At 42.1% G+C, this 55830-nt stretch carries 59 protein-coding genes; 23 read left to right on the forward strand and 36 right to left on the reverse strand.

Annotated features, from left to right (window positions below):
* The first annotated feature begins 146 nt into the window (after positions 1-146).
* Complete coding sequence (locus ACOSVQ_RS06290) at positions 147-1064, forward strand: hypothetical protein (protein ID WP_491981684.1); 918 nt, start codon at positions 147-149, stop codon at positions 1062-1064.
* A gap of 9 nt (positions 1065-1073) precedes the next feature.
* Here the strand turns inward: ACOSVQ_RS06290 and ACOSVQ_RS06295 are convergent, their stop codons facing one another.
* The 8 genes from ACOSVQ_RS06295 to ACOSVQ_RS06330 all read right to left on the reverse strand — a co-directional run bounded on the left by ACOSVQ_RS06295 (position 1074) and on the right by ACOSVQ_RS06330 (position 5385).
* Positions 1074-1307, reverse strand: a complete 234-nt coding sequence (locus tag ACOSVQ_RS06295; protein ID WP_102969435.1) for an Ogr/Delta-like zinc finger protein — start codon at positions 1305-1307, stop codon at positions 1074-1076.
* Positions 1308-1347: 40 nt separating this feature from the next.
* Entirely contained in the window at positions 1348-1581 is a 234-nt protein-coding gene (locus ACOSVQ_RS06300) for a hypothetical protein (RefSeq protein WP_491981685.1), read from the reverse strand.
* A gap of 103 nt (positions 1582-1684) precedes the next feature.
* Positions 1685-3763 (reverse strand): rolling circle replication-associated protein, encoded by a 2079-nt coding sequence (locus tag ACOSVQ_RS06305; protein ID WP_491981686.1) that lies wholly within the window; start codon positions 3761-3763, stop codon positions 1685-1687.
* A gap of 4 nt (positions 3764-3767) precedes the next feature.
* Positions 3768-4040, reverse strand: a complete 273-nt coding sequence (locus ACOSVQ_RS06310; RefSeq protein ID WP_258005538.1) for a hypothetical protein — start codon at positions 4038-4040, stop codon at positions 3768-3770.
* Positions 4041-4064: 24 nt separating this feature from the next.
* On the reverse strand, positions 4065-4292 hold the full coding sequence (locus ACOSVQ_RS06315; protein ID WP_484608056.1) for a hypothetical protein: 228 nt from the start codon (positions 4290-4292) through the stop codon (positions 4065-4067).
* Positions 4292-4507: a hypothetical protein gene (locus ACOSVQ_RS06320; protein WP_491981687.1), complete on the reverse strand. Its 216-nt coding sequence runs from the start codon at positions 4505-4507 to the stop codon at positions 4292-4294. The genes ACOSVQ_RS06315 and ACOSVQ_RS06320 overlap by 1 nt, the downstream gene beginning before the upstream one ends.
* Before the next feature lie 12 nt (positions 4508-4519).
* Complete coding sequence (locus ACOSVQ_RS06325) at positions 4520-5059, reverse strand: phage regulatory CII family protein (protein ID WP_222778712.1); 540 nt, start codon at positions 5057-5059, stop codon at positions 4520-4522.
* Between the two features lie 113 nt (positions 5060-5172).
* Positions 5173-5385, reverse strand: coding sequence for a hypothetical protein (locus tag ACOSVQ_RS06330; RefSeq protein WP_171136822.1), 213 nt, complete (start codon positions 5383-5385; stop codon positions 5173-5175).
* A gap of 91 nt (positions 5386-5476) precedes the next feature.
* Here ACOSVQ_RS06330 and ACOSVQ_RS06335 point away from each other — a divergent pair, with 91 nt between their 5' ends.
* The 4 genes from ACOSVQ_RS06335 to ACOSVQ_RS06350 are packed head-to-tail and all read left to right on the forward strand — an operon-like array spanning position 5477 to position 9323.
* Positions 5477-6103, forward strand: coding sequence for a phage repressor protein CI (locus tag ACOSVQ_RS06335; RefSeq protein ID WP_491981688.1), 627 nt, complete (start codon positions 5477-5479; stop codon positions 6101-6103).
* Positions 6103-8055, forward strand: a complete 1953-nt coding sequence (locus ACOSVQ_RS06340; protein ID WP_491981689.1) for an AAA family ATPase — start codon at positions 6103-6105, stop codon at positions 8053-8055. The genes ACOSVQ_RS06335 and ACOSVQ_RS06340 overlap by 1 nt, the downstream gene beginning before the upstream one ends.
* Before the next feature lie 15 nt (positions 8056-8070).
* Entirely contained in the window at positions 8071-8835 is a 765-nt protein-coding gene (locus ACOSVQ_RS06345) for a hypothetical protein (RefSeq protein ID WP_491981690.1), read from the forward strand.
* Between the two features lie 2 nt (positions 8836-8837).
* Positions 8838-9323 (forward strand): hypothetical protein, encoded by a 486-nt coding sequence (locus tag ACOSVQ_RS06350; RefSeq protein WP_491981691.1) that lies wholly within the window; start codon positions 8838-8840, stop codon positions 9321-9323.
* A 2-nt stretch (positions 9324-9325) separates the two neighbouring features.
* Here ACOSVQ_RS06350 and ACOSVQ_RS06355 read toward each other — a convergent pair whose 3' ends face one another.
* The 5 genes from ACOSVQ_RS06355 to ACOSVQ_RS06375 form a co-directional block, all read right to left on the reverse strand.
* The gene (locus ACOSVQ_RS06355) at positions 9326-10048 is read right to left on the reverse strand and encodes a hypothetical protein (protein ID WP_491981692.1); all 723 of its coding nucleotides are present in this window, start codon (positions 10046-10048) and stop codon (positions 9326-9328) included.
* A 425-nt stretch (positions 10049-10473) separates the two neighbouring features.
* Positions 10474-11136 carry a hypothetical protein gene (locus ACOSVQ_RS06360; RefSeq protein ID WP_491981693.1) on the reverse strand — a complete coding sequence of 221 codons (663 nt, stop codon included), beginning with the start codon at positions 11134-11136 and terminating at the stop codon, positions 10474-10476.
* A 61-nt stretch (positions 11137-11197) separates the two neighbouring features.
* Positions 11198-11338 carry a hypothetical protein gene (locus ACOSVQ_RS06365; protein WP_491981694.1) on the reverse strand — a complete coding sequence of 47 codons (141 nt, stop codon included), beginning with the start codon at positions 11336-11338 and terminating at the stop codon, positions 11198-11200.
* Between the two features lie 167 nt (positions 11339-11505).
* Positions 11506-12087, reverse strand: a complete 582-nt coding sequence (locus ACOSVQ_RS06370) for an ImmA/IrrE family metallo-endopeptidase (RefSeq protein ID WP_491981695.1) — start codon at positions 12085-12087, stop codon at positions 11506-11508.
* Positions 12087-12449 carry a helix-turn-helix domain-containing protein gene (locus tag ACOSVQ_RS06375; protein WP_491981696.1) on the reverse strand — a complete coding sequence of 121 codons (363 nt, stop codon included), beginning with the start codon at positions 12447-12449 and terminating at the stop codon, positions 12087-12089. The genes ACOSVQ_RS06370 and ACOSVQ_RS06375 overlap by 1 nt, the downstream gene beginning before the upstream one ends.
* Positions 12450-12665: 216 nt before the next feature.
* Here ACOSVQ_RS06375 and ACOSVQ_RS06380 point away from each other — a divergent pair, with 216 nt between their 5' ends.
* A complete protein-coding gene (locus ACOSVQ_RS06380; protein WP_491981697.1) occupies positions 12666-13697 on the forward strand; it encodes a phage integrase in 1032 nt (343 codons plus the stop codon).
* A 123-nt stretch (positions 13698-13820) separates the two neighbouring features.
* Here the strand turns inward: ACOSVQ_RS06380 and ACOSVQ_RS06385 are convergent, their stop codons facing one another.
* A complete protein-coding gene (locus ACOSVQ_RS06385) occupies positions 13821-14864 on the reverse strand; it encodes a GMP reductase (RefSeq protein WP_491981698.1) in 1044 nt (347 codons plus the stop codon).
* A 599-nt stretch (positions 14865-15463) separates the two neighbouring features.
* Between ACOSVQ_RS06385 and ACOSVQ_RS06390 the strand changes: the two genes are divergently transcribed.
* Positions 15464-16018, forward strand: coding sequence for a porin family protein (locus tag ACOSVQ_RS06390; protein WP_491981699.1), 555 nt, complete (start codon positions 15464-15466; stop codon positions 16016-16018).
* Between the two features lie 25 nt (positions 16019-16043).
* Here the strand turns inward: ACOSVQ_RS06390 and ACOSVQ_RS06395 are convergent, their stop codons facing one another.
* The 5 genes from ACOSVQ_RS06395 to ACOSVQ_RS06415 all read right to left on the reverse strand — a co-directional run bounded on the left by ACOSVQ_RS06395 (position 16044) and on the right by ACOSVQ_RS06415 (position 19858).
* Complete coding sequence (locus ACOSVQ_RS06395; protein WP_491981700.1) at positions 16044-17516, reverse strand: NAD(P)H-hydrate dehydratase; 1473 nt, start codon at positions 17514-17516, stop codon at positions 16044-16046.
* A gap of 59 nt (positions 17517-17575) precedes the next feature.
* Entirely contained in the window at positions 17576-18022 is a 447-nt protein-coding gene (locus tag ACOSVQ_RS06400) for a PAS domain-containing protein (RefSeq protein ID WP_491981701.1), read from the reverse strand.
* A complete protein-coding gene (locus tag ACOSVQ_RS06405) occupies positions 18022-19026 on the reverse strand; it encodes a response regulator (RefSeq protein WP_491981702.1) in 1005 nt (334 codons plus the stop codon). The genes ACOSVQ_RS06400 and ACOSVQ_RS06405 overlap by 1 nt, the downstream gene beginning before the upstream one ends.
* A 101-nt stretch (positions 19027-19127) precedes the next feature.
* Entirely contained in the window at positions 19128-19361 is a 234-nt protein-coding gene (locus tag ACOSVQ_RS06410) for a hypothetical protein (protein ID WP_491981703.1), read from the reverse strand.
* 128 nt (positions 19362-19489) lie between these two features.
* Positions 19490-19858: an NADH:ubiquinone oxidoreductase gene (locus ACOSVQ_RS06415; RefSeq protein WP_491981704.1), complete on the reverse strand. Its 369-nt coding sequence runs from the start codon at positions 19856-19858 to the stop codon at positions 19490-19492.
* A gap of 468 nt (positions 19859-20326) precedes the next feature.
* On the opposite strand from ACOSVQ_RS06415, the gene ACOSVQ_RS06420 reads away from it, so the two are divergent.
* Complete coding sequence (locus tag ACOSVQ_RS06420; protein ID WP_491981951.1) at positions 20327-21490, forward strand: threonine/serine exporter family protein; 1164 nt, start codon at positions 20327-20329, stop codon at positions 21488-21490.
* Positions 21491-21543: 53 nt separating this feature from the next.
* Here ACOSVQ_RS06420 and ACOSVQ_RS06425 read toward each other — a convergent pair whose 3' ends face one another.
* Entirely contained in the window at positions 21544-21747 is a 204-nt protein-coding gene (locus ACOSVQ_RS06425) for an alternative ribosome-rescue factor A (RefSeq protein ID WP_491981705.1), read from the reverse strand.
* Between the two features lie 359 nt (positions 21748-22106).
* On the opposite strand from ACOSVQ_RS06425, the gene ACOSVQ_RS06430 reads away from it, so the two are divergent.
* Positions 22107-22316, forward strand: a complete 210-nt coding sequence (locus ACOSVQ_RS06430) for a cold-shock protein (RefSeq protein WP_042481129.1) — start codon at positions 22107-22109, stop codon at positions 22314-22316.
* A gap of 103 nt (positions 22317-22419) precedes the next feature.
* On the opposite strand, the gene ACOSVQ_RS06435 is transcribed toward ACOSVQ_RS06430, so the two are convergent.
* On the reverse strand, positions 22420-22911 hold the full coding sequence (locus ACOSVQ_RS06435) for a hypothetical protein (protein WP_491981706.1): 492 nt from the start codon (positions 22909-22911) through the stop codon (positions 22420-22422).
* Positions 22912-23185: 274 nt separating this feature from the next.
* Here ACOSVQ_RS06435 and ACOSVQ_RS06440 point away from each other — a divergent pair, with 274 nt between their 5' ends.
* Complete coding sequence (locus tag ACOSVQ_RS06440) at positions 23186-23728, forward strand: YaeQ family protein (protein WP_491981707.1); 543 nt, start codon at positions 23186-23188, stop codon at positions 23726-23728.
* Between the two features lie 72 nt (positions 23729-23800).
* Here ACOSVQ_RS06440 and ACOSVQ_RS06445 read toward each other — a convergent pair whose 3' ends face one another.
* The 4 genes from ACOSVQ_RS06445 to ACOSVQ_RS06460 form a co-directional block, all read right to left on the reverse strand.
* On the reverse strand, positions 23801-24658 hold the full coding sequence (locus ACOSVQ_RS06445; protein WP_491981708.1) for a mechanosensitive ion channel family protein: 858 nt from the start codon (positions 24656-24658) through the stop codon (positions 23801-23803).
* Between the two features lie 150 nt (positions 24659-24808).
* A complete protein-coding gene (gene pepT / locus ACOSVQ_RS06450; protein WP_491981709.1) occupies positions 24809-26041 on the reverse strand; it encodes a peptidase T in 1233 nt (410 codons plus the stop codon).
* Positions 26042-26548: 507 nt separating this feature from the next.
* Positions 26549-27508 carry a DUF4382 domain-containing protein gene (locus ACOSVQ_RS06455; protein ID WP_491981710.1) on the reverse strand — a complete coding sequence of 320 codons (960 nt, stop codon included), beginning with the start codon at positions 27506-27508 and terminating at the stop codon, positions 26549-26551.
* Positions 27509-27811: 303 nt separating this feature from the next.
* Positions 27812-29158: an alpha-amylase family protein gene (locus tag ACOSVQ_RS06460; protein WP_491981711.1), complete on the reverse strand. Its 1347-nt coding sequence runs from the start codon at positions 29156-29158 to the stop codon at positions 27812-27814.
* A 312-nt stretch (positions 29159-29470) separates the two neighbouring features.
* Here ACOSVQ_RS06460 and ACOSVQ_RS06465 point away from each other — a divergent pair, with 312 nt between their 5' ends.
* The gene (locus ACOSVQ_RS06465; RefSeq protein ID WP_491981712.1) at positions 29471-30127 is read left to right on the forward strand and encodes a DsbA family oxidoreductase; all 657 of its coding nucleotides are present in this window, start codon (positions 29471-29473) and stop codon (positions 30125-30127) included.
* A gap of 87 nt (positions 30128-30214) precedes the next feature.
* Here the strand turns inward: ACOSVQ_RS06465 and ACOSVQ_RS06470 are convergent, their stop codons facing one another.
* A complete protein-coding gene (locus tag ACOSVQ_RS06470) occupies positions 30215-32575 on the reverse strand; it encodes a Lon protease family protein (RefSeq protein WP_491981713.1) in 2361 nt (786 codons plus the stop codon).
* A gap of 203 nt (positions 32576-32778) precedes the next feature.
* Between ACOSVQ_RS06470 and ACOSVQ_RS06475 the strand changes: the two genes are divergently transcribed.
* Positions 32779-33273 carry a hypothetical protein gene (locus ACOSVQ_RS06475; protein ID WP_165314200.1) on the forward strand — a complete coding sequence of 165 codons (495 nt, stop codon included), beginning with the start codon at positions 32779-32781 and terminating at the stop codon, positions 33271-33273.
* 18 nt (positions 33274-33291) lie between these two features.
* On the opposite strand, the gene ACOSVQ_RS06480 is transcribed toward ACOSVQ_RS06475, so the two are convergent.
* Positions 33292-34191 (reverse strand): LysR family transcriptional regulator, encoded by a 900-nt coding sequence (locus tag ACOSVQ_RS06480; RefSeq protein ID WP_491981714.1) that lies wholly within the window; start codon positions 34189-34191, stop codon positions 33292-33294.
* 120 nt (positions 34192-34311) lie between these two features.
* Between ACOSVQ_RS06480 and ACOSVQ_RS06485 the strand changes: the two genes are divergently transcribed.
* Genes ACOSVQ_RS06485 through ACOSVQ_RS06500 form a run of 4 tightly spaced genes read left to right on the forward strand, consistent with a single transcriptional unit; the run spans position 34312 to position 40099 of the window.
* Positions 34312-35070, forward strand: coding sequence for a (Fe-S)-binding protein (locus ACOSVQ_RS06485; RefSeq protein ID WP_491981715.1), 759 nt, complete (start codon positions 34312-34314; stop codon positions 35068-35070).
* Positions 35067-36554: a LutB/LldF family L-lactate oxidation iron-sulfur protein gene (locus tag ACOSVQ_RS06490; protein WP_491981716.1), complete on the forward strand. Its 1488-nt coding sequence runs from the start codon at positions 35067-35069 to the stop codon at positions 36552-36554. The genes ACOSVQ_RS06485 and ACOSVQ_RS06490 overlap by 4 nt, the downstream gene beginning before the upstream one ends.
* Positions 36551-37213: a LutC/YkgG family protein gene (locus ACOSVQ_RS06495; protein ID WP_491981717.1), complete on the forward strand. Its 663-nt coding sequence runs from the start codon at positions 36551-36553 to the stop codon at positions 37211-37213. The genes ACOSVQ_RS06490 and ACOSVQ_RS06495 overlap by 4 nt, the downstream gene beginning before the upstream one ends.
* Before the next feature lie 54 nt (positions 37214-37267).
* Positions 37268-40099, forward strand: a complete 2832-nt coding sequence (locus ACOSVQ_RS06500; RefSeq protein WP_491981718.1) for an FAD-binding and (Fe-S)-binding domain-containing protein — start codon at positions 37268-37270, stop codon at positions 40097-40099.
* 31 nt (positions 40100-40130) lie between these two features.
* Here the strand turns inward: ACOSVQ_RS06500 and ACOSVQ_RS06505 are convergent, their stop codons facing one another.
* Positions 40131-40562, reverse strand: a complete 432-nt coding sequence (locus ACOSVQ_RS06505) for a PaaI family thioesterase (RefSeq protein ID WP_491981719.1) — start codon at positions 40560-40562, stop codon at positions 40131-40133.
* A 425-nt stretch (positions 40563-40987) separates the two neighbouring features.
* Here ACOSVQ_RS06505 and cspE point away from each other — a divergent pair, with 425 nt between their 5' ends.
* From cspE to ACOSVQ_RS06525, 4 genes are all read left to right on the forward strand, one after another.
* Entirely contained in the window at positions 40988-41197 is a 210-nt protein-coding gene (gene cspE, locus ACOSVQ_RS06510; RefSeq protein ID WP_042481174.1) for a transcription antiterminator/RNA stability regulator CspE, read from the forward strand.
* 98 nt (positions 41198-41295) lie between these two features.
* Positions 41296-41892, forward strand: a complete 597-nt coding sequence (gene trmY, locus ACOSVQ_RS06515; protein WP_491981720.1) for a tRNA (pseudouridine(54)-N(1))-methyltransferase TrmY — start codon at positions 41296-41298, stop codon at positions 41890-41892.
* Positions 41893-41901: 9 nt separating this feature from the next.
* Positions 41902-42285 (forward strand): GFA family protein, encoded by a 384-nt coding sequence (locus tag ACOSVQ_RS06520; RefSeq protein WP_491981721.1) that lies wholly within the window; start codon positions 41902-41904, stop codon positions 42283-42285.
* A 263-nt stretch (positions 42286-42548) separates the two neighbouring features.
* On the forward strand, positions 42549-44105 hold the full coding sequence (locus ACOSVQ_RS06525; RefSeq protein ID WP_491981722.1) for a methyl-accepting chemotaxis protein: 1557 nt from the start codon (positions 42549-42551) through the stop codon (positions 44103-44105).
* Positions 44106-44183: 78 nt separating this feature from the next.
* Here ACOSVQ_RS06525 and ACOSVQ_RS06530 read toward each other — a convergent pair whose 3' ends face one another.
* Complete coding sequence (locus ACOSVQ_RS06530) at positions 44184-45095, reverse strand: siderophore ABC transporter substrate-binding protein (RefSeq protein WP_491981723.1); 912 nt, start codon at positions 45093-45095, stop codon at positions 44184-44186.
* Positions 45096-45147: 52 nt separating this feature from the next.
* A complete protein-coding gene (locus ACOSVQ_RS06535; protein WP_491981724.1) occupies positions 45148-47220 on the reverse strand; it encodes a TonB-dependent receptor in 2073 nt (690 codons plus the stop codon).
* A 417-nt stretch (positions 47221-47637) separates the two neighbouring features.
* On the opposite strand from ACOSVQ_RS06535, the gene ACOSVQ_RS06540 reads away from it, so the two are divergent.
* Positions 47638-48963 (forward strand): MATE family efflux transporter, encoded by a 1326-nt coding sequence (locus ACOSVQ_RS06540; RefSeq protein ID WP_491981725.1) that lies wholly within the window; start codon positions 47638-47640, stop codon positions 48961-48963.
* A 78-nt stretch (positions 48964-49041) separates the two neighbouring features.
* Here ACOSVQ_RS06540 and aroG read toward each other — a convergent pair whose 3' ends face one another.
* On the reverse strand, positions 49042-50094 hold the full coding sequence (aroG, locus tag ACOSVQ_RS06545) for a 3-deoxy-7-phosphoheptulonate synthase AroG (RefSeq protein ID WP_491981726.1): 1053 nt from the start codon (positions 50092-50094) through the stop codon (positions 49042-49044).
* A gap of 177 nt (positions 50095-50271) precedes the next feature.
* Positions 50272-50880: a TetR/AcrR family transcriptional regulator gene (locus ACOSVQ_RS06550; RefSeq protein ID WP_491981727.1), complete on the reverse strand. Its 609-nt coding sequence runs from the start codon at positions 50878-50880 to the stop codon at positions 50272-50274.
* Between the two features lie 201 nt (positions 50881-51081).
* Here ACOSVQ_RS06550 and ACOSVQ_RS06555 point away from each other — a divergent pair, with 201 nt between their 5' ends.
* Positions 51082-52143 carry an MBL fold metallo-hydrolase gene (locus ACOSVQ_RS06555; RefSeq protein WP_491981728.1) on the forward strand — a complete coding sequence of 354 codons (1062 nt, stop codon included), beginning with the start codon at positions 51082-51084 and terminating at the stop codon, positions 52141-52143.
* A gap of 10 nt (positions 52144-52153) precedes the next feature.
* On the opposite strand, the gene cyoE is transcribed toward ACOSVQ_RS06555, so the two are convergent.
* Genes cyoE through ACOSVQ_RS06575 form a run of 4 tightly spaced genes read right to left on the reverse strand, consistent with a single transcriptional unit; the run spans position 52154 to position 55560 of the window.
* Positions 52154-53083, reverse strand: coding sequence for a heme o synthase (cyoE, locus tag ACOSVQ_RS06560; RefSeq protein ID WP_491981729.1), 930 nt, complete (start codon positions 53081-53083; stop codon positions 52154-52156).
* Positions 53076-54245, reverse strand: coding sequence for a COX15/CtaA family protein (locus tag ACOSVQ_RS06565; protein ID WP_491981730.1), 1170 nt, complete (start codon positions 54243-54245; stop codon positions 53076-53078). The genes cyoE and ACOSVQ_RS06565 overlap by 8 nt, the downstream gene beginning before the upstream one ends.
* A gap of 5 nt (positions 54246-54250) precedes the next feature.
* Complete coding sequence (locus tag ACOSVQ_RS06570) at positions 54251-54793, reverse strand: redox-active disulfide-containing membrane protein (protein ID WP_491981731.1); 543 nt, start codon at positions 54791-54793, stop codon at positions 54251-54253.
* A complete protein-coding gene (locus tag ACOSVQ_RS06575) occupies positions 54790-55560 on the reverse strand; it encodes an SURF1 family protein (RefSeq protein WP_491981732.1) in 771 nt (256 codons plus the stop codon). Before ACOSVQ_RS06575 ends, ACOSVQ_RS06570 begins: the two co-directional genes overlap by 4 nt.
* Between ACOSVQ_RS06575 and ACOSVQ_RS06580 the strand changes: the two genes are divergently transcribed.
* Complete coding sequence (locus ACOSVQ_RS06580) at positions 55559-55780, forward strand: DUF2909 domain-containing protein (RefSeq protein WP_491981733.1); 222 nt, start codon at positions 55559-55561, stop codon at positions 55778-55780. The genes ACOSVQ_RS06575 and ACOSVQ_RS06580 overlap by 2 nt on opposite strands.
* The last annotated feature ends 50 nt before the right edge of the window (positions 55781-55830 follow it).

Below are 55830 nucleotides of genomic sequence, written 5' to 3' on the forward strand. Positions count from 1 at the left end.
TTTCGTTTTTGATCGTTTTTTTTTATTTTCCTCTATACATTACCTAATATGTGTAAATTTTAGACGCTTCACATTTGTTAGTTGTAAAAATAAGTATCTTATTTTCTGTATAAAAACCGAACAGCTCGGATGCTAGGAGGATAGTTTTGTTTAAAAAGGTTCTTATTATTTTCAATCAATCACTATTTCGATCATGGTTAGTTTTTATCATAATATCAATATGTTACATTGAAACACTGTTCATTGACATTCGCCACACTGGATTACTCGTTACAGAAGATTTAGTTGGTGAGAATACATGGCTACAAATTCAACTATATGTACCTATTGTTAAAGATATACTTCAACTATTCTTTGCGAGTACTCTCGCAGTTATTTTCCTTGAAAGCTTCAAGATTGCAGAGCAATCAAAAATACTAAAAGAATTGAAAAAGGATGCATTTTATAATGCATTCGATATTGAATTACCCACTAGCATCCAGAACGCAATAAGAAAACAATTATTTTCTGAGAAGAAATATAGAAAAGATTATACTTTAAAATATTACTTTCAAGAAACTGAAGACCCTGATGTTTTACTAGTAAAAGCTATATCTGACTATAAAGTGAAGAATACATCTCCTTTTGAAATAGAGCATAAGATTGAAAGAGATGTTGAACGTTCTAAATTAAATAAGTTTGATGCAGCATCACTCGAAATCAATGGTACTCCCGTATCTTTTCGAACAACTCAAGGTAAAAACGAATCTCATATAAGATATATTTACAATACTGTAATCCCCCCCTTAGGAGAGCTGCGAATCAGAGTAACATCTACAACACAAAAACTTACTAGAGATAGTGATGCGCTATATTGCCTAATAATTTCTAGTTCAATGAATGTTGAAGTTGTATTCCAAACTCAAAAACAATACAAATGTGACTTTTACTCTTTATGTGAAAATAAAAATGAAGTCGATGCAAATAACTGTAGACAAAGTCATACCAAAAACGTTTTTCAGTGGGAGTGCCCCTATCCGCTCCTAACATATCAAGGAGTGAAAGTTGAATGGCGCCCAGCATGATTAATTCACTCACCCAAACATATCCATCTGATCAACATCACCCTTGCACAGTTCTGGCTGTAGTAGCGGGTCTGGCTTCGCTCCCGTAGGCTCAATGATTCGGTTCACTGTAGTCAAAGTGGTGAACGCGCGGCCGCAGTTTAGGTTCAGGCATTGGCAGTATGCTTCGCGGGTATCTTTGCTCATCGCTTTTGATGTGGCGATACGGGCTTTGCTTTCGCAGACAGGGCAAGTAATTAGCATATTGATTGATCCTCACTTCTAGTTACAAGCCTGCCCTCTTTTAAGACTTTGAACTTATCGAAAAAGCTGGGCTTTCTAGCTCGTCAGAGAGTTCAATCAACTGTCTGATGGCTTCCAGTTTTTCAGGCTGCAATTCTTTCTTTTGGTCTGCAACCAGCAGACTCATTAAATAAATTCCTATATCTGCTCGGCTATCACCAACAGTGCTCAGTGCTACTGCATCAATGATAAAGCCCATTGCATCTAGGAAAATATCCTCTCTTTCTAATGACATAGCCGTACCCATACAAATTTAACTGTATAAACATACAGTATTTTTATCCCCATTTGTACAGGTGATTTTGTTATTTGAGAAATTACACTCAAACTATATGCAATTAGCCCATAGGCATATGCCGCATCGCCTCTTCTCTCACGCTATGCCAGTAGCTAATTTCCGCATCGTCCACATCTTCAATCATTCGGTTTTCTTTCAGAACTGCACCCCAATAGCTTCGCTTATCTTGGAAGCGAATGAACTGATCAGCATAGATAACATCTGCCTCGTGTTTGATGTCGTCACAACTGAAATCACGACACTGCATCGGCCAACCGCGAGCGCCTGCTGCCCAAAGCAAGAACTTATCAACTTTGCTTGCAGCATCTTCCCCTTCGAACGTAATACAAAAACGATTGGTGGTACTGATATGAACGCCACGAGAACGCATAGTTTTGTTCAGCTTCTCCGCTTCCTTTTCCAAACGGATGATTCTTTGTTGCAGCTTCTTGCGATGTTCTTCCGGTTTAGCTTGCTGCTTCGCTATCGCCTGAGCTTTTATGGTTTGCTCTTTCGCTGCATGTAACTTGTTCACTCTGCGTCGAATAGGTTTCTTCCACTGCTCAAGTTTGTAACCTAGTTCTTTGATAATCGCTGTCATGTTGTCGGCATCGAAGGAAGCCAAACACTTCCAATCAGGTGCGCGTGAACATTTCGCTACACCGTAACGGTTACCTTTGATAAGCCCTTGGCTTGCATCATCCCCTTTGGCTGCATAACCAACGGCTTTGATGATGTATGAACCAGCAGCTTCCGGTTTACGGATGCGCTCCAAGTTCGCAAAGCCATGTCCCCAAATTATCTCAAGACGTTTAGCCCAAGCACTGAAAAGATGATGAGGAACAGACCAACGCAGCAGAACGTGAATGTGCGGATTCGGTTCACCATCTTCATTCTCTGGACATTCCGCTACCCAAATATAGTGAAAATCAGCAGGCTCTTGAGTCGGTCCAAACTCTCCGGCTTTCACATGCTTCGGCACTTTCACTTTGGTTAAGTCGCTGTAAGGTGCACCTGTTTCTGGATCAGTTTGACGAGTGTGGTCCGCCACCCAACCACGTAGATATTGCTTCTTCACCGCATCTAAAAATCTCGATGCTTCATTACCTATCGTAGTTTCCAACGTCTTTTCCATGGTGAAGGTATGTTCAGGTTTGGATTTGATGTCGCAGTAATCCCCTGCAATCAAACCGCCCTGGTTCATCACTTTTGGAATCGGTCTGTCTTTGTTCGGAACCGTCCAGTACTCGCCTGCGATATCAACAATAGGGTTGCCCACTTTCTTCTCACCTCGCTTGGCTCTGGTCGTAATCATGTTTCGCTTATAGCCGATTGGATGATGCGGACCTGCCGACACATAATTCTCGCCATCGGTCATGCCACCAAATAGAGCTAAGCGTTGCTCTTTGGTAAAGGTCAGAGTCAAGAACGTGGTGAAACCACCGTGACAAGCTGACGTGTACGCAGCTGCTTCAAAAATCTTACGCACCGAACGACTTGATAACTTCTCAGTAAATCGCTCACCCGTGTTTGCATCTGGCGCGGCACTGGCTGGCGTTTCGGTTATCGCCTGAAACTTGAAAGTGTTGTCCCACTCTCGATGCATCAAGTTCATCGAAATAGGGATTTTCTTAGGTTCACCCCTCGCCCGTTTACCATTCTGGTTCAGAATCTGCGGCTTAGAACGCGCTGTAGTGTCGTAGAGCACATCATGGTTGAAGTAAGCCTCGGGACTTTCAAGCTCAGTTTTCGGGCGCAGTACCTTTCCTAACAGCCTTAAAGACTGCATTTGGCGCTCTTTTCTGTGACGATAATTTTCTGTCGGACTTTTGCGCCCTTTGACTAGCCTATGCTCTCCGGCGATTCTCGCCGCCGCTTCGCGGTCGTGTTCTGAGCGGAAATTTAGCCTTTTAAAAGCATCGGTTCTTATCTCAACATCCAACTGGCGCTTGGATTTTTTGCCAAGAACGCGATCATAAATCGGTATTTTCTTGATAAAACCTGCATCCAAAATTGCTTGTTCTTGGTCGGTATAAATTTTGGATACTAAAAAACCAGCGTTATAGCTGGCATCATTTCGTTTGATTTTGTCGTGGGGCATCACTGCCCCAGCGATATAGAGTAAGTCTTTGGTTTCCATTTTACTAAGCCACTGCGTTATTCACGGTTCCCCAAGGTTCGATACAACCTTCTTCGGTACACACATATTCAAGACAAGCTGAGTTTGATGCCGCTGACTTATGCTTTGGAATCCCATGTTTCTCGCGCAGCTTGCCGAGCAGGAACAAAGAACGCTGACGCTTTTGCGGGTCAGGGTTTTCCATTCCTGCCATATCAGGGCACGGCAAATGAGCCGGAGAAGTAACAGGCAGATTCTTGATAGAAGTACTTGGGCAATAATCGATATCTTCAGTCATAAACACCTCACGCAAGCGGCAGAGTTAAACCTCTGCCAGCTCCTGAATATCCATAACAATGAAACCACCTTGACCTTCGCCCTCGCTCAAAATGCCGTGGCGAATGTGGTTACAGTTCAACTGGTGACATGCTTGTGCGATGGCATCGTCAGCGTTATCGAAATCACCCAGAGCCGTTGTTTCCGGCTCCAGCGTTTTCTTGTGACGCTTCATCGCACCATCACCAAACAAACGAACGGCTACAAACTCCATCACGCAGCCTCTTCCTGTTTAATGAACTGCCCGACTGCTTTGCGCGCTTGGCGGTGCACATCTGTCCATGTACGAACCAGAGAACTTTGCAAGTCCGCCTGCCCTTCTACTGGGTTTTGCTTGATTTTGTTTAGGGTCAGCACCGCGTGGTTTTCCCAATGAATCGCTTCATCAAGCGTGTTGATTTCAATCGTTACTTTTACGTTGTTAGCCATAGCTTTCACCTTCTAAGAAAAACCGGGGATGGGTGCACCGTTTGCCACAAAATCGACGCTCATACTCAGGAACGGCGTGACGCCCGTGGTGCGACTTTCGAGATCAGAAATCAGCAGCACCAAATTACTGATACTTGCCTGAGCCTTTCTGATAATGCTTTGCTTGCTGGTACGGTTGAGGCTGGTTTTGTTTGCATGGTCGAGCGCCATACGCGACAAATCGCCAGAATGAATCGAGTTTTCCAGAGCACGTTTGATGAACGTTTCCACGCTCGCATCCTGCGGAATTTGCGCCGTCACCACACCGAGACCAAGCAAAAGGCTATTAAGAATGGAGTAGTTGCCACTCGCTTTAGTGATGAGAACCAACTCAACGCAAGTCAGCACATGCGGCTGGTCAGGGTTGAGCTTGTTTCGCAGCATCGTTGGGTTCATATCGAGAGCCTTGGCGATAGCTGTCATGTTCTCTGAGTTCGCAAATGCGCAACACGCTTCGTTAAATGCCTTTTGTTTCGAGCCACGTAAAACGCACATTGAGTTCAAATCTTCCATAACGAATACTCAATTGAAGAAAAACGGAACGAAAATGAATGCCCAACCAAGAACATTGAGCCACAACGGACAATATTCTTTGGTGGGAATCAGGGAGGAAAATCGCATGAGTATTACCCCAGCAACTGCATCGCTTCGCGCGTTGCGATTTCATGTAAAGCAACCATGTTGATCATGGGTGTTTCTTTCGCTTTCTCTTTGGTTTTAATAGGAAGTTTGCCTTCTGCCACCCAATCCATGATGGTGCGTTTTGGCATACCAGAAAGCTGCGAATACTGCTCGTAAGTCATAAAAGGAGTATTTATTACTATTTGATATGAAAGCATGGTGCTATCCTTGTAAGTCATTGAATGTTTTAATTCGTGATGATGAGTTGCACCTCGTCATTCACCCTTGAGCACAGATATTAGATCGTTTATGCGTGAATCACAAGACAAAATACACCCAAAAGCGTACATTTCGGGGCGAGATGTTACTGAAAGATTGAAGGAAGTCACAGGATGTCGTGATTTTCAGACACTTGCAGAAGTGCTTGAAGTCTCAAAATCTACCATGTCCACTTGGCATCAACGCAAATTAACACCCTTCGAAGTGATTGTAAGGGTGCATTTGCATACTGGCGCATCTATGGAGTATTTAGTACTTGGTGAAGGGGAAGCATTTCCTAACAAAATCACGCAAAAGCATAGTTCATTAAGTAATGATTCAAATCGTGTAATGAACATAGACTGCTTTGTTTTAGAAGACGGAAAGCTAGTTAATAAAGGTGCAATAGCATTCGATGTGGCTCAGCTTGAAGATGTCAGTGTCAATGACGCGATCGCAATTAAAGACAGCAGCAGAACATTCTTAGTAAACAAAGAATCACGCCAAGCCGTAGCCGGAACCTACCTAGTAGATATGGACGGCCTCCTCTCCCTAAACGAAATCCAACGCTTACCGGGCAAGAAGTTAGCGATTAGCTTTAACGGCTCAACGATTACTGTTGATGAAGGCGATGTGAAAGTTGTGGGTAGAGTTGCGTTGATTATGGAGAGGGTTTGATGTCTGTAAACCTCAAGACAATAACAGCAATTAATGTTCCTGAACTCAGTAATAACAACTTTAAATTACCAGATGCTAGATCAAATACCATCGAAAACCTGCGTCAAATAAATGTAATCATAGGTGCAAACAGCTCGGGTAAAAGCCGCTTTATTCGTACTGTTTTTTCTAATGACATCCCTAAATTTGATGATGGAAGAGACCTAACCAACGAAGCAAAAATCAACTTCGAAAAGAATATTAATTGTGTAAAACCCAGCATATCTCAGCATATATCAATGCTATTCACGAATAGTTCAAATGATTTATTCGACTCTAATATTGGAAGCGTGTTGCATGAAACCATTGAAAACGCACTTCTAAAAAAAATGAGCCCTATATCGAATGAAGAAATATCTAGTGTCGCAGGGACACTATTCACTAAAGAACTATGGGATAAAATCGTAAAATTAAGCACTTTTGATGGATACGATATAAATAGAAACAAAAAAGAATACATACCTATACTTCGAGGTCTTAGAACACTTGTACCAAACACCGATGTATATTTAGAACGCACTCTGCGCGACTATTTTAATGGCGGTAATGGTTCAGCGCTTAAGATATTCACTGGGCATACATTATATGAAGATATGGTCTACTCACTACTTGGAGAAGAAGAGGAACAATCAAGCGTAAAAGAATACCAAAATTACCTATCTACACATTTTTTTGAGGGGAAGCGGGTTAATATTATCCCTCGTAAGAAGCGACAAGAAAAACAAGAAAACAATGTGCTTCATATCAAAATTGGGGATGAACCTCAGCTACCAATCTATGAAATGGGTGATGGTATTCAAGCAATGATTACGCTTACTGTTCGCCCATTTTTAGAAAAAGAGCCCACTATTTTCTTTATCGAAGAACCAGAGCAGAATCTTCACGCTGGTATGCAACGCGCTCTTATTGAAGCATTTAGAGCATGTCCTCAGCATATGTTCTTCTTCACCACGCAATCAAATCACTTTGTTGATCTAACTTTAGAGTCGGATGACATTAATCTTATCAGTGTTAAGAAAATTATTGACGAAGATAATAAGTCTACTTCCATTGTCCAAAGCCAAGCCAACAATAAGGATATACTCAAAGAGCTTGGAGTTTTAGCCTCTTCTGTTCTTCTTGCCAATTGCTCTGTCTGGGTTGAAGGAGTTACAGACAAACGCTATCTGCAAGTTTATTTAGCAAAATATCTAGACGAACTCGAAGCATTTAGTATTTCCGAAGATGGCTCTCATCAAGCTCGCAAAAAAGCGAAGGAACGCGTAGCTAAGTTGCGCACATATAACGAAAACCTTCACTATGTTTTTGTAGAATATCAAGGATCTAACATTACCCATTGGGCATTTACTGATGATGTCGACCCAGATAAGTCACCGCAGACTCCAGCTCAAAGGCTTAGTAAAGATGTTTTTCTATTAGCTGATGCTGACATCGATAGTAAAGGTAGTCGGGTAGAAGATCTACAAGAGGCACTAGGTAGCCGATTTGAACTACTTAAATGGAAAGAAATTGAGAACTACATACCTCACAATGTAATCATCGATGCGGCTAAAACACTCTGGGAAGATATGAAGAGTAAAGGGAATAGTACTCATTCCTTTGACTCATTAACTGATAAATCATTTCGTAGCGAAGAAATAGGTATAGGTGCAATATTAGAAAATCAGATATCCAAAGCCCAGGATGCAAAAGATGGTAAGTTATTTTTCCGAAAAGGCGATGGTTGGGTTAAGACTAAAAATGGAGATAGAGACTTTATTGAGTCATCTGGGAGTACTATTAAACAGAAAGTAGTCTTTTGTGACATTGCTGTAGATATAATGAAAAGCCAAAACGACGACTGGGCATTAAGCGAAGAACTCAGCCAGTTATGTGACAAAATATGGTCTTTTATTGAAGAGTGTAACTCGTAGAGGTTAATGATACTTATGGATAGCCCAATAGAAAAAATTACAGACCCATCATTCACATCATCTGCCAAAGGTTTGATGACTTTGTTCTGTATTGGGCTTATTCATATGGTGATTGGAGTTGAATTAGAAGATGTAAAAATTACTATTCCTTGGCTACCAACCGTTACTTTTGAGCATTCTGAAAGATTAATTTTTCTTTATTGGGTATTAGTTGGATATGCCCTATATCGATACACTCTTCATCAAAAAGCAATTTTTGGAAAATACTATTTTGAATCTTTAGCCAAGGTACTTGAAATAGGACAAAAAGGAGAACCTCTAGTTCGAGATTCAATCTACCTTTCAGACTTCTACTACCACGTAGAAAGTTTGTATCAAGATGACTCGCATCGTATTGATATTGAAGGTGTGGCTGATGAAGATACGGCTTTCAGTTTCAGTTTCTATTTTTCAAAAGACTATTCTTTTAGAAAAATCGACTGCTGGGAAAACCCCGCTTACGATGTAAGCGAATTAGTTACCCATCACGAAGATGTTAAATCTAAATGGGGGCTTACCACCTATGCAGATGAACAAGGATATAGTACTGATGAAACATCTAAAATTGCCGATAGCAAGCTTCGCTATCGCTTGCGTTTTCTTGTATTAGGTTATTACTTCAAAGAAATGACGTTTAATAAAGATATTTTTGATACTACTGTTCCGATTGCTCTGAATATATCTCTTTTCATCTATTGGTTAGGTAACTCAATTTACCAGTATTGCTCTGTAATGGCATAGAAATGGACAACAAAGAAAATATTACTCACGTACGCTGGATGCACACAACTATTGCAGGTTTCTGTATTTCGTTCTTTTTGGTTCTTTTCAGTGGATATGATCAGATCCAAAATTCCAAAATGCTCTATATCTCAATTATCTTCTTTGCCGCGGCTATACCATTTTCAACGGCATGTGCTCTGTTCCATTTCTATGCAGTTGAACAAAACATATCTTCAGAAGCTGTACTCAAAGTAATAAACACTGCAAATGCTGAACGTTTTACCAAGGCTACCTTTATCTTGGTTATCTCTGGTTTCACATTCCTTGTCGGGCACTATTCTGTATTGGCTTTCTTTGTGTTCATTGTTCTATCAGTTGCCTGTTATAAATGGCTGCAACCCTTTTTACGAGCACTTGAAGGGCACGCAAAGCCCGTAACTTTTAAAGTTCAAACGTTCGACAAGATTAATAGTCACATTCAATATAACGGGCATTTGTTTAAATAAAATTAGTATAGAGAAAAATTTTCCATATCAATCGGAGAGTCTTTTCCATTAAGATCAAATAAAAACTTTAGATATCGAATTTGCGTCATAGGATGCACTGAACATTCGGAACCACTCTGATTTTTCACTTTAGAAAAATAAAAAAGATCTTCATCCATTTTTACTGTGACCTGGTAGAAATCATCATTAATACTTTTTATAACTCCTTCTTCAATAGCTTTTTTCATCTGCTTGGAGTTCAACCAGAAAGAAGTTATCTGAAAATCATCCATCTTAATATTTTTCAATTCTTTTTTATAACTTTGATCTTTTCTTTGACTATTGTAAACATCTTGCCTATAACTTCTGTCAATAGCGGCATCTAGCATCATCGTCCCGTCACGATCATCTTCTATACAAACAGGAGCATCGATAATCTGAACATCATAAATACAAAACACTGTAGCTGCATTATCTTTTTTTATTAAGAAATCTACTTCACTTTTCTTTATTGTAAAGATAGCTTCATCATTAACTAAATAAGTAGCTTTAACTTGAATATCAATAGATTTCCTTGTTTCACTATTAAACTCCTCTCGTGCTCTATTGGTTATACAAAGATCAAACCCGATATCGGGATTATACTTATGGGCTTCTAACTTGTGAAAGAAAGCTTGGCTCATTACGTAATGTTCAGCACTATTCCCAAAATAAAAGTTACTATAGTTTTCTGATGTTAATGGCATAAATATCCAAGAAAATAAAATTAGCAGACAAAAATCTTAATCTAATCACTTCTAATATCAAAACAATTTTTTATGATAAATAACTTGCAACAAATACATCCGCAGGAACTAAAAGATTTTTCAATAAACCACACTACATCGACATCCAGTTCTTCATTCAACTCACTCTTTAATGACTCTTCACGACGGAAAATGAATACCTTACCTTCGCTGTTCAAAATGATTCCAAATGAGACGGGAATAGTCGTTGTGCTTCTAACCTCGTAGATGTAAAGAAAAGCCCCATATAGGGGCAATTTCCTATTTAGTTCTATTAGTTAACCAAGTAGCAACTAGGCTTGGTTCCAAACATATATAAGACATTACAAGTAAAATTATCATTCCAATTAGCCAGCGTTTACGTGACATAACACTAGTTAACCTTGCTAGCCAAACGCTCCCCTTAAGTTCATTAAGCTTAAATAGTGAACTTGGGCGAGCATTGTGAGCAGTAATGTAATAGTCATAAGCACTATGCCAAGAATATGAGCCAGCATAAAGTTGCGACCATATGTACTCAGCTTTCTTAAATAGAACTCTATCGCATTTGCTTCTAACGCTAGGTTTTGGACTTTCGGGTCGAATGAATCAAAAGCTAAAAATATTAAATAAAGACACATGAACAGCGCAGCTAAAGGAAATAAGGTGTACATCAACCAATCACTAGATGTGTATTGCCCTTTAATCAAAGAGATAGCAATAGTAGTGAAAGCGAAACTGATGATGGTTAGTGTAGTGATAGCCAGCACCATAAGTACTTGGTCATAAATTGTGGCATATTTCCAAGCAATAAAGCATGTGACAACAAAAGCGAATCCAATAATTCCCATAGCATCATCAGACGAGTTACTTTTTCTACTATTTCCTACTCCATGACTATGAATCACTCGTTCTTTGTATACTGTTTTCGTAACTAACACAGTAGTAGCGTTACTGCCTTTAGGGGCTGAAGTTAAGCCAGAGAAAATTGCGGCGAAAATAACTCCCATAAGTGGGCTGAGTAATAAGCTTTGCATCAAGCTATTGTTTATGATTTCTGTAAGGTTCACAGTCCAATTCCTTATAAAACAAGAGAAGGGGCTGAGGTCTATTACGACCTCAGCATTATTGTTATCGAGGTTTATATTTGTCTTTAGGGATCTCTAGACGAAATGCATCTAGACCTTTTTGGTGCGCGTAAATGCGCTTCCCTTTAACAGTGATAAACTTCGAATAAATAACGACAGTGTCGTTTTGCGCGTTAGGACTCATATGAGCCTCCGTATTTAGAGGTCACTCTTGAAATTCCTAACCAATGTGCTACCTTACAAGTGTCTAATTTGCTGTGGTTAACACCATTAGCTAGGTTTACGAGGCAGTGACATTACCTCGGAAATCGTACTGAGCAGGAAGGGGTCGCAGCCTTCCTGTTTACGTATCTACTGCTCTTCGTTTGTTCTTTTCTCTTGTATCTCTTTCAATTTTGCTAGTTTCACAATTGCAGCCTCTTCTGTAACACCGAATCGTTCAGATACCGTCGCAGGTGTATCTGTATCTAGATCGATGAGTCGACTATCCGCTAAAAACTCCGAAGCGAATACATCAGCTTGCCATTCACTATCTTCAAAGATTTGGTGTTCACCACCACGAGCAAAGCTTGCCACAACGCCTTTATGCATAATGATGTGCCCTAGTTCATGAGCAATTGTAAATCTTGAATGACCACAAACCCCACAGGCTTTGTCGTACACATCTTCACGAATCGCGATGAAGTCAGAATCGGGATAGGCCCTTGCTTCTTCATCACCTAAAAAGGTTTCTTCATCATCGAATATAGGTTCGTCTGCCTTAACTATTGAAAACTCCAACATTCCAGCATCCTGAAACGCCATCAATAGCCTTCCAATATCCACCTTGCCTTTGAGTTTCAATTCATCACGTAACCCTTGCGCCTCGCTAAATATATTCGCAGTTCTGCGAGGCGGTACTCTTATACCTAATTTGCGCTGTGGTTTTTCCATCAATCCTCCAGGAGTTTTTTCAACTGCTCTTTCTGTTCCGCAGAAAGGGATTCATACTTGCGAGCAAATGAAACAACCATCTCTCTTTCATCTGCACTTTTACCCACCAAGTCAATTTTCACTTGAGGCTGAGACACCGATGCAGCCTGCTCCAATTCAGCAATTTGTTCAGAGCTCAAATTGAAAGCTTTAGAAATTTTCTTTAACACGCTATCAGATATCGCTTTCTTTCCTAACTCGATACCAGACAACAATGCTGAACTAATTTCCAATTTTTCGGCCATATCTTTTAGTAACATGTCCTCTTCTATCCGCAACTTCCGAAGGAATTTCCCTATTTCTGTTACCTTTACACCAACCATCACTACCCCCGACTGTATTTGTACCGTTAGTCAAATTCATTATTTACTATTTTAGTAAATTGTAAAGATCTTTTTTAGTAAATTAAAGACACCATACAAGTGAATGAACGAATACCTGAAACAATCAACTCTGTTCAAAGTATAGGAATTCAAACATTGTTTAACGGTATAAGTCGAATTAGACTGTTTTTATATACAGTATTTAGAATTTTCTATATGTCTATTCGCAACTTAAAAGATGGTTCAAAAAAGCCCTGGCTATGTGAATGCTACCCAAACGGGCGCAGAGGTAAACGCGTACGCAAGGCGTTCGTAACCAAAGGTGAAGCAGCAGCTTTTGAAAAATTCACCATGCGTGAGGTGGAAGATAAACCATGGCTTGGTGACAAACCTGATCACCGTCGTTTAAGTGACGTTATCGAACTGTGGTTTGAGCTTTACGGTAAAACACTGGCGAACGGACCTGTTATCTACCAAAAGTTTCAGCACATGGTTGAAGCTATGGGCAACCCATTAGCGAATCACTTTAATTCCAAAATCTATGCTGATTTTCGTGCCAGGCGTATGAGTGGTTCACTGCCTTTTGTTTCTGCTCGTTGGAATAAAGGTGCACCCAGTATTGCAACGCTCAATTCTGAACTTGCTCGATTCAAAGCTGTATTCGGGAAGCTAAAAGAGCTGGGTGAATGGAGCCTGCCCCACCCATTGGAAGAGATCAAACCATTCAAAGAACACGAACGAGCAATGGCGTTCTTACCGAAAGAGAAACTTCCACCGCTGATTGAATTGGTTAGCCAGCATGAAATTGAAGATATGCAGAAGATCGTCAAGCTGTGCCTTTCAACTGGCGCTCGTTGGAATGAAGCAGCACAAATGCGCGGCTCGCAGCTTTCAAAATACAAAGTCACATTCACTAATACCAAAACGAAGAAGAATCGCTCTGTGCCGATTTCAGAGAGCTTATACGATGAAATCTATAAACCAACCAGTGGGAAGCTGTTCAAGCAGTGCTATACGCCATTCTGCTACATATTGAAGAACAAACTTGGGTTAGATATTCCCACAGGGCAAGCTTCTCACATTCTTCGTCATACCTTTGCTAGCCACTTTATGATGAACGGCGGGAACATTTTGGTACTCAGAGACATTCTTGGCCATGCCGATATCAGTATGACGATGCGCTATGCCCACTTTGCCCCTGACCACCTTTCTGAAGCGATCACCAAAAACCCTTTGGCGGGTTTGTAGCTGTCGCCACAAAAAATTTTTCCGCGAGTGTCGCCACTTTGTCGCCATTTACTGATTTTAAGGCAAAAAAAGAGCCGCAAAAAGCGGCTCATGATAACTCGAATTTTCCGAAGAGTTGGAAGTTTACTCTTTACCGTAAACGTTGTTCTCTTGCTCTTGTACGCGGATGAACGTTGTGCGCTTAGTTAGCTCTTTAAGCGAGGCTGCGCCTACATATGTACAAGTTGAACGTACGCCACCAAGCACATCTTGGATGGTATTTTCAACAGGACCACGGAATGGAATTAATACGGTTTTTCCTTCAGCTGCACGGTAACCAGCAACACCACCAGAGTGCTTGTCCATCGCGCTCTTAGAAGACATTCCGTAGAATTTCATGAACGTTTCGCCGTTTTTCTCGATTAGCTCGCCACCCGCTTCTTCATGGCCTGCTAACATACCGCCTAGCATTACAAAGTCTGCGCCGCCACCGAAAGCTTTCGCAACGTCTCCCGGACAAGTACAACCACCATCACCGATAATACGACCACCAAGACCGTGAGCAGCATCAGCACACTCAATGATTGCTGAAAGCTGAGGATAACCAACACCTGTTTTCACTCGTGTAGTACAAACTGAACCAGGGCCGATACCTACTTTAACGATATCTGCACCAGCAAGAATCAGCTCTTCTACCATATCGCCAGTTACTACGTTACCGGCAACAATTACTTTGTTTGGAAACGCTTCACGTACTTTTTGAACGTAGTCAACTAAGTGCTCTGAATAGCCGTTAGCAATGTCGATGCAGATGAAAATTAGCTCTTCGCTCATCGCCATAATGTCTTTGGTCTTTTGGAAGTCATTATCCGAAGTGCCTGTAGAAACCATAACGTTTTTCAACGTATTAGCATCTGCGTTTTGAACAAACTCAGCCCACTGCTCAACGCTATAGTGTTTGTGAATAGCAGTCATTACGCTATGTTTTGCTAAAGCCTCAGCCATTTTAAAGCTGCCTACAGAGTCCATGTTTGCAGCAATAACAGGTACGCCAGACCATTGACGACCACTATGCTTGAAGGTAAACTCGCGGGTTAAATTTACTTGAGATCGGCTTTTTAGGGTTGAACGTTTCGGGCGAAACAGTACATCTTTGAAACCTAACTTAAGTTCTTGTTCGATACGCATTGTGTAATTCCTTGATTAATTCACAGTTTGTGTCTCTTTTGCAGAGTGCGTAGTGAACACGTTGGCAGACGTAGTCACTTTTCGGACACAAAAAAACCGGAGCGTTGGCAGACGCTCCGGTTTTCAGCATTATAGGTTGTGATTTCTTTCCTACAAGTCTGATATTTGCATTTTTTTTGTGTTATCCTAGCGAAGATTTCATATCCCCCAAACTGGTAATCTCCAGTAGACAAAACCATCCCCAACAATAACTTAAATATCAATAAATTAGCTTACACACGTCAAAATACTGTCCTTTGGCAAACGATTGTCTAATCGTTTAGCTACAGAACAGCATTCCAATAATGTGAATTCAATCACTCCTTCCTGTAATACCGACACTTTAACTTTCGTTTATTTTTCAACCAAACGATTCAAGATCACAGCTTTTTATTTGGTCTTGGAATAAAAACTAATAGCGGTTCATTAATTGCTTATATTTAAAACAGCTTCGCTTTGAATTGCAGAAGATAAGAAAGAATTGATAAGCACAAGTTATTATAAAAGCGCCAGAATCCTGATTGGCACATGTGCTTCTATCGATGGCAGTGGAGAAAAAGATGAAACATTTAGGACAAACTAGTGTTGGTTTATTCCTTTTGATTTTAGCTTTACCAACTCTAGCAGCAGATAGCCGACACCAGTTTTACGCGGATAGTGGTTATAACTACATTGATAACAGTAACAGCACCGAGAGCGCTTGGACGACTACTCTTGGATATAGCTATTTTCTATCCCCTTTCGTAGGCGTTGACTTTGGATACACTGATACCATGTCAGACGGCGCTACATTTCATGATTCGAATGGCGATGCCCAGCAGGTGAAATACCGAAGCTTTTTCGCTGGCGCGAGAATAGAACAGCCCATCAATAGTTTTACCAGCGTTTATGCTAAAGGCGGTATTGGGCAGACGAATCTAGAAGAGACCAACACCAGTGCAATCCCTGAAACGAGCCAAGACTACTCTGGTGTCAATCCTTATATAGGCATTGGTGCTAAAATGCAGCCCATGTATGTTGAGAAACTGGAACTAAGTGTCGAGCTCAAGTATCAAGATTTGCAAAATGAATACTCCGCGACTTCTTTTACATTGGGGGCGCGCTTTAGCTTGTAAGCTACTTTGGTGTTAACGACTGCTTTTAGTTCACCAATTCACGTAAATGGCATACTAGATCACTGGCTAGCATTCCTCGCTCGCCTTTTTCTTTCGCATTCAAATCAGCAGCTTTACTGTGGATAATGACACCCAATTTCGCTGCTTCAAAACAACTTAAGCCTTGAGCTAGGATTGAGGCGACAACCCCAGTTAATACATCCCCCATTCCGCCGCTTGCCATTCCTGGATTACCAGCCAAGCATACGAAGGTTTCATTTCCATCACTGACTAATGTGCCCGCTCCTTTTAGTACGACCACTCCACCATACATCTTATGTAGATCTCTAATTGCTTTGAATCTATCTGCCTCAACAGAACTCACGTCAACACCAAGTAGTCGTGCTGCTTCTGCAGGATGTGGCGTGATAATTCGACTGTCATCTAAATTTGGATTTTGTGCGAGAAAGTACAACGCATCAGCGTCGACAACTTTGTTCACTGGCAGATCCTGAATATGACGAAAAAGCCTCTCGGCTTTTGTATCTCTTCCTAAGCCAGGGCCAATTGCAACAACGTTAGTCCACTCTAATCTTTGCTTTATTCGTTGTTCATCATCCCAACCAGCACTCATCACTTCTGGAATAGATACCAAAATGGAGGAGACGTTTGACGGGTGAAGCAATGATGCCGTTAACCCACAACCTACTCTGGCACAGGCTTGGGCTGCTAGAATCATCGCCCCGCCCATACCTTCATTGCCACCAATAAGCAGTGCTTTACCATACATGCCTTTGTGAGCGCATGCTTCTCTCTGAGCGAGCATCGACTTGATGGATTTGGGTGAGATGGATCTTAGTGTCGGTTTGTTTTGCTGTTCAAAGCTCTCTTCAACACCTAATCCTGCAAAGTGCAACTGCCCCACGTAGTTTCGAGCTTGGCCAGTAACTAACCCTTGCTTAAGACCTATGAAACTGATGGTGTGGTTAGCTTTAACAGCAACACCTAGTACCGCACCTGTGTTGGCACATAATCCGGAAGGGATATCGATCGCCACAACAGGAACGTTGCTCGTATTGATCAAATGGATAATGTCTTGAATACGATCTCGAACCGTGCCAGATAACCCAGTACCCAGTAATCCATCTATGATGAGGTCGACGTCATCTGGAATGACATCATCAAAAGGGTAAACTTCACCACCGTGATCTAGCCAATGATAATAAGCCGATAATGCATCGCCTTTGAGGTTTTCAGGATCGCCATGTTGCCAAACCGTAACTTGAACGCCCATCGATTTCGCCAAACAAGCAACGATGTAACCATCGCCACCATTGTTACCACCACCGCAACATACCAACCAATGATGTGTACCGGGGTATTGTGCAAATGCAATAGTGAAAGCCGCTTGACCTGCCCTTTCCATCAAGCTGAACATTTCAAGTCCAGTTGATTTTGCAGCTAAGACTTCACCTTGTTTAACTTGTTGTGCAGTATAAAAAACGCTGGGTATAGGCATAGTAATCCCTCTCGGCTACCCAATGCTGATATCTTCAAATTATTGAATTGCTACTTTTCCTAAGCGTTATTTGCTCTTAAGACAACCAAGGCTTCCGCAGTTGAATCTTGGATAGAAAGAAACAATGAATTAATAGCACCAGTTGGTGTGCGCATTGGGTTTAACGTTATGTTCTGATACATAAAATCAGCTTGTTGTGTTACTGGACGAACGTTACGACACTTAAACAAATAAGGACGTTGCTGCCATGTGATAAAGCTTCGACAGCCTAAATCGTAAACGGGTTTGGTTTTCAGACGAAACCATTCCTGTGGGATTTCAGGAAAAACCTCAAACAGAGATTTGCCGATCACCTCCTGAGCCATCTTCCCACTGTGGTGCGTCATAAAGCCATTCCACACCTGTACTTTGTAATCACGATCGATGACGATCAATCCCATGTCGACATTCTGAACCATGTCGACCATCCAATGAAATTGTTCAAATTCTGCTGGAAGAGACAACATTAGAAATCCTCCATCAAATAAGCCAGTTTGCTATCGAGCAGCGGCAGTGACTCATCGACAAACATAAATAATAGGTCACAGCGAATAGAAGTGTCTTCAATTGTATAGCTAACCTCAAAGGTCATCGTTTTACTAAACGAACCTGCGGTAGAGTTAATGACTGAATCAATCGTAATATGCTGGCCTAGAAGCACAGGCGAACTTTGGAAAAATCTCACTTCTGCCTGCTCACCTAATCCATTGAGAAACGAGCCCACCAATATGTTGGATACGTCCATTAATAGCTCCAACTCTTCGAGGTCTTCACTCTCTGCCGGCACTTTCATTAACTTCTTCAAATCGGACACGCTGGTATCACTTAAAAGCACCAGCGCTTCTCCTGCAATACCTTCACCGCTAAAGCCTTGGCAGACACCGGATACATGCGCATTATCTGCCAGATCACGCAATGCCATATGAAGCTCCGTTACCTCGAAAATATTCACATTCGGTAAAGGTAAGCGCACAAATACATCAAAGTGTCTTGCAAGCGCATCCGCAGCCCGACCAATAGCCACGTTCGCTACTTCCATATAAATATCGCGGCGACGAAGGGCTGGGAGCTCAAATGACACCGGTGTAACAATTTTGGGTAACGAAGCGGGTTCAACCAGCGTTCTTAGGACATCTTTTAGAACATTTATATCAATCGGCTTTTGAATGAAGGCTTTCGCACCCAATGCCATTACACGTTCTTTGGCTTTAGGTTGAATATCACCAGACACAACCACGACGGGTGTCGAGATGCCTCTGCTCTTCATTTCCTCTAACGTACCAAAGCCGTCCAGCTCTGGCATGGTCAGATCCAGAAACATGAGGTTAAATGTTTGCTGCTGCAAAATTTGCAATGCTTCGAGTCCATGCTCTGCAAATGTAATGTTTGCGTTAAGAGTCGCAGGGAGGGAACGCGCCATCTGCTTGCGAGCAAGAGCTGAGTCATCACAGATGAGTACAGGAAACGACATATCATCACCTTCCCTTTATATTGTTAGGACTCTCTAAAGTGTATACCTAAATGTGTGATTAGGGCTAAAAATAGATGACTAGTTATTGATTAATTTAGAGATTATGGCCAAAGAGTAAGCACAATAATACGCATTAGTACTGCACATACCAGTAGGGCTACGCCTAATCGATACCATTTGTATTCGGAAATGGACATAGGAACACGCTTATAAAACATGGTTATAACGCCCTTCCAGTCGTGGCTACGACGACCGTATTGAGTGATGCCGGTCAAAACTAAGATTATTCCAGCCACTAAGATACTTTTTTCAATCCAAAACAGTGCGATATCCATAACTACTCCTTCGTACTTCATATACGAGCAAGTATATAAGCAAACACAGTTGGACACTTTAGGACTATAGTCGTACGTCAAACAGCTAAAAGGGGCTATAAAGCCCCTTCTTTAAAATTGAATCTATTTTATAAATGTGCCATGCGATTACGCACAATCTTCGGCAACTCTGTAATGCTATCTCTGTAACTAAACCACAAATAAGTCACAGTGATTGAGAAGAATAGATAAGAAAGAGCGAACACCAGTGGAGAAGTAATCAGTTCAGCGGATAGTCCCCACATCACACCTACAACCGTTACAGTAAGCTTAGATAGCAAACCACAGACCAGCAGGAAGACCGCCAGTTCAGGCACACGAGTACTTCTGAAAGCAAACCAGTAACAACTGCCAACAGCGAGAGCAGCAACAGACATGCCTAATAGGAAAGAATGAATATGGGCTGCAGAAGCGACACCAGCAGAAAGTGACGTCATTAATATCAATAATAGTTTCATAACATGCCTACCTCATTAAGTGACAGCGATGAATCCTTTCAATTTTGGAAATATATTTTTCAGTCATTTTCGCTCATCATTTATTTATTTCAAGGTCAATAAATCAACAAAAATTACACTTATTAAACAAATGGTTGAATTGTTAAATAAGCGTTAAATGGGTATTTAAGACGACGGAGATAACACCAAGAATTTGCGAGAAATAAGATTAGAAAAGACTTATTATTTAACAATTAATTAACCATAAATATTCTCAAATAAAGTATTTCAAAATGTAACAAGATCGAAGATTTTTATATTTACACTTGTGCTTTCAATAAAAACTGCACATACCCATAAACCAAGCGAATCAATGATAGATAAATAGAAATTTCATGCATGTTTTTGAGTTCGAATCTCACTATCCACTCGCCAACTTCGTGCTGCTCTGATACCTTTACGCCACTTTCACTTAAGCCTTCAAAAACCATGTTGTCTCAACACAGAATTAACAAAATTGTAGAAATTGGCGATACGCTTCACCGTAGCGGATGTGCACCATACAAAGTAGAAAAATACACCCAGTATTATGCGAAAAAACATGGTGTTGATGTCATGATCCAAGCAACGCCAACCGCCATCAATTATCAATTTCCAGATGACAATAACGCTGTAGTGATGAAGCGCCACAAACCTGCATCAATCAACCTGAGCCTATTAGCAAACACCATTATCAGAATTAACCAACCAAGCAGTGAACCTTTACCAGAGCCTGTGGGGTATTCAAAATGGGTAATTGCGTTAGCGAATATGGGCATTCCACCAGCCTATTTGATGCTTGTGGGTAGCACTCTGGAAGCTGTAGGAATATCGGTAGTTTTAGGCTTGATTGTTTGGATAAGCCAGCTTATATGCCACTCTAGAAGAGCGATTGCAGCTGAATTTTTGGCGTCTATGCTAACGGGGATATTCGTTGCATTTTTAGCCAGCACTGGCTTACCAATCCCTGTCTGGGCGCTATGTGTAGCAGCCGTGATATTGTTTGTGCCAGGGTTGTCCATCGCAAACTCTCTAGAGTGTCTAGCCTTTAATGATTTAGTATCAGGTACAAGTCTGCTTGGTCAGAGTGCATTAACTTTGATTAAACTCTTTGTGGGCATTGTTATAGGCTTAAATATTGGTGAAGCCATTTGGGGACAAGCCGTAGCCGCAACTTATAAAAACGAAGTGCCACTGTTTTTACATATCTTTGGTTTGTTCCTTCTATCTATCTCGATTGGTGTCATTTTCAATGCAAGACCAAAAGATATGCTATTAGGCTTACCGGTAGCGGTGTTAGGCATGTGGGGACCATTCTATCTTGGGTTTGACGCCGGTTGGGTTGTTGGAACTTGGATAACCACAGTACTGATTACGCTCTACGGCACTTGGCTTGCGAAGAAAATGGAGCTGACAGGGTCTATCTATATAGTCCAAGGCATCATTATTCTGGTTCCTGGCAGTCGTGTACTAATAAGTGCCAGTCAATCGGTATTTGAACAGTCCATTTTGCCTATTCCGAGTATCGGTTTATCAGCCCTATTTATGTTCTCTGCCATAGTTGCAGGGCAAATTACGGCTTATTCCATCTATTCTCCAAAAATAGAAAGATAATCTGATCATCTTTCTAATCAAGATAAAGAAAGAGCCCTATTCAAAATCGGCAATTACGCGGCTTTTGAATAGGGCTCTTTTCCCTTATGTTTCATTTTACGACTGAAACTTCCTTTTCCTTTTTTCGCTTTCTCAACTCTTTGTCTAAATAGCTGACTCGTTACAACCGCCTTTAATGCGTTATCCTTAATTTCACCTCGACCAAATTCAGTATCTATTACTTCGTTTGGAAGAGATTCTGATAATGTCTTTTTCATCGAACTCTCCTATAAAAAGTCATGCGTATTTTGCGCTGAATATTAACACTGTCAATGAAATCATCGAATCGATAGCACTGAATTAATTATTTAATAGTGTTTGTATTGCAAAGAAATGGTGCTTAGTGCAAAAAAATGATTGAAACTTGTTTCACTACTTCGACTGACATCAAGATCCGATTGACAAGTTAATTCAATTGCCTAGACTCGTCCTTAGCTAGAAAGAAGTTCTTTGTTTACACATTGTTTCGTTGGATTACTCGTAACTCCCCCGTCGTGTCGTACGCAATAGCAATTTATTTTTCCACGCTATGAGCGCCCTAATCGGCTTTAAAGAAATATGTTTTAGGAAAATCAATATGTCTACACCTGTTACTGGTACTGTTAAATGGTTCAACGAAACTAAAGGTTTTGGTTTTATCAAGCAAGAAAATGGCCCAGACGTTTTCGCACACTTCAGCGCAATTCAAAGCGAAGGCTTCCGCACTCTAGCTGAAGGCCAAAAAGTTGAGTTCGTTGTAACTCAAGGTCAAAAAGGCCCACAAGCTGAAAGCATTAAAGTTATCTAATTTTAATTGCTAACTAAGCTTTAAGAGCCAGCAGATGCTGGCTCTTTTGTTTTGTGAAATTGAAAGAGAGCATGCAACACTCTTTAGAATTAAATCTATAAACCTAGACGGCCGATGACACTGCAACTAGAGTAATGATCTCTTTGTCTGAACCATCAGCAGCCCAGCCGAATGTCTTGATAGCCATAACGTTGCTCTTCTCTGACATCAAAGCCCACTCCCATTTGTAGCCATCATCCCAAATCAGCATAAGATTGCCTTTATCGGTAATTTCCCATTTAACCGTTTCGGTAGTTCCTTTTTTAGCTTTATAGTACTTGGCAGTACCGTCTGAGCTAAACGTTAGATCACGCGCTCCACTGTTAGAAAATGAAAAGCTATATTTCTTACCTGTAACCATTTCGTCAGTAAAGACTTCATAACCACCGCATTCCATCACGGCTTCGTTGAATTTTTCCTTTGATATCATTTGATCTGTAGAATCACCCGTCATACAAAGATTAGACATCATAGCCTCTTCTTCCGGTGATTTAGTCGATTGACAACCTGATAGAGCGAGTAGCGCCGCCGTTGTTAGTATGATTTTATATTTCATTATTATTCCCTTATTAATGACGTTGAGTGAAAAGCATTAACAATTAATAAGGTTTAGTTAACAAATGTTTTACGTCAAACTTGCAAGCGATTTAACACTGTTTATGTGACAAAAATCACACACCAATTAAGTACAAAAAAGTGGAAATAAACCTCTCATATATCGAATAGTGCTCGCTAACTCAATCACTTACTTTATACTGTCCATAGCTAATTAAAGGCACAGAGGCATTTCTGCTGTGCTTACCCTGATTTGACGGAAAGACAAACAAAATATGGCTCTTAAACCAACTATTTATAAGTTTCGAATTGCCTTAACTGATTTGAATAGAGACTATTACGATTCTTTGAATTTGACTGTTGCACTGCACCCTTCAGAAACCAACGAACGAATGATGGCTCGGATCATGGCATTCTGTTTGAATGCACATCCTGATCTCCAATTCACTAAGGGTATTTCTACTGCAACTGAGCCTGATATTTGGCAGCAAAACCTTGAAGGCCGCTCAGAGGTTTGGATTGAACTTGGAGAACCCGATGTTGACCGTGTGAAGAAGGCAACTCGTGTTGCTGATGTGGTAAAAGTTTATACTTACCAAACTCGCTCAGATATTTGGTGGAATCAGAACAAAGGTAAATTCGGATACCTTCCGGTAGAAATCGTACGTTTTGATCCGCAAGCGATTGATACTTTGTCTGCAGCACCATCACGCACCGCAGATTTATCTGTAATGGTCACTGGACAATCTATTTTTGTCGAAGGTGATCAGGGTAGCCATGAAGTTACATTTGAAGTTTTGCAGAATCTCCCTGAGTAGGAAGATCGCTTGCGAATGAAAAAAGAAAAGGTCTGTAAATACAGACCTTTTCTTGTATTAGGCGAATGTCAGTTACAGCGCAACCTGAGGAACTACTTTCGGAAACTTCTCTTCATAAAGTTCCATAAAATCTTTTCTTATTAGTTGTTCCAGATGAGTCGCCTTATCTGTTGGACAAAATATTTTGATGTGCACAACTTGTTCGCCAGCTGCAGTGCTGGTGATTTCAACATGTGGGTCTGCACCCGGCAAATCTACTCCTGCGTGCTTCTCGATAACACTGTTATAGCGACGTGCCACATCCATGAAATGCGCAAAATGCACTTCAATTCGCTCGTGAATTTGAGGAACCAACGGAAACAAATTAACGAAATCGGGAACTACGATCGTAATATCATGAAACACATAGCGCTTCATAAAATTCAGGTTCTTAACCGGATGAATGAAGAACATACTGTTAGGCAACGTTGCTGTTTTGCCAGTGTAGTGATAATGAGCTTTCTGCAGGGCAATTTCTTGAATAACCGTTGCCATCATATTGTGTTCAATAACTTCGCCACTGATAGAACCCACTTCAATCCAGTCACCAATTCGGAATGAACGTGAGCTGGCACGCTGAATCGAACCAGTAAAACACAAAATGATCTCTTTTGAAGCCACTACGATAGCAACAGCAATTGCAGTAACAGACAAAGCAAACTGACTGATTTCTGACTGCCAAAGCATAAAAAGGCCAATCACTGTAACTGTGAACGCGCCATTCTTAGTCCGAGACATCCATTTTCTTTGCTTCTCTGTAATAAAAGCGACATCACCACGAATATGTGAAAGAACTAATCGGCGCACCAGCCATACAACAAACAAAATTAGCAAGGTTAACAACATTTTGTGCGCGAATAGAAAATCTATCACCGCATTAAACTTTTCCATAATTCTTCCTACTGCAACAAACTACCACACAACTTAAGAGCCACAAACCAAGACTAAGTTCTGTCGGTATTGATATAAAAAAGCGTTGGCCACCAACATAGCGCCAACGCTTGAACAAGTATAACCGACCGAAATGGTTGATAAAGCAGTTTATTGTTTATAGTGCAAAGCAGTTTTCTCAGCTAAGGTGACGATCACATTAACCGCCTGCACCATGCCTTCAATAGTAATAAACTCATGAATACCATGGAAATTGTAACCACCAGTGAAAATGTTTGGACAAGGTAGCCCCATAAAGGATAAGCGAGCTCCGTCAGTACCACCGCGGATTGGTTTTATCAGAGGTTCAACTCCGCAGTGCTCCATAGATACTTTAGCTAATTCAATAATATGAGGATGAGGCTCAACCATCTCTTTCATATTTGCGTAGCTATCATGGATAAGGAGTTCAACGCTGCCTTTCGATAACTGTGAATTTAGCTCATTCACTTTCTGCTGCATAAATGCTTTACGTGCATCCAGACCTTCGCGCTCAAAGTCACGAAGAATATAATCCAACTGTGATCTCGCAACGCCCATACAAGCAGAAGATAAATGGTAGAAACCTTCGTAGCCCTCTGTGTTCTGAGGCGTTTCTTCTTCAGGCATCATCAGTACAAAGCGAGAAGCTATATGCATAGCGTTCACCATTTTACCTTTCGCCGTTCCAGGATGGACACTCACACCATGGCAGATAACTTCAGCTGTAGCGGCATGGAAGTTCTCATACTCAAGCTCACCAACAGGCCCACCATCAATGGTATAAGCCCACTGCGCACCAAACTTTTCAACATCAAAATGGTTAGCACCACGGCCAATTTCTTCATCCGGCGTAAAACCAATACAAATGTCACCATGCGGAATAGACGGATTAGCAACTAGCATTTCAATTGCAGTAATAATTTCAGCTATGCCTGCTTTGTTATCTGCTCCGAGAAGTGTATTACCATCGGTAGTAATGAGGTTCTTGCCATGTAACTGGTGCAACTCAGGATATTGGATAGGAGAAAGAACTTCGTCGCCTTTACCCAATGCAATATCACCACCTTGGTAATTTTCTACTATTTGTGGAACAACATGTTTGCCGGAGGCATCCGGAGCTGTGTCCATGTGAGCAATAAAGCCAATAGCTGGTACAGGATAGTCTACATTTGATTTAAGCTTCGCCATCACATAGCTATGACCATCAATTGTGACATCGCTGAGCCCCAGTTCTAGCAGCTCTTCATAAAGAGCTTGAGCAAATACTTTTTGCCCCGCAGAACTTGGACAATGATGATTCTTGGGCTTTGATTGAGTATCGTAAGTAACATAACGTAAAAAACGCTGAATAAGATTTTCCATAACAAGTTCCGCTTTCATTTCAATACGCAGCAATAGAAAACTCTACGCTACAACGCGTTATCCGACATTCGGTGATACGCAGCTTATTGCATTCCATAGTACGTCTTATTTGAAAGTAAGAATTGCTGTAAATCAGTTTTTGGTGACTTTCCCATTGGCCTGCAAGAGATTCATCCGAACAGCTTGCATTCATTTAGACACTAAGCCTTTTGTTGAACGCTATCGGCGTGTCATAAATAAAAATGTCTGTTTCATTCACTACATCTAGTTGGAATTAACATCACAAACCACTAAAAAAGCTAAAGGAAAATCATTCACAACTTTGCTGTTTAACTTTTGAACAGCTAACTTTATCCATGTCTCCTTATTTTCCCCCTAGAAAATATTTAATGCTGACAACGTCAAACTTCTTTAGAGGTTTTATAAAATCCATTAAGGCTCAAAACAAAAAAATCCCCAGCAGGCTCAACTGGGGATTTTTATTTTCACTCTACATTGTTCTACGAATTACTCGATAGCACTACTCATATCCAGAGTATTGCTACCCGCAGATAAAGTAATGGTCGTGACCAAATTTGATGGTTGTGGAATCGTTAGCTCATCGTATTGTATCGAGTCATCTGCACTTCCATCACATACGAAAGCCACTGTATATTCACCGGTAGGCAGATAGCCAAAATTGTATGTTCCGTCTATATCACTAGCACTTGCTGTGGCAAAGGGAGCAATTACATCAGAAGCAAGAGTTGCCTTAACTTCATAATCTGTATCTGTTTGATCAACAAGATCAATCAGAGTACCTCCTGTACCTTGATACAAATAAACGAAAGCGTTATCTGCTGTGGTTGGACACTCTTCCAACCCCACATACAAAGATGAATTCACAGTAACCGACAAGCTTGCTGCCTCACTGTTATTGAGTATGGTCACGCCATGTGGTTTAAGAATATAGCCTTTGTTTGAGCCTGTATTTCCTCGCATCACCAACGATTGACGCAAATCGAACTCGATAGTGAAAGATTGTGTTGCTTCCTCAGTCACTTCAAAGCCTCCAAGTTTGAGTTTGTTACTTGGCTGTTTCAGAGCTTGAGTTCCATCTGCATCATCAACAAAATTCACACCTGACTCACTGCTGATGTGCAGAATAAGATTTTTATATGAACCAACTGGAATCGGCTGTTGAGTGATGATTAAAGCCGAATCTTTTCCTTGATAATCAAGTAAGTCAATTTGTTCATAATCATTACTTGGAGAAGAAGGCTCAACATCCAAGTAAATAGATTCACCATTACTTCTAACAAGTTCCACTTGAGTGAATCCAATCGTAACAGAACTGGCTTCATCTACTGGCGCATCTGACACCGAGAATGAGACATTTGAAGTTTGAGTTGAGCTAGATTCATCTCCTCCGCAACCTGAAAGCAAAAATACGGGCGCAGTTAAGAGCAATATTGGCAAGACTTTCATTTCCACTACCTTAATTAATTTTCTTATAAACTATGGTTTAGAAATGAAATGCTAAATTAGTAATAAATGATGAATGTCATCAAAAAGACAAGCAGGGAAATCCTGACAAAATGCTGGCAGAAACCAAGCATACATTTAACTCAGCGGGCGCATAGTAATCACGTACTTTTTTCATATTATGTAAGTGTTTAAGTAAGTTACCCCCTGATTGAACTACTGCTAGCTTAAATGATTTTGCCGCATCAAGTCTGAATGCGGCTTTTTTTTTGAGCTGTTTTGCGGGACTAATCGTTTCGACGGTTATCACTTACAAAGCATATAGCTGGTTAGCGGTGCTGCCTCCACGAACACTTTAACTCCATCAGATGTAAACTCCGCATCACTCAGCAAGTCTCGAAGTGCGTGATTCCAATTGAGTTCAACGGTTTGAGGTCTTGAGGACTTATTAATAATCACGATCCCCTTCTCGCCACGACTAAATACCAGCAAGTCGTCACTGGCTTCTATCATCACCATCGGAAGTCCATGCATTCGATTGTGAAATTCGATTTGAGCCAAAAGCTTAGGTTCTTGCCAAGCATTAAGCCAACGCGGTTCGCCCAACTTGTTTTTGATGCTACTCGTATCTAAATCGGTATAAATCAGTGGCACTCCACCATCTCGCCCCAAAATATAGCTATATGCTAAACGTTCAAGCGCCTCATCCATAACCAGATTTGCAAACACACCGTTGTTAGGTATGTCATGAGTAATTGCAAAGGTAATAGCGCGATCTTTGGATAACGCTTCACCAAAACAGTAGGGATCTATTAACCATTTCAAACTGCCCGATTTTTGCAGTGCATTAAATACCGTCTGGAACAGTGGAAAGTCATATGCTCCTAAACTCGTTTCCGCTAAATAGGGCTCTAGAAACAGCTGGTACTCTTCTTTTGTTGCTCCGCCATCAGTGATGATCTCGCCAAAAATATGAACATCTTTAGTAATCTCGTCCGTCCAGACTTTCTTTAGATGTTCTATTGTCATGTGCTTAGCAGCATCGATTCTGAATCCCTTAACACCCAATGATTTAAGTGCTTTGAGATAAGCTTGCTGCATTTCCACTACATGTGGACAATCTCTTAGCGTTGGTAGACCTTGATCATGAGGCCCTCCGGTAATTCGACCATTTTGCACTTGCCACTTATCTTTCCAGTCTTTAATACCAAAAGCTTCAACAAAGTCTTCTTCTTTAAACAGAGGCTCTGATAATTCACCGAATAGCGTTTGCTTCTTATAGTACCGCGAGTTTTTGCTGTACTGCTTCAAGTCTTCACTGCTTGGGTACTGAAGATCGAGCCGCTTATTCGATTCATTCGCCATGTGGTTAAACACCACATCAGCATAGACATGAACACCGAGAGCTTTTAGAGCATTTGTCATTTCAACAAAGGATTGGGTGTCACCAAGCTGATTGTCGATGACTCTGTAATCTTGCGGCTGGTAGCGTTGCCACCATTTTGTACCATGGTCGCTTTTCGCTGATTTCATTGGAGGGGAAACCAGTACGTCCTTATATCCTGCTTTGAATATCGCTGAAGCACGTTCAGCAACGAGGGAATAAGGCCAGTCAAATGCATGCAAAATAACGTCAGTAGGCTGATGGTTCATTTGGATACTCCTTGTTACTCAACAAGCCGAATGAAAACGAAAGTGAATGCGCGGCTTGCGAGGGCTAACAGCCCTTTGTATTGCACCGAGTATAAAATATTCAATCATTTTGAAATCCACCTCAGAGTTATTTATAACGGTTGAGAATAGAGGCGTAGATTGACATATTTCACCTAGGTTTGGTTATCCTTTAACCTGATGTCAGTATAGATGCCTATAATTAACTAGACAGTGCAAACGTGTTTTCATTTACGAGACACAAGGTTTGTTACCGCTGAACAATCAAACTAGCCACTCGTTATGGAGGATAATATGCGGTCCCTTAGAATCGATATCGTCTCAGATGTAGTCTGCCCTTGGTGCATTATTGGTTACAAGCGCCTTGAAGCGGCATTGAAGCTGGTATCGAATGAGATTCAAGCCGAAATACATTGGCATCCGTTTGAACTCAATCCAACCATGCCTCAAGGTGGAGAAAATCTTCGTGATCACCTCGCTCGTAAATATGGAACAACAAAAGAAGCCAGTATAGAAGCGAGAAAAACACTGACTCAACTGGGTGCAGAGGTTGGCTTTCACTTCAATTTTTTCGAAGAAATGCGGATATACAACACGCGAAAAGCCCATCAAATGTTGATGTGGGCTAATCAGCAGCATAAGAAAAATCAACTCGAACTGGCGTTGTTTGAAGCTTATTTTTGCCATGAAAAGCAAATAGATGACGAAGATGTATTAATCCAAGTTGCTATTGATGTAGGGCTAGATAAATCAGAATGCCTGAAAGTATTAAACGATGAGTCATGGGCAAAAGCAGTTGCAAGCACTGAACAACAATGGCTACAAGCGGGAATTCATGCGGTTCCAGCCATTATCATTGAACAAAAACATCTGGTATCTGGAGCCCAATCCACAGAACGATTGGTCGAACTGCTAAAAAGCATCGCTCAGAAAATGGCGTCTGTTCATTAATGTGACTTCAGTGCACTCTATATTTCAGTGAGATCTCTATAGAAAAGGCCTTCAAATGAAGGCCTTTCAAGTACAGAAACTAGCCTGTTACTTTCTTAGTGCATTCAGTTTGGCTTGTGCCAAGCCATAAATGCTGTCTACCGGATAGCTACCATCTTCTGTCGCAATACCCACTTTCTTGCCAGTGAAGATTTCAATCGCTTCAGAGACATGGCTTATCGCCCAGATATTAAACTCACCCTTTTCTACCGCTTTGACAATATCAGGTCTTAACATCAGATTGTGTTTATTGGCTTGAGGAATGATCACACCTTGAGAGCTATGACGCCCTTTAATACAGCACACATCAAAGAAGCCTTCGATTTTCTCGTTCACCCCACCTATAGGTTGAGATTCACCAAACTGGTTCATAGAACCTGTAATCGCGATATCTTGACGATTAGGCTGCTTAGAAAACGCAGACACAATCGCACAAAACTCGGCCATACTTGCACTGTCTCCGTCCACACCACCATATGATTGTTCAAATGTAATTGTGGTGGTCAGCGGCACACGCGCCGTGCGTCCAAATACCGAATTAAGATAAGCAGAAAGAATCATCACACCTTTCGAGTGAATGCTTCCGCCTAAATCAACACTGCGTTCGATATCGATAATCTCACCATCGCCATATGACGTTGTCGCTGTAATACGGTTTGGCGCACCAAACATATGGTCTTTGGTTGCCAGCACAGACAGAGCATTGACCTGACCAATAGCAGCTCCGTCTGTTTGAATCAGCGTAGTACCGTTCGAGAAAGTCTCCATGACGCTTTCTTGCAAACGGTTAACGCGCATTTGCTGATTGTTCAATGCTTCTTCAACGTGGCTCTGACGAATCATGTTCGAATTAGCCTGCTTCGCAACATAGTTTGATTCACGCAGCAGGTTAGCAATATGCGCAGAATGCAGGGAAAGCTTAGATTGATCACCCGCCATTCTTGAACTGTGTTCGATGATTCGAGCTATCGCTTTGCGGTCGCAGTGCAATAGATTACTGTCGTGAACGATACTGGAAATGAAACGTGCATAGTGAAGTTCTGTATCGTCAGTACGCTTCATCTCATCTTCGAAATCCGCGGTAACTCTAAAGAGTTCACTGAATTCTGGGTCATAGTGCGCAAGCAGTTCGTAAGTACGGTAATCACCAAACAAAATGATTTTCACATCCAGTGGAATAGGTTCTGGATCCAACGACACAGTACCCGTTAGCGTCACTTCTTTCTCTAACGATGTGAAACTGATTTGGCGAGAGCGCAACGCTCGCTTCAAACCATCCCATACGTAAGGTTGTTCTAATACTTTTACTGCGTCCATCATCAACACGCCGCCATTCGCTTTATGCAGGCTGCCAGCACGGATCAATGAAAAGTCGGTGAACACAGTACCTTTATAGGTTGCTGTTTCTATGTAACCGAACAGTGAGTGGTAGTTAGGATTTTCCTCCACCACAATCGGGAAATTATCATCGCAACGACTTACAAGTACGTTTACTTTGTAACGACGAGGCAGTTTCTTATCTAAAGCAGCGGTTGCAATATCGCCCTGTTCGCCAGCACCTTCCAAAAAGATATCAACATTTTCCAGAATGTCTTTTTGTAGGTCTGTCAGATAGCTTTTTATTTCCGCATACTGCGAATAATCTTGCTTGAGCTGTTTAATGAAATGAGCCACCACATCAAGAGTCACATCATCATTAAGCTTTTTGATTTTTTCAGTGTACGCCTCTTCCCACTCCGTCAAATGACGAACCATGTTACGTAGCGACACTTCCAATTTATCAATCGTCTGACTGAAGTGTTCTTGCTCTTTTTTCGTCAAGGCATCAAAGGTTTCTTCGGTATGTAGCTCTTCACCATTTAAAGCAACAAACTGATATTCGCCTTGGTTAGTGATAGTGAGGCTGATGCCCTTTTCTTTAGCATCTTTAGTGATGTTTTCCAACTCACTTTGTTGCTTTTGGTCGAGCTGGTTTTTCATCTTCTCAGCACGACCAATATAAAGCTCATTATCGAATGCTAACGGCATACCGTTCATTAGCTTGGTCATTAACTTTTCGATATCTTGGCGAAATGCACTGCCTACTCCACGTGGCAGTTTGAGTACTTTTGGAGTACGAATATCGTCAAAGTTAGCGACATAACACCAGTCGTATAAGTTATCTGACTCATACTTATGACGAGTGAGATAACGCATGATCATCGTACGTTTACCTAACCCGTTACGACCTATCGCATAGATGTTATATCCCTTTTCTTTAATCGACATGGCGAACTCAACCGCTTTTTGCGCGCGTTCTTGACCAACGATTTCATCAATTGGGGGTAATTCTTTGGTGGACTTACAAGGCAATTGTTCTAGCTTTGCAACGTGGTAAAGCTGTTCTGCGTTCAGTAGTTGAATAGCCATAGCTCCACTCCTTTGGTTTTATACTTCTTCTTTTGTATATCAAGTCTAGTCATAAAGCTTTGACTTTTTAGTGATTTAGCCCCACTTACAACGCAAGCGAACAAATAATAAACAATTTTAACAAAATTTATTATTGATAATCATTTGCATTTGACAATTTATTGCATTTAAATAAATGCAAATTAGGTCAATGAGAACAAATGATGAACTTGAAACAGTGCTGGGCACACTACACCAAAGCAGAAGAACTTCTAAAAGCCGGTCATTGGCCACAAGCCCATTATCTGTTTGAAGACGTACTGCACAACCTACCTAATCACATAGAAACCACAGCGAAAGATCCACAAGCAAAACCTTGTCAGCTTGTCTGCCTGATATCAGGATTACATGATGCCGCGATCCATCAGGCAGAAATATTGAACAATATGGGGCAGCAAAAACGAGCGTTTGATGCACTTAATCAAGCATATGGACTACTGCAATTCATGTCGATTGAGCAAAATGAGCTGATCTCGACCGTCTCTTCTGTTCTCGACAAACATAGCACCAACTTGTTACTCCATCTCAGTGCTTTTTGTTTAGCTCAAAGAGATGCAAATTGGCAGTTGGAATATCAAGACATTGAAAAAGCTCATCAGTATTTTACCCAATTAAAGCGCTCGTACGGTTTAAGTTTAGAAACACCAACACTGAACTAGATTTGGGCAAATCATAGGTTAAAAGTAGTGTGAAATGGCGAGATATCGAGTACGAATATGTTCGATTAACAAGCGAACTTTGTTTGGCGGCTGACGAGTAAAAGGGTAAACAGCATAGATACCAAGCTTCTTACCCACCAGCTCAGGGAAAATATCAATCAGTTCACCGTTGCGAAAATCATGGTAAACCAGACATCTGGGCACATAAGCGATGCCATGCCCACCCAATGCGGCTTTGCGCAATGCTGTTGCATTATCGGTTGAGAAAGTACCCGACACTTTTACGATGTAGTTCCCTTTACTTCCTTTGAATTCCCAATCACTTGCCCCTGTAGTTTGGTAAGCGTATTGCAGGCAATTGTGATTGACCAAATCTTCAGGTTTCAGGGGTTTACCATTTCGCGCAATGTACGAAGGAGAAGCGCAGACCACCCATTGAGAATCAAGAATGTGACGTGCAATCAAACTGGAATCATCCAAATAGCCAGTTCGAATCACTAAGTCAAAACCGCCTTCAACCAAATCGACAAAACGATTATCTAACGACATATCTACCGTTAATCCCGGATGCATATTGCAAAACTCCGCCACAGCATCAGCCAGGATCAAATCACCTGAGATTGAAGGAACTGACATCTTAATATGTCCGCTGATGTTCTCGCCGAAACCGGCTACGGCATCCATTGCTTCCTGAGTGGCTTGCTTCACATTTTTGGCACTCAACATCAATGCCTTACCCGCTTCCGTCAGGGTCAATTTACGCGTTGTTCGATATAATAGTTGGACACTCAGCTCCTCTTCCAAGCGAGCAATTCTTTTGCTAACTACTGAATTAGTAAGGTTATTTTGTTCAGCTACTTTGCTAAAGCTGCCAAATTCTACCACTTGAGAGAAGAGTATTAAGTCATCCGCACGCATCAAATTATGTCATTTTTGGAAATAATGAATTTCATTATTTCCCTATATCAAAAAAAAAGAAAGCGCTAGATTCACATTTAATTAACACAATAATTACAAGAACTCCCCTTAGGAGAAGCAATGCGTATCTACCCTGCAAAACCTCAGAAAGTGTATTTCTACGCCACGTGCTTGGTGGATTTATTCGATCCCCAAGCCGGACTGGATGCAATGACACTCTTAGAACAACAAGACATTGAAGTGATCTTCGTAGAAAAGCAAACTTGTTGCGGCCAACCAGCTTATACCTCTGGTTACGACGACCAAGCCAAGGCGGTGGCATTAAGCCAGATGGCTCTGTTTCCTGAACCCTACCCTGTCATCGTGCTTTCAGGCTCTTGTGGCGGAATGATGCACCATCATTACCGTCGCTTATTCAAGCAAGATGCACAGCAAGCTCAGGTCAACGCTTTCTGCGACCGTGTCTTTGAACTGACCGAATTTTTAGTCAACGTTTGCCGCGTAAAGCTGATTGATAAAGGTGAACCAACCTCTGTCGTCATGCATACCTCTTGTGCTGCTCGTCGAGAAATGAACGTGCACATCACCGCAACCGAGTTACTTAATCAGTTACAAGGGGTTGAGCTTCGTATGCAAGATTACGAAAGTGAATGCTGCGGATTTGGCGGTACTTTTTCTGTACGTCATCCCAACATTTCTCAAGCCATGGTTGAAGACAAAACCCATCACATAACTCAAACCTACGCGGAGACACTAGTCAGTGCCGATTGGGGTTGTTTACTCAACATCAACGGCGCATTGCAATATCAAGGGAAGGAACTTCAAGGTCGTCACTTAGCCAGTTTTCTTCTAGAACGTACGCAGGGAGAAAAACGATGAGTCAGACTCCGCAACAATTTCATATTCAGGCTAAAACAGCGCTAGAAGATCCACAGCTACGAGCGAACTTTCGCGGTGCGATGGATTACTTAAGGGATAAGCGCAAAACGGCGTTTGCAGATGCAAAAGAAGAAAAAGCCATTCGCGATTTGGCAGAGTCCATTAGGCAACGTTGTCTAAGCAAGTTGCCATCCTTGCTTGAGCAGCTTGAACAACAATGTACTAAAAATGGCATTACGGTTCACTGGGCTGAAAATCCAAACCAAGCCAATAGCATCATCGCAGCTATCGCTCACCGTCATCAGGCAAAAATGATCATCAAAGGTAAGTCGATGGTCAGTGAAGAAATCGAAATGAACCACGAAATGGCCAAACTCGGAATTGAGTGTTTAGAAAGCGATATGGGTGAATACATAGTCCAGCTTGATGGAGATAAGCCTTCACATATCATCATGCCTGCGATACATAAAAATAAGCAGGAAGTCAGTGATACCTTCGAAAAGAACTTAGATGGTTTTACACCTACTCTCGATGTTGATGAACTGATTCAGACCGGTCGCACACGCCTTCGCCAAAAATTCCACGATGCCGATATAGGTCTGTCGGGCGTAAACTTCGCCGTCGCCGAAACTGGAACTTTGTGTTTAGTGGAAAACGAAGGCAACGGTCGTATGTCCACCACGATACCTAACATTCACATTGCCATTACTGGCATTGAAAAAGTGGTCGAATTTCTTGCCGACGTGCCGCCTCTATATAGCGCATTGACCCGCTCAGCAACGGGACAAGCCATCTCAACCTATTTCAACATGATTACCTCACCACGTAAGCCAGGGGAAAAAGATGGGCCTCGTGAAGTGCATTTGATATTGCTCGATAACGGACGTAGCCAAGCCTATCAAGATGAGGAAATGCGCAAAACCTTGCAATGTATTCGCTGCGGAGCCTGTATGAATCATTGCCCTGTCTACACCAAGATTGGCGGCCACGCCTACGGCACTGTCTATCCGGGACCAATCGGCAAAATTATTTCCCCTCATTTGCTCGGTTTAGAGGCAACAAAAGATTTGGTTACGGCATCAAGCCTTTGTGGTGCTTGTGGTGAAGTTTGCCCAGTGAGAATCCCTATTCCTGAAATGCTGCAACGCCTACGCAGAGAAGCAAAGCATGAAGCCAAAACTGGTAACAGCAAAATGGAAGGACAAAACGCGGCGCACAGCAATGTCGAAAGTGTAGCAATGACGGGTTTTGCTTTTGCTGCAACTCATCCAACTTTTTACCATTCTGCGACCGCACTGACTTCTAAGATGCAGGCTCTGATACCGAATAAGCTCGGTGCTTGGACACAGTGTCGAACTGCGCCAAAACCAGCAGCGAAAACCTTGCATCAACTGATGAAAGAAAAGGGACACTCAGCAACCCAAGACGTTTCGTCTACAAACAACAATATCTCTTGCAGAACAAACAATGGTGAGGGCAAATGATGAATTCAGCTCGCGATAACATTCTTAGAAGACTCAAAACAGCCAACACGACACCACACAAAGCCGCTGATATTGCATTTGAGCCTTGGGGCTTTGATAAAAGCAAAAGCGAACAAGAGAAAATGGATCGATTTTGTCAGGCAATGACAGCAAGCCACGCACAAGTCATGCCTATAGAAAGCTCACAAATTGCTTCAACGATTCAGGCACTAAGCTTGGAGAAAGGTTGGCAGCGCGCCGCCATTGGAACTCAAGGTGATTGGCATTCTGATTTTAAGCAAGGCTTGGTAGCGATAGACGTTATCGAATATCAAAGCGAGATTGAGAACTGGAAAAGTGCCTTGTTTCATGAAGTCGATGTGGGTATCACACACGTCCTCGCAGGTATTGCTGACACGGGAGCTTTAGTATTGTGGCCAACAGAGCATGAGCCAAGAACATTGTCATTAGTCCCTCCGTCTCATATTGCGGTGATGAGGGCATCTACGCTACACAATCACTTTCTTGAAGTAATGGAAGAACAAAATTGGGCTTCGAATATGCCTACCAACGCACTTTTAATATCGGGTCCTTCCAAAACCGCAGACATTCAACAAACATTAGCTTATGGCGCACACGGACCCAGCGAACTTATCGTTCTCGTTCTGATAAATAAATAATGGATGAAAGATAAGTAATAGATGACTTAAGTGTTTAGGAAGCAGATAACTAAAATGAAAAACAAAGCACACTATCACCAGCTTATTGAAGTACTGAAAAGCCAGATTGCTGAAGAACGTATTATCACTCAGGAAGCGAAGCGACTTGCCTACGGCACAGATGCTAGCTTCTATCGCCTTATTCCAGAAGTCGTTCTGCGCCTTAATAGTTTAGAGGAAGTCGTCTTCGCGATTAAAAGCTGTGAGAAACTCAGTTTACCCTTCACTTTTCGTGCTGCAGGAACCAGTTTATCTGGTCAGGCAGTCTCCGATTCTGTGCTTATTACCCTAACTGATGACTGGCGAAAGCATCAGATCCTAGACGAAGGTGAAAAAATTCGCTTACAGCCGGGAGTAATCGGCGCAGATGCCAACAAATATCTCGCACCTTTTCAAAGAAAAATAGGTCCAGATCCAGCCTCAATCAACACCTGCAAAATTGGCGGTATTGCAGCCAACAATGCCAGCGGTATGTGTTGCGGTACGGCGCAAAACTCCTATCAAACCATTGATAACATGAAAGTGGTGTTTGCCGATGGTTATATTCTCGATACCAGTGATAAGAAAAGCGTAGAAACCTTTAAACAGCATAGAGGCGACATTGTTAATGGCTTGCAAACGCTAAGAAACGAAACACTGGCAAACCAAGCATTGCATGAGCGAATCAAATACAAATATCGTTTAAAAAACACGACTGGCTATTCACTTAACGCACTAGTCGATTACGAAGACCCTATCGATATTCTAAAACATCTCTTTATTGGTTCTGAAGGCACACTCGGCTTTATCGCTGAGATTACCTATAACACAGTAATAGAACACACTCACAAAGCCTCTGCCTTGTTGGTATTTTCTGATATTGAACAAGCCAGCCAAGCCGTGACTAGGCTAAAGCAATCTCCTGTCGCTGCGGTCGAGATGATGGACGGTCGAGCCATGCGTTCCGTTGCGGACAAAGCCGGTATGCCTGATTTCATCACGTCTCTTGATTTGGAAGCAGCTGCGTTACTGATTGAATCTCACGCTAGCCACCATAAAGCGCTTCAACATCAATGCGGTCAAGTGATGGAGATGTTGAAAGACTTCAAGATTATCGAATCCGTTCCTTTTACCTCTGATGCCAATACTGTCTCAACACTCTGGGGCATTCGTAAAGGCATGTTCCCTGCTGTTGGAGCGGTAAGAGAGGTAGGAACAACCGTCATTATTGAAGATGTCGCCTTCCCCATTGAGAACCTAGCCAACGGCATTCGCGATCTTCAACAGTTGTTCGATAAATATCAGTATCAGGAAGCGATCATTTTCGGGCACGCTCTTGAGGGCAACCTGCATTTTGTTTTCACTCAAGGTTTTGAACAACCGGAAGAAATCGAGCGATACGGTGCCTTTATGGATGAGGTCGCTGATTTAGTCGCGGTGAAATACCAAGGCTCTCTCAAAGCAGAGCACGGAACAGGTAGAAACATGGCGCCTTACGTCGAACTCGAATGGGGTAAAGAAGGCTATGCGCTCATGCAGAAAATCAAAGCCTTGTTCGATCCAAACGGGTTACTCAATCCAGGCGTAATTATTAATGACGATCCCAAAGCACATTTGAACAACTTGAAGTTGATGCCTGCAGCCGATGACCTTGTAGATCGCTGTATCGAATGCGGCTTTTGTGAACCTGTTTGCCCATCACGCACTTTGACTCTTTCGCCAAGACAACGCATCGTTCTGTATCGAGAACTTCAACATCGACGCAAGCAAGGAGCTTTAGATTCGGCAGATGAGTTAAACAAAGTATTCGAATATCAAGGTCTCGATACCTGTGCAACAACAGGTCTATGTGCAGACAGATGCCCTGTTGGTATTAATACCGGCGACCTAGTGAAAAAATTGCGCAGTGCCAAATACGAAAAGTTCACACCAATAGCACGTTGGACTGCAGAACATTTTGCCGCCACAACAGCAATGTCCCGTTCAGCGCTAAAATTGAATAAAGTCGCAACGACTATCCTTGGCGAGAAATCAGTAAAGAGTATCGTGGATGGAACGCGAAAACTGACTCGCGGGAAAACACCCGTTTGGCTAGCTGAAATGCCTCAAAGCAATAGATATCCCCTTGCCAAAGCTGCGGGTGATCTTCCTCAACGAGAAAAGAAAGTGGTTTATATGCCATCCTGCGCTAGTCGCAGCATGGGACAACAATCGGATGCAGCAGATCAACGGCCATTAACTGAAGTCACTCTATCTATTCTGAATAAAGCTGGGTATGAGGTTATCCTCCCTGACGACCTTAACCAGCAATGCTGCGGTATGCCTTATGACAGCAAAGGAATGAACGATATTGCCAAAGACAAAGCTTCTCAACTTGAAGAAGTACTTTGGAAAGCCACACAATATGGCCAATATCCAGTACTAATGGATACAAGCCCTTGTGCTAAGCGAAGTCTTGAGCTGTTTAGCAAACCGTTGAAGGTTTACGAACCCACAGGTTTTGTTAGCCAATATTTGTTAGAGCATTTGTCCATCACACAAAAACAGGAAACGGTGATGCTACACGTTACCTGCAGTTCCCGCCGCATGGGTTTGACCAACGCGATGACAAATCTTGCGAAAGCGTGTGTTAACACTGTTATTGTCCCAGAACATATTGAATGTTGCGGATGGGCAGGAGACATAGGGTTTACCACACCGGAACTTAACGCTGCCGCTGTTCATCCATTAAAAGAGCAAGTACCAGCAGGCTGTAGTCGAGGCTTTAGTAACAGCCGAACCTGTGAGATCGGTTTATCGCACCACAGTGGAATTACTTATCAGTCTATCCTCTACTTAGTGGACGAAGTCTCAAGACCTAATCAATGAATTAAATGTTAATCCGTCATCAAATGATTGGTTAATAACTTCCACCTAAACCCTCAGCCAGTGTCGAAGCTATAAATTTGCCACTGGCTGAAACCCGCGTCTCACCTGCCACTTTCAAATAAGCACGTAAAAAGTACACGCCTCGTTTTTCGTTTATCAACTCTCCGATAACTTCAAGTTGCTCACCAACGTTTACTGCAGTGTGATAACGAACATCCAATTGAGCGGTCAGTGCTGCAATATTTAAGTTGAGCAGACAGTGAGTCATTGCCCCATCCAGTAGTGAGCTGGCAATACCACCATGCAATAACCCCAAATAACCTTGATGCCTTGGTAACACAGTGAAATCCGTTCGAACGGTTTGCTTATTCACTAGAGAAAACTCTGCACCTAACGAGTAGTCATTATTTTTTTCGCTGCCACAGACAGCACAGATTCTATGGGTATGGTGAAAATGAGACATATCAACGATTTCCTGAGCCTTTACGATGTAAACCGTAAATAGCATATGCTATTTACGCAGATTTAATTTCAACGTAATCATTGTTTACTGCAAAGATTTTGGCACCAGCTTCAATCAATCCTCCAAAACGTGACCCATTAACTTTACAGGGCAACAAAAATTCAATAATTATGGTCTAGACTTACGTTGTTTGCGTTTGAGTGTGCGTGCTTTCACTTTATTTGAAATATTCGCTAGTTTATTGCTGGTACATGCGTTATGATTCGCGCGTCCAATCGATTCACGCTCGATAGGTTGTGCGAAGGAAACCTTCCGGTACTAGCGTTTAGCCAGTTTATGTAGAAGCATTTTGTTCAAACGTCACCTAAGTAATAAGCGCCTTCTTTTGGCTAAATAGATTAATTTTTTAAAGATTTGGAGACATCATGTCTAACACTACTGGTACCGTTAAATGGTTTAACGAAACTAAAGGTTTTGGTTTCATCGCTCAAGATAACGGCGGCGCAGACGTATTCGTACACTTCCGTGCAATCACTGCAGAAGGTTTCAAAACTCTGAAAGAAGGCCAAAAGGTTTCTTTCACTGTTGAAAACGGCCAAAAAGGCCCACAAGCTGCTAACGTAACTGTTATCTAAGCTTGATTACAATCTTCGGATTGACGTGAAAAGGTCGCTTTATGCGGCCTTTTGTGTTTTTGTTGTCTCCAAAATTCGTTACACATTAGAGGAACCCAATGCGTACTTTCGTTCTCAGAGCACGTTCAGCCCCAACCGATAGTCAAAAACTGCAAGCAGAAGTGGGCGGCAAAGCTCATGCTGAAATTCTTGCACACGGTATTATGAACGCAATTTTTACCGCTCAATCACACCGTGAAGATGCTGTCATTCACTTGGTGCTGGAAAGTACTCAAGATTTCTCTCGTACCATTACTATCGATGCCAACACCATCAGTGATGTCGGTGGTTTCCACGAGTCTGCGTTAATTGCTCTGCTAGTCAAAGCATTAGACAAGTCTTTGGGTATGACCAAAGAACAAATACGTGAAGTCCAACCAGGTTTAACTGTACAGACGATTAGCTTTGAAGCTCTGGTAACCAAGCTTGCTGATTCCCATTCTATGTACATGATGGACAAGAAAGGCGAATCCATTCGTACCATCGAAATTGGTCCAAATCCTTGCTTCTTACTTACCGATCATATTCCGATGCCGAAAAAAACAGGCAATTCCCTAAAACGCCTCGGTGTCGAGAAATTGAGCTTAGGACCTAAGATGCTGTTTGCTTCGCAATGTATTACGCTTATTCATAATGAATTGGATATGCGTGAATAAAGGGAAAAGATGGATCACTTGAACAACGAAGAAATCCTGACTGGTTACTGCCATTGCGGAAATGTCACTTTAACTATCGCTCACCCAACGAAAACGGCTACAGAGTGTAATTGTTCAATTTGCTCACGTTATGCTTCAATTTGGGGATATTTCAGAGAACCTGAAGTAAAAGTCACTATTAAAGAAAGCGGTGTGAGTGATTACAGTTGGGGTGACAAAGAGATTCTCTTTCATTACTGCAACAAATGTGGCTGTATTACTCATTATTCTTCATCGGATAAGTCAAAAAGTGACCGAATCGCCGTCAACTACCGCATGTTCAAACCCGCCCTCTTAAAAAGCATCAAGATCCGCCATTTCGATGGTGCGGAGTCTTGGTCTTATCTCGATTAGCAATCTACCTCTCTCCGTTGTCCTTTTTCCGCTTTGTCTGACATCATGCTCAGTTGATGTCAGACCAGCACTACAAATTTAGTGAGAAACTTCTCGTTTTACTACCTCATACCTTTTGGTTATTGCATTTCCACTACGGCGTGAGTATAAATTGAACAAATAACAATAAGCCCTATAACAATCACAGTACGCGACGTCTTTTAGCTTCAAACCTCGTCAAAGGCTCGGTATCCGTTTTTCGATTTTTTAGGGTGTTCATTACAATGCGTATTAATCAACCAATTACACAAAAAGAAGTCCTTTACCCTCCTCATTACAACCTACTGTCGATCACTCAACCTAGCAGTCATATTACTTATGCGAGTGACGAGTTCTGCAAAGTTGCCGGATACAGTTTAGAAGAGATGGTTGGCCAACCTCACAACCTTGTTCGTCATCCTGATATGCCAGAAGCTGCTTTCCAAGATATGTGGTCTCATTTAAAAAAAGGACGTTCATGGATGGGAATCGTAAAGAACAGAACTAAATCTGGTGATCACTACTGGGTTGATGCCTTTGCCTCTCCAATTATCGAAAACGGCAAAACCATTGAATACCAGTCTGTTCGCTTATCTCCAAATCGTGAACATGTTGAAAATGCCGAAAAAGTGTATGCGCAGCTCCGCGCAAATAAAACGCCTTGGCAACTAAAGATGCCGAGAACTCGCTTATGGCAACGAATGACCGTCGGTTTTATTGGTGCTGCAATCATTTCTGCTGCTGTTGACTATTTCCTATCTGGTTTTGGCGTACCGGTAATGTTCTTTTTAAGCGTAATCACCGGTTACGCATTGACGCGCCGTTTAGAGAAAGTGGCTGAGACTGCTCGTAAAGTGTTTGATAACCCACTAATGGAGCTTGTTTATAACAAGCGCGTTGATGATATCTCCGAAATACAGCTTGCTCTAAAAATGCGCCAGTCTGAGCTGAACGCGGTTGTTGGACGAATTCAAGACTCGAACCTTCAACTTGTAGAAGCCGCTAAAGCATCGTCAACGAACTGCAATCATACAGCTGACAACCTTGATGGTCAGGCTCGTGAAACAGAGCAAGTTGCTACAGCCATTACTGAGATGAATTCAACAGCGAATGAAATTGCCAATAACGCTCAAGCGGCATCAGCTGTGGCTAACAACGCACAAACCGCAGCAAATGAAGGTGTGGATTCCGTAGCTGACACAGTCAATTCAATTGTGCAGCTAGCAAAACAACTAGACTCAGCAACAAGTGTGATTGAGAAGCTTTCAGCACAAAGTGCGACTATCGGTCAGGTTATCGAAGTGATTCAAAGTGTTTCTGAGCAAACCAACCTACTTGCCTTAAACGCGGCTATAGAAGCAGCGCGAGCCGGTGAACAGGGTCGAGGTTTTGCCGTTGTAGCCGATGAAGTACGTAAACTCGCACAACGTAGCTCAGAATCCAGCGAAGAGATTCAGAACATAGTTCAGTCGATCCAAAACAGCACTCGTGAAGCCGTAGATACTATAAGTCATGGCAATGTGCTGTCACAAAGCTGTGTGAATAGTGCCAATCATTCGGGTGACAAACTAAAAGCCCTGCTGGCACAAATGGCTGATATTGCACAACGAAATGAACACATAGCAACTGCGGTCGATGAAATGGCTCGTGTTACGGAAAGTATGAACGCCAGTGTTCAATCCATCAGTGATGGCTCAACAGCCACTCTCTTACTTGCCAATGACACACATGAACAGTGCAAGGCATTGGTAACAAACCTTGATTCACAGGGTTCTTTAGTCAAACAGTTTAGACGCTTATAGCATCTAAATTCAGTCAAAGGTCTACCTTTTGAGCTAGACCTTTTTCTTTACGATACATCCCTTGTCAGATTGAAGAGTTTAAGAATTCTCAATACCTAACAGAGTTTTAAGGTCTTGAACCATAATTTCTGTCGCTCTCACTCCGCCCATCGATATGTACCAAGCGTTTAGGCTTAAATAAACAATTTGATCCTTTTGAAACGCGATGGTTTGTTTCACTAATTCATTGTCAAACATTTCACGAGTCTGTTCAGACTTTGCATCTCTCAACTTTTCGCCATCGATGATAAACAGATAATCTGGATTCACTTCTCTAATGAACTCAAAGGAAACAAGGTCACCATGACTGTTTGTTTTTAGTATTTGCGAATCCGTTTGGTGGAAGCCAAAGTCATGATACAACGACGAAAAACGAGACTTTGCAGAAAACGCTGTTACGTTGCCACCAAAATTCATCACGGTCAGTGATTTCGCAGGATGTTTTGCATTAAATGCTTTGATCGCTTTGAAATCTTTATCGATTCGAGAAATTGTCTCTTCTACTTTATCTGAAACCTCAAAAATGCGGCCGATATGACGCCATTGCTGTTGCGTACTTTCCCAGTATCCATCTGTAGCATGAGGGCTTAGTACTACCGTGGGAGCAATCTCAGACAGCTGTTGGTAATTACCAGCCATACGAGGTCCTGTAATAATTAAATCCGGTTTTTGTGTGTAAATGTCTTCGTAGCTCGGCTCAAACAAAGTTCCTGCTGAGGGATAATCTCCTTCCGTGTATTTTTTCAAATAGTCAGGTTGATAATCATGATTGACGGCGATAGGAGTAACACCGAAATAGTCGAGCATATCCAACACGCCAGCCCCGATGACAACCACTCTCTGCGGCTTTGTTTCGATGACCGTAGACCCAGCCGCATGCTCGATTGTGACTGAATTTGCATACGCTGATACAGATAGTAATAGTGAACAAAATAGCGATAACACTTTCATAAGTGACCTCTGATGATAAGCGCCGATTTGCGCGCTCATTCATATTTATTAGTTAAAAGAAAAGTTCGAGCGAAGCACCTACAGTTCGTGGTGTCTGGCGAAGGGGTTCATTGATAAAATTTTTACCGCCAATATCAGTAATGCTGTTGTCATTAAACAAGTTGTGCGCAAACAGGTTCGCGCGACCATTTTTAAACACATAAGATATTTGAGTATTCACAATCCAATAAGGATCAATTTTCAAGCTTTCATCGTTAGTTAGATCGGAAAAGTAAGCGCTTGTGTAATTGGCATTGGCACTCGCTTCAAATCCATCAAAGAAGTGATATAACGCACTTAAACTAGCCGAAAATGCAGGCGCTCTTGGGAGCTCTTTCTTATTTCCACCTTCAGCAACCGTCTGTGTGTAATCAGTTTTGAGCAAACCAACGGCAGCCATAAGTTCTAGATCTGAGGTTGCCATCCAATCTATTGCAGCCTCAGCTCCATATGTTTTTGCATCATCTAGATTCTGAACTAACACATACCCATCATCTCGACTCTGTTGAATTTGCATGCCATCGTAATCGTTGTAGAACCAGTTCGATGTCAGAGTTACCGTTCCGTCTGCTAGGCCATGGCGAGTGTAAAACTCGTAGTTCCAAACATACTCTTCGTCAAACTCGTAAGGTTTCCTCGGCGCTTTAAAGTTCATACTGTTAAAGCTCACACCAGCACCACCGTTGTTATAACCTTTACCGACTTTAAATCCGATGGTTTGGTGGTGTTCTGGACGATAGGCGGCCTCTAACTTAGGTAAGAACACGGAGACATTTTCATCGTAATCAATAGTGAATCGAGGCTTAAGGTCTGCTTGACGTGTTTTGTTCTCTTGCTCGAAGCGCCCAGCAAATGTCACATCAAACATAGGCGTAACTCGGTACGTTGCTTCACCGAACGCAGAGGCGGTTTTGGTTTCTCCACCCATAGGGAAACCTCTACCTGAAGAAAGAAACTCATCATCTTGATCGGAGCTAAAATAGCGAAGTCCAAATAAGCCACTTAAACTGCTTTGTTCCGAGTGATAGCGAACCAATGGTTCGACCGAAAACTCATTTCCTTCAGTAGTAAAGTCAGCATGATTTTCACCAGGTTGAGTAATGCGTTCATATTCAAACTCAGTAACGATCAGACGGTTTTCAAAAGTCAAAGCATCATTGAGTTGCCATTCAATATTCCAAATGCCATTGGTGGATTGAGTCTCATATACCGCCCGCTCTTTCGCGTAATTCACCCCTATCTCATTTAAAGACTGAGGAGAACGAGTATCACTAAAATCAACGGCTAGAATAGAAGTAAGACCTTGGAACTTGTCTGGTTCTATTAGCAGCTTTGCTCTTGCAACAGTGGTTTCAATTCTTCGGCTATCGCCTGCCGGCTCATAGGATGCCAAAGGCAGTTCAGTAAGCCGCTTTTGCTGATCTACACTCAATCTGAGAGCGAGCTGGTCTTGGACAATTGGAGTGTTAACGATGATGGAATTTTGTGAGTAACCTTGTTCTCCGTAGCCACTTTTAACGCGCGTTTCAAACTCATGAATGGGATCGTTAGACTTAATCACTATTGCACCGGCCGAAGAATTTCTCCCCTGAACATAGCTTTGAGGGCCTAAGTGAACTTCGACTTGCTCGATGTCCCAAAGAGAGCGAGGACCAAAGGCAATTTCAGAATAAGTTAAAGAACGACCATCGATAGAGAGGTTTAATCTTGGTGCCGTTCCCGCGAAACTGGCGATGCCGCCTACCGAAGGGCCAGAACCATCAACACCACGAATCGAAGGTAAACTATTTCCTTGGCCACCATCGACCATATTTGGTGTGAGTTGAAGTAAGTCATCAAGCTGAGTCGCATTTGGCGTAGACTCAAGAGTGTTTTCATCATAAACCCATACACTCGAACTCGTTTCATAAATCGTTTTTTCTACTTTTTCACCGATAACAGTAACAACTTCCGTTTGCTTTACTGCATTATCCTCAGCCAAGGCTTGAGTATTGAAAAGAATGCTTGAAATACTTACAGCTAATATTGTTTTAATTGCTGGAGTACCAGCATTTATTTGAACCTCATTTTGGCGCAGCGCTGCCATATCTAATCTCCATATTTGCCACAATCTAAGTGGATTCGAATAACAAGTTCGCTAGCTTTAAGCATTACTTGCCTGAATTTTCCGGACATGAAGATAATGAGCACCGAGATGCTTATCAAATGATAATTATTATCATTTAAATATGACTCGTAAGAATGGTTTCTATGACTTGCAGAGTAGATATTTTTATGAAAGACGCATTCAATTTTGCAGAGGTGACTGTGGGAAAATCATATAAAACACTTGTAGACGACATAGTTGTTGGCACGATGAACAAAATTTCATCAAATCATGCCCTTATAGTAAGTCTGTTATCACTACGAGTATTAGTTTGCTTTTAAGGTACCAATCGTGAATTCCTTCGCCCATAATAACCGCCAATAACATTCTCAAAACAATGAAGATAATAATTCGCGAATGAATCCTCCATCATTATCCAATCAGCTATTTCAAATGACTTGGCCGATGCTTTTCGGCGTCTTGTCACTGATGAGTTTCCAGTTAGTCGACAGTGCATTTATCGGTCAACTTGGCATTCTTCCACTCGCCACACAAGGTTTCACCATGCCTTTGCAAATGGTGATCATTGGTGTACAAGTCGGACTTGGTATAGCAACAACCGCTGTCATATCCAAAGCTTTGGGTGAAGAAAAAACACTCTACGCGAAACAGCTTGGTGGCTTAGTTTTAGCGATGGGCAGCAGCTGCGTGGCTCTGTTTGGTTTGATCATCTACTTGTTGCGCTACCCTATTCTTTCCTTGCTTGACGCACCAGAAACCATCTATTCGATAATTGATGTCTACTGGGTATGGTGGGCGATTAGTGCTTGGACTGGTGCCGTTCTGTATTTCCTTTACAGCGTGTGCCGAGCCAATGGCAACACCATGTTGCCCGGAACTATGATGATGGTAACCAGCTTACTGAACTTGATTTTGGATCCTCTGTTTATCTTTGTGTTTGATCTCGGCATCAATGGTGCGGCTATTGCGACCATACTTGCATTTGGTATTGGCATTGCAGTAGTGATGCCAAAAGTTTCTGGCAAACATTGGATTAGTTACGAATGGCAAGATTTGGATATTGTCGCAAGCGTAAAATCCATCGGTCATATCATGGGTCCAGCAATGTTAAGCCAACTTTTGCCACCACTTTCTTCTATGCTAGCAACAAAACTATTGGCAAGCTTTGGCGCAACCGCAGTCGCAGCTTGGGCATTAGGGTCTCGCTTTGAGTTCTTTGCCATCGTCGCGGTGTTAGCATTAACCATGTCTATGCCACCAATGATCGGCAGAATGTTGGGAGCAGGCAAACTTGCAGATATCCGAAAACTAGTAAACATTGCCATTCGCTTTATTCTTATTTTCCAACTCGCTATTGCGCTTGTCGCTATCGCGCTGTCGACACCATTGGCATCACTGATGACCAGTGAAAAGAGCGTTGAATCCATTTTGAACTGGCACTTGATGATTGTCCCTCTGAGCCTAGGTTCTCTTGGAGTTTGCATGTTGATGGTGTCCGTATCGAACGCGTTAGGAAAATCCTATATTGCATTAACCATTTCAGCTTTGAGATTGTTTGTTTTTTTCCTTCCATGCTTATGGATTGGATCTCAGTTGGGCGGTTTACAAGGTCTTTTTATCGGAGCATTTATCGGAAATCTATTGGCGGGTAGCACGGCTTGGTGGGTATATCAGAGAACATTGAAAGAAATTGAACGACATCAGCTAGCAATTCAGCCTTAAGTTTATTTTTTTCAATCATAGGTGAAAAATAAGATCAAAAAAGGCTCTCAACTTGAGAGCCTTCTTACTTGGCGTTGATTAGCCTTTACGACGCTTTTCTACTGCATCGGCAAGTTGACGTAATACTGTCTCTGTATCGTTCCAGCCAATACATGCGTCAGTAATTGACTGACCGTAAGTTGGCGCTTTACCGTCAACGAGGTCTTGGCGACCTTCAACAAGGTGTGACTCAATCATTACGCCAAAAATTGCGTGTTCACCACCAGCGATTTGTGCGCTTACATCTTCGCCTACAACCATCTGACGTTGGTATTGTTTAGAGCTGTTTGCGTGACTGAAATCAATCATCACTTTTTGACGCAAGCCCGAAGCTTCTAACTGATTTTTAATGTCACTGACATGTTCTGCACTGTAGTTTGGCTCTTTACCACCACGAAGAATGATATGGCAATCAGGGTTACCTGCCGTCTCTACAATCGCTGAGTGACCAAACTTAGTTACTGACAAAAAGTGATGTGACGACTCAGCAGAGCGGATCGCATCAGAAGCTATCTTGATGTTGCCATCTGTACCGTTTTTGAAACCCACTGGGCATGAAATACCAGAAGCCAGTTCACGGTGTACTTGTGATTCAGTAGTACGAGCACCGATAGCACCCCAACTGATTAAGTCAGCAACATATTGCGGAGTGATCATGTCTAAGAACTCACTCGCAGTAGGCATACCCATGTCCGTTAAATCAAGCAATAGCTTGCGACCCATGCGTAAACCATCATTAATCTTGTACGTGTCGTTTAGGTAAGGGTCGTTGATAAGACCTTTCCAACCCACTGTTGTACGCGGTTTTTCAAAGTAAACACGCATTACAACTTCAAGCTGACCACTGAGCTCATCGCGCAGTTTCTTCAAGCGTTTACCATATTCGATCGCAGCTTCAGGATCATGAATAGAGCAAGGACCAACGATAACAAGTAGTCTGTCATCTTCATCATTTAAAATGTTGTGAATAGCTTGGCGTGCTTGAAAAGTTGTTGAAGAAGCAACATCAGTCGCTGGAAATTTTTCTAGTACTGCAACTGGGGGTAATAGTTCTTTAATACGTTTAATATTTACATCATCGGTTTGATACATCGCTTACTTCTTCCTATATTGCTTCGCTGCAGGGGCTATTGAACGGTTAATAGCAAATCCTTTGGCAGTCTCGTTTCCTCAGTCCGTAACTTAATCTACCTAGACCGAATTGCGCAACCATTATTTTTAATAAAATGCAATATGATGGAAATATTTACAAAATAGATGGTGTGTAATTTATTTTTTACACCCATAGTGACTGATAAAAAACTGAGTGTTTTGCTTAGCCAAATAGCGCTTCTCTTGCTCTGAAAGACTGGCTTGGATACCCATCACTTGTGGCCAGAAACATCCCCCTTTAACCAAGCTGTGTAGCTGACCATTAGCCAGCTCAACATCCTGTATAACAAGGCTTTTCAGGCTAACCTGCTGTTTAAGCCAACTGAATATTTGACTCTCCTTTTTCGCCATTTGCTCTGATTGTTCAAGCAACTCTTCTGGACGATACAGGTAGTATCCAATAACTACACGAGCGAGATCTATGTATTCGTTTGAGGAAAAAATTTCTATTTCACTGTAAAGCAATTGTTCTAGCTGCTCTTCCATTGGCAACGCAACTAATAGCTCTGAATCGACTAAATTCGCAGTCGCACTCCACAAATCAGCCAGCAAAGTCATGATTAGAATTTCTTTGGATGAAAAGTGGTTATATACCGTACGCTTAGAAACCTGCGCTAATGCCGCAATCTTATCCATGCTGGTGTTCTGCGCCCCGAATTCTCGGAAAGCCTCTTTGGCAGCTAACAATATCGCTTCACGTTTTAATTCACTTCGAGTTTTTTTCATCACTGTGTTCTGCATTGGTCTTGAAAAACAATTCTGACGCCAATATTACACTAATCAGTTTACTTTTCATTAAAATTACGTAAACTACACCGTATAGTTTACTTTAAAAGTTCTACGAAACGTCACAAACGCTTCATGAATCTATTCGATCATAGAACTTAAAAGTAAGGGAACCTCTCACTTGGCTACAGGAGAAAGAGAATGAATCAAGTTGAAAACAATCGAGTCTCAGATACAGCAGTGCTTGATGGCAAATTTGCTAACCACGAAGTGGATAACAAAAACAGCATTCGTGATTTCTTAGCTATCTCTTGGGCTTATCTAACTGAAAAACATGAGGATACAGTGCCAAAAAAGCCGATTCCGGTGCAAAGTATCACTAATGAACAGTTAGAAATAGAAAAAGAAGACGTAGTTTACCGCTTAGGTCACTCTTCTATTTTGATGAAGTTGGACAATCAATGGGTGTTAACAGATCCTGTATTCAGTGACCGAGCTTCACCTGTGCAATGGGCTGGACCAAAACGTTTTCACCAGCCACCAATTTCGATTGAAGAATTGCCAACAATCGATGTGGTATTGATAAGCCACGATCACTATGACCATTTAGATAAAGCGGCAGTAAAAAAACTAGCTAAAAAAGTAGAACACTTCCTAGTGCCACTTAAAGTTGGTGCTTTACTAGAAAAATGGGGCGTCCCAGCTAGTAAAATCCAAGAGTTTCGTTGGTGGGATAGTGCCAGCCGAGGTTCTATAGAGTTTGCATTCACACCTACCCAGCATTTTTCAGGTCGCGGTTTGACCGACCGCAATCAGACTCTTTGGGGTAGCTGGGTTATTCGTAGCAGCGAAAAGTCGATTTTCTTTAGTGGTGACTCTGGCTATTTCAGCGGGTTTAAAGAGATTGGCGACAAATACGGACCTTTCGATTTAACCATGATCGAGACAGGTGCTTATAACAAGCTTTGGTCTGAAGTTCACATGTTCCCACGCGAAAGTATTCAGGCACACATCGATCTTAAAGGTAATGTGATGATGCCAATTCATAACAGTACCTTCGATTTGTCGATGCACCGTTGGTATGAGCCTTTGGAGAAAGCCTCTAATCTTGCTCGCTCGTTAGGTATAGACTTGGTGACACCGGTTATTGGTCAACGTATGCCTCTTAATGAGTCATTCCAGTCTGTGAAATGGTGGGAACAACTTGAAGTAGAAATAAAGGCAGAGCCTGCAGTACAAAACTGTTTAAACTCCGCCTCTTAGATTTCAAACGTTACACGAAATAGTGATCGAGCAGCAGCGCAATAAACAACATCATCAAATGGTAGATTGAATATTTGAAGGTGGTAATGGCTGACTGCTCGTCCGAACGATACTTTAAAATCCACGCCGAGTAGATGAAGCCTAAGCTCAAAATGGTTGAAGCGACAAAATACAGCACCCCACTCATTCCAACCAAAACCGGTAATAAGCACACAATCGCCAGCAGAAACGTATAAAGCAAAATCGATGTTTTGGTGTACTCAACCCCGTGGGTGACAGGCAACATCGGTATATCAGCTTTGGCATAATCTTCTTTGCGATGTATCGCTAAAGCCCAGAAATGAGGCGGTGTCCAAATGAAGATGATCATGACAAGCAGCCACGCATTTCCATGCAGTTCATTAGTTATGGCTGTCCAACCTAACAATGGCGGCATAGCTCCAGCTAAACCCGCGATAACGATGTTTTGTGGTGTTGCTCGCTTGAGATAGACCGTATAAACCAACGCATAACCCAATAAACTGGCAAACGTCAGCCATGCAGTTAATGCATTTACACCCAAATAAAGAGTGGCAAATCCAGCGATACCGATAACCGTAGCAAAAGCGAATACTTTATACGCTTGGATTTCACCAGAAGGCAATGGTCGGCGATAGGTTCGCGCCATAATGGCATCGATACGTCGGTCAATCAGGTGATTGTATGCAGCAGCTGATCCCGCCATCAAACCGATTCCTGATAATCCCAATACGACTTCTTGAAATGGCAACGCAGCTTGCTGCGCCAAACACATTCCAACTAAAGCGGTCAATAACATCAGTGCGACCACCTTGGGCTTGGTCAGAGTCCAATATATTCGCCAGCGAGCGGGAGCGACGGTGATATCTGATCGAGCAGCGGTAACTGAGCTGGCAGAAGTAAATGAGGCTGACTTACTCATGAGATACCTTCCTTATACTGAGTTTTGTAGCGCTTTTTTGGTATTCAAACGAAGAGGATTTGGCTAGTGAAGTCTGTTCTAAACTCACTGGTGAAGTAGTCGCCGTAGAAGCGACTCGTTTATAAGAGAACAAAGCATAATTGCATTTCAAGACTGCAATCATCAGTAGTGCTGCGCCCAAGTTGTGCAGTACTGCAATCATCAAAGGCAGATTAAATACCACATTACTGATACCAAGAAGAACTTGAACAGATAGCGCGCCGAGCAACATTTTCGTTAACGAAAACAGCGCTTTTTTCCATAACAAAAGCGCCAGCAGCAATACGGAGAAGATGGTAAAAATAGCGCCGAAACGGTGTGATACATGAATGGTTAGCCTTGGCGCGTATTCCAACACGCCAAATTCATAGCTCTCATGTCCATGATGAATCAGAGTAAATGCGGTTTTGAAATCTAAATAATTGGTCCAATTACCTTCGCAGATCGGCAGACTACTGCACATCAAAGCGGCGTAATTTGATGATGTCCATCCCCCCAGCATAATTTGCCCAATAACCACCAGCAGAGCAAAAACAGCAGCTAATTTTAGGCGAGAAGAAATAGTCACATTACTATTTTGGAAGTGAGAAGAGTTATCTTGGGTGTGAGAAGAATTATCTTGGCTATGGGAGAACATCGCTTGCGATTGCAACTGCCACAGTAACAACCACAAGCTGGCTAGTAAGGTGAATCCCCCTAGTAAATGCCCCATCACAACTAATGGCAACAATTTCATGGTCACTGTCCACATGCCGAGCAATGCTTGAAAGATAACAACGCCTGCAATGGCCAGTGGCAACGTCATCGAAACAGCTCGTAATTTGAAACAGAGAAACGTAATGAGAAATACCACTAAACCGAGCGTGCCTGCAAAATAGCGATGAATCATTTCAGGCCAAGCTTTATGAGGTTCCACATCTAAATGTGGGTATAACAATTCCGCCCTTTCTAATGCCGATGAAGATTGAGGCACAGTGAAATGCCCATAACAACCGGGCCAATCTGGGCAACCTAAGCCCGCATCAGACAAGCGTGTATAAGCGCCTAATGCAATTACGGTAAGGGTTAATATCAGTGCAAATTTAACCAGCCGAGTTAACCCTATGTTGGAGTTGGTCATCATTCACCTCACCCTACTCTTGAAAGTTTGAGTAACTTACGTAGATCCGCGAGAACACTTTTACTCTGAACCACCAATTGTGACGGTTCTGCTTTGGGGTAATGCATCACCAATTGACCAAGAGGATCGACAATCACTATTTCTGAGCTCTCAATAGCAGACATAAACGCTTGGTTTACAGACAATTTTTCAACAGTTAAATGCTCAACACTTTGAATGTCACTTTGCGGCTCGAGCAATAAAATGGGTTCAACCCTGCCTTGCTCTTTACCTAGGGCTGTATGGCTCTGCATTAGCATATAGATGTGTTGCTGGCATTGCTGGTCACACTGTTCAGGCACCACGTAACCCACTCGCCACAATTTTTGCTGCGTTATGCTCTCTAATCCAAGCGAACTGAGTGTGATTCTTGGCTCAATCAATATGCCTTTATTCGTCACACCGGATTGATACCAATGATTGGTTAACACCGTCTTGGCAAGCAAGGCAGGCAGAGCAAAGAAAGCAATAATCGCGACTAAGATTACGCGTCCTTTCGTCTTAGCATTCATGCGGCTCTCCTTGATTGATAAACCCTCAAACATAACGCGAGGGTGATGAAAAACAGCACTGTTGCCATAACAAACCACTGCACCGCATAGCCAAAATGTTTGTCTGCACTGAGCGGAATCGGAACCCACGGTTGAGCGTACGACCAATCGGTTTCTTGTGGCTGGAAAGCAACAGGGAGTATTGGCTCACCTACCCACCGTGAAAGTTGTTCGATGTTTAAATTCTGAATGCGATGAGGCGTTTTATCTTCAATGCTTAGCTCCGAGCTCAATGGGTTTAGGGATTTGTGATATAAACGCCCCACAAGCTCACGTGACTCAGCAAGCCAGTTAACCTCTGGCAAAACATTTCTATCATTAGCGGCTGGAACAAAACCGATCTCAAGCAACATCCAATGACCGCTACTTTCTCGGACTAATTGGTAGGCTAAATATCCGACTTTTCCCTGATAAGTTTGGTTATCCAGTAAGAATGTCATGTTACGGCTTGGCGTCACTGCAATTTTGACTCTAACGCCTGCTATATTGGTCATCGAATATTGTTCTAAAGCCATACCTAAAGAGATAGGTTCCATCTGCTGACGAAGCTGCAACTCTTGCTCAAGTGCCTGTTTTTGTTCGCCACGCGACATTTGCCACAATCCCAATTTGACCAAAACAGCAAACACAACCACAGTTAACACAGCGCCTAAAATTGCTTTCACCGACAACTTTTTCATCACCGAACGGCTACCCGTAGACACGGAACGACTCAGAGGATCAGACATGCTGCCACTTGTTGTAAAAATCATTTTGGTTCTGTTTCTACTGTTCATCATATTCAACCTAGCTCGCGCCTTAATCCAAATGGTTCGAGAACCTAATGACGACGATCGCCCAATGAGTTACTACCTCGGGCGACGTCTGATGTTTTCCGCTTGTGTGGTTATCTTGCTCATTTTTGCTCTCCTTAGCGGTTGGCTTCACCCCAACCACACACCTTATTAAAGCGTTATTTGTATTTTCCGCATCTGATTCAAACACCTAAGTACGTTGGA

The organism is Vibrio sp. HM8-C (genome assembly GCF_058630515.1).

Coding starts and splice junctions, on each gene's coding strand:
- ACOSVQ_RS06295 (WP_102969435.1), bottom strand. CDS start 1,307: ATGCTAATTACTTGCCCTGTCTGCGAAAGCAAAGCCCGTATCGCCACA.
- ACOSVQ_RS06300 (WP_491981685.1), bottom strand. CDS start 1,581: ATGTCATTAGAAAGAGAGGATATTTTCCTAGATGCAATGGGCTTTATC.
- ACOSVQ_RS06305 (WP_491981686.1), bottom strand. CDS start 3,763: ATGGAAACCAAAGACTTACTCTATATCGCTGGGGCAGTGATGCCCCAC.
- ACOSVQ_RS06310 (WP_258005538.1), bottom strand. CDS start 4,040: ATGACTGAAGATATCGATTATTGCCCAAGTACTTCTATCAAGAATCTG.
- ACOSVQ_RS06315 (WP_484608056.1), bottom strand. CDS start 4,292: ATGGAGTTTGTAGCCGTTCGTTTGTTTGGTGATGGTGCGATGAAGCGT.
- ACOSVQ_RS06320 (WP_491981687.1), bottom strand. CDS start 4,507: ATGGCTAACAACGTAAAAGTAACGATTGAAATCAACACGCTTGATGAA.
- ACOSVQ_RS06325 (WP_222778712.1), bottom strand. CDS start 5,059: ATGGAAGATTTGAACTCAATGTGCGTTTTACGTGGCTCGAAACAAAAG.
- ACOSVQ_RS06330 (WP_171136822.1), bottom strand. CDS start 5,385: ATGCTTTCATATCAAATAGTAATAAATACTCCTTTTATGACTTACGAG.
- ACOSVQ_RS06335 (WP_491981688.1), top strand. CDS start 5,477: ATGCGTGAATCACAAGACAAAATACACCCAAAAGCGTACATTTCGGGG.
- ACOSVQ_RS06340 (WP_491981689.1), top strand. CDS start 6,103: ATGTCTGTAAACCTCAAGACAATAACAGCAATTAATGTTCCTGAACTC.
- ACOSVQ_RS06345 (WP_491981690.1), top strand. CDS start 8,071: ATGGATAGCCCAATAGAAAAAATTACAGACCCATCATTCACATCATCT.
- ACOSVQ_RS06350 (WP_491981691.1), top strand. CDS start 8,838: ATGGACAACAAAGAAAATATTACTCACGTACGCTGGATGCACACAACT.
- ACOSVQ_RS06355 (WP_491981692.1), bottom strand. CDS start 10,048: ATGCCATTAACATCAGAAAACTATAGTAACTTTTATTTTGGGAATAGT.
- ACOSVQ_RS06365 (WP_491981694.1), bottom strand. CDS start 11,338: ATGAGTCCTAACGCGCAAAACGACACTGTCGTTATTTATTCGAAGTTT.
- ACOSVQ_RS06370 (WP_491981695.1), bottom strand. CDS start 12,087: ATGGAAAAACCACAGCGCAAATTAGGTATAAGAGTACCGCCTCGCAGA.
- ACOSVQ_RS06375 (WP_491981696.1), bottom strand. CDS start 12,449: ATGGTTGGTGTAAAGGTAACAGAAATAGGGAAATTCCTTCGGAAGTTG.
- ACOSVQ_RS06380 (WP_491981697.1), top strand. CDS start 12,666: ATGTCTATTCGCAACTTAAAAGATGGTTCAAAAAAGCCCTGGCTATGT.
- ACOSVQ_RS06385 (WP_491981698.1), bottom strand. CDS start 14,864: ATGCGTATCGAACAAGAACTTAAGTTAGGTTTCAAAGATGTACTGTTT.
- ACOSVQ_RS06390 (WP_491981699.1), top strand. CDS start 15,464: ATGAAACATTTAGGACAAACTAGTGTTGGTTTATTCCTTTTGATTTTA.
- ACOSVQ_RS06395 (WP_491981700.1), bottom strand. CDS start 17,516: ATGCCTATACCCAGCGTTTTTTATACTGCACAACAAGTTAAACAAGGT.
- ACOSVQ_RS06400 (WP_491981701.1), bottom strand. CDS start 18,022: ATGTTGTCTCTTCCAGCAGAATTTGAACAATTTCATTGGATGGTCGAC.
- ACOSVQ_RS06405 (WP_491981702.1), bottom strand. CDS start 19,026: ATGTCGTTTCCTGTACTCATCTGTGATGACTCAGCTCTTGCTCGCAAG.
- ACOSVQ_RS06410 (WP_491981703.1), bottom strand. CDS start 19,361: ATGGATATCGCACTGTTTTGGATTGAAAAAAGTATCTTAGTGGCTGGA.
- ACOSVQ_RS06415 (WP_491981704.1), bottom strand. CDS start 19,858: ATGAAACTATTATTGATATTAATGACGTCACTTTCTGCTGGTGTCGCT.
- ACOSVQ_RS06420 (WP_491981951.1), top strand. CDS start 20,327: ATGTTGTCTCAACACAGAATTAACAAAATTGTAGAAATTGGCGATACG.
- ACOSVQ_RS06425 (WP_491981705.1), bottom strand. CDS start 21,747: ATGAAAAAGACATTATCAGAATCTCTTCCAAACGAAGTAATAGATACT.
- ACOSVQ_RS06430 (WP_042481129.1), top strand. CDS start 22,107: ATGTCTACACCTGTTACTGGTACTGTTAAATGGTTCAACGAAACTAAA.
- ACOSVQ_RS06435 (WP_491981706.1), bottom strand. CDS start 22,911: ATGAAATATAAAATCATACTAACAACGGCGGCGCTACTCGCTCTATCA.
- ACOSVQ_RS06440 (WP_491981707.1), top strand. CDS start 23,186: ATGGCTCTTAAACCAACTATTTATAAGTTTCGAATTGCCTTAACTGAT.
- ACOSVQ_RS06445 (WP_491981708.1), bottom strand. CDS start 24,658: ATGGAAAAGTTTAATGCGGTGATAGATTTTCTATTCGCGCACAAAATG.
- pepT (WP_491981709.1), bottom strand. CDS start 26,041: ATGGAAAATCTTATTCAGCGTTTTTTACGTTATGTTACTTACGATACT.
- ACOSVQ_RS06455 (WP_491981710.1), bottom strand. CDS start 27,508: ATGAAAGTCTTGCCAATATTGCTCTTAACTGCGCCCGTATTTTTGCTT.
- ACOSVQ_RS06460 (WP_491981711.1), bottom strand. CDS start 29,158: ATGAACCATCAGCCTACTGACGTTATTTTGCATGCATTTGACTGGCCT.
- ACOSVQ_RS06465 (WP_491981712.1), top strand. CDS start 29,471: ATGCGGTCCCTTAGAATCGATATCGTCTCAGATGTAGTCTGCCCTTGG.
- ACOSVQ_RS06470 (WP_491981713.1), bottom strand. CDS start 32,575: ATGGCTATTCAACTACTGAACGCAGAACAGCTTTACCACGTTGCAAAG.
- ACOSVQ_RS06475 (WP_165314200.1), top strand. CDS start 32,779: ATGAACTTGAAACAGTGCTGGGCACACTACACCAAAGCAGAAGAACTT.
- ACOSVQ_RS06480 (WP_491981714.1), bottom strand. CDS start 34,191: ATGCGTGCGGATGACTTAATACTCTTCTCTCAAGTGGTAGAATTTGGC.
- ACOSVQ_RS06485 (WP_491981715.1), top strand. CDS start 34,312: ATGCGTATCTACCCTGCAAAACCTCAGAAAGTGTATTTCTACGCCACG.
- ACOSVQ_RS06490 (WP_491981716.1), top strand. CDS start 35,067: ATGAGTCAGACTCCGCAACAATTTCATATTCAGGCTAAAACAGCGCTA.
- ACOSVQ_RS06495 (WP_491981717.1), top strand. CDS start 36,551: ATGATGAATTCAGCTCGCGATAACATTCTTAGAAGACTCAAAACAGCC.
- ACOSVQ_RS06500 (WP_491981718.1), top strand. CDS start 37,268: ATGAAAAACAAAGCACACTATCACCAGCTTATTGAAGTACTGAAAAGC.
- ACOSVQ_RS06505 (WP_491981719.1), bottom strand. CDS start 40,562: ATGTCTCATTTTCACCATACCCATAGAATCTGTGCTGTCTGTGGCAGC.
- cspE (WP_042481174.1), top strand. CDS start 40,988: ATGTCTAACACTACTGGTACCGTTAAATGGTTTAACGAAACTAAAGGT.
- trmY (WP_491981720.1), top strand. CDS start 41,296: ATGCGTACTTTCGTTCTCAGAGCACGTTCAGCCCCAACCGATAGTCAA.
- ACOSVQ_RS06520 (WP_491981721.1), top strand. CDS start 41,902: ATGGATCACTTGAACAACGAAGAAATCCTGACTGGTTACTGCCATTGC.
- ACOSVQ_RS06525 (WP_491981722.1), top strand. CDS start 42,549: ATGCGTATTAATCAACCAATTACACAAAAAGAAGTCCTTTACCCTCCT.
- ACOSVQ_RS06530 (WP_491981723.1), bottom strand. CDS start 45,095: ATGAAAGTGTTATCGCTATTTTGTTCACTATTACTATCTGTATCAGCG.
- ACOSVQ_RS06535 (WP_491981724.1), bottom strand. CDS start 47,220: ATGGCAGCGCTGCGCCAAAATGAGGTTCAAATAAATGCTGGTACTCCA.
- ACOSVQ_RS06540 (WP_491981725.1), top strand. CDS start 47,638: ATGAATCCTCCATCATTATCCAATCAGCTATTTCAAATGACTTGGCCG.
- aroG (WP_491981726.1), bottom strand. CDS start 50,094: ATGTATCAAACCGATGATGTAAATATTAAACGTATTAAAGAACTATTA.
- ACOSVQ_RS06550 (WP_491981727.1), bottom strand. CDS start 50,880: ATGAAAAAAACTCGAAGTGAATTAAAACGTGAAGCGATATTGTTAGCT.
- ACOSVQ_RS06555 (WP_491981728.1), top strand. CDS start 51,082: ATGAATCAAGTTGAAAACAATCGAGTCTCAGATACAGCAGTGCTTGAT.
- cyoE (WP_491981729.1), bottom strand. CDS start 53,083: ATGAGTAAGTCAGCCTCATTTACTTCTGCCAGCTCAGTTACCGCTGCT.
- ACOSVQ_RS06565 (WP_491981730.1), bottom strand. CDS start 54,245: ATGATGACCAACTCCAACATAGGGTTAACTCGGCTGGTTAAATTTGCA.
- ACOSVQ_RS06570 (WP_491981731.1), bottom strand. CDS start 54,793: ATGAATGCTAAGACGAAAGGACGCGTAATCTTAGTCGCGATTATTGCT.
- ACOSVQ_RS06580 (WP_491981733.1), top strand. CDS start 55,559: ATGCTGCCACTTGTTGTAAAAATCATTTTGGTTCTGTTTCTACTGTTC.
- ACOSVQ_RS06575 (WP_491981732.1), bottom strand. CDS start 55,560: ATGTCTGATCCTCTGAGTCGTTCCGTGTCTACGGGTAGCCGTTCGGTG.